The sequence below is a fragment of the Azospirillum sp. NS33 genome, from assembly GCF_059703765.1.
This window is the reverse complement of sequence record NZ_BAAKJB010000009.1, coordinates 1-56,109: the sequence shown is the minus strand read 5'-3', so window position 1 is coordinate 56,109 and position 56,109 is coordinate 1. Positions and strand designations below refer to the sequence as shown.

Annotated in this window: 49 protein-coding genes (1 of these 49 only partly in view); 26 read left to right on the top strand and 23 right to left on the bottom strand. The window is 72.5% G+C overall.

The window, feature by feature from the left end:
* From AC6H2I_RS10290 to AC6H2I_RS10250, 9 genes are all read right to left on the bottom strand, one after another.
* On the bottom strand, window positions 1–799 hold the start of the coding sequence (locus AC6H2I_RS10290; protein ID WP_497500531.1) for an O-linked N-acetylglucosamine transferase, SPINDLY family protein. 1,379 nt of this gene lie to the left of the window's left edge; 799 of the gene's 2,178 nt are visible here — the first part of the coding sequence; it begins with the start codon at window positions 797–799; the stop codon falls past the left edge of the window.
* 89 nt (window positions 800–888) lie between these two features.
* Complete coding sequence (locus AC6H2I_RS10285) at window positions 889–1,734, bottom strand: GNAT family N-acetyltransferase (protein ID WP_497500530.1); 846 nt, start codon at window positions 1,732–1,734, stop codon at window positions 889–891.
* A 2-nt stretch (window positions 1,735–1,736) separates the two neighbouring features.
* Complete coding sequence (locus tag AC6H2I_RS10280) at window positions 1,737–2,660, bottom strand: glycosyltransferase (RefSeq protein ID WP_497500529.1); 924 nt, start codon at window positions 2,658–2,660, stop codon at window positions 1,737–1,739.
* The gene (locus tag AC6H2I_RS10275) at window positions 2,657–4,918 is read right to left on the bottom strand and encodes a glycosyltransferase family 2 protein (RefSeq protein WP_497500528.1); all 2,262 of its coding nucleotides are present in this window, start codon (window positions 4,916–4,918) and stop codon (window positions 2,657–2,659) included. The genes AC6H2I_RS10280 and AC6H2I_RS10275 overlap by 4 nt, the downstream gene beginning before the upstream one ends.
* Before the next feature lie 22 nt (window positions 4,919–4,940).
* Window positions 4,941–5,816, bottom strand: a complete 876-nt coding sequence (gene rfbA / locus AC6H2I_RS10270; RefSeq protein WP_497500527.1) for a glucose-1-phosphate thymidylyltransferase RfbA — start codon at window positions 5,814–5,816, stop codon at window positions 4,941–4,943.
* A gap of 60 nt (window positions 5,817–5,876) precedes the next feature.
* The gene (rfbB, locus tag AC6H2I_RS10265) at window positions 5,877–6,938 is read right to left on the bottom strand and encodes a dTDP-glucose 4,6-dehydratase (protein WP_497500526.1); all 1,062 of its coding nucleotides are present in this window, start codon (window positions 6,936–6,938) and stop codon (window positions 5,877–5,879) included.
* A gap of 57 nt (window positions 6,939–6,995) precedes the next feature.
* Window positions 6,996–8,252: a UDP-4-amino-4,6-dideoxy-N-acetyl-beta-L-altrosamine transaminase gene (gene pseC / locus AC6H2I_RS10260; RefSeq protein ID WP_497500525.1), complete on the bottom strand. Its 1,257-nt coding sequence runs from the start codon at window positions 8,250–8,252 to the stop codon at window positions 6,996–6,998.
* A complete protein-coding gene (gene pseB, locus AC6H2I_RS10255) occupies window positions 8,249–9,355 on the bottom strand; it encodes a UDP-N-acetylglucosamine 4,6-dehydratase (inverting) (RefSeq protein ID WP_497500524.1) in 1,107 nt (368 codons plus the stop codon). The genes pseC and pseB overlap by 4 nt, the downstream gene beginning before the upstream one ends.
* Window positions 9,356–9,397: 42 nt before the next feature.
* Complete coding sequence (locus tag AC6H2I_RS10250; protein ID WP_497500523.1) at window positions 9,398–11,245, bottom strand: tetratricopeptide repeat protein; 1,848 nt, start codon at window positions 11,243–11,245, stop codon at window positions 9,398–9,400.
* A gap of 177 nt (window positions 11,246–11,422) precedes the next feature.
* On the opposite strand from AC6H2I_RS10250, the gene AC6H2I_RS10245 reads away from it, so the two are divergent.
* The gene (locus AC6H2I_RS10245) at window positions 11,423–12,109 is read left to right on the top strand and encodes a glycosyltransferase family protein (protein WP_497500522.1); all 687 of its coding nucleotides are present in this window, start codon (window positions 11,423–11,425) and stop codon (window positions 12,107–12,109) included.
* A 9-nt stretch (window positions 12,110–12,118) separates the two neighbouring features.
* Here AC6H2I_RS10245 and AC6H2I_RS10240 read toward each other — a convergent pair whose 3' ends face one another.
* The 3 genes from AC6H2I_RS10240 to rfbC are packed head-to-tail and all read right to left on the bottom strand — an operon-like array spanning window position 12,119 to window position 14,965.
* Window positions 12,119–13,540, bottom strand: a complete 1,422-nt coding sequence (locus AC6H2I_RS10240; protein WP_497500521.1) for an ABC transporter ATP-binding protein — start codon at window positions 13,538–13,540, stop codon at window positions 12,119–12,121.
* Window positions 13,530–14,396 (bottom strand): ABC transporter permease, encoded by an 867-nt coding sequence (locus AC6H2I_RS10235; protein WP_497500520.1) that lies wholly within the window; start codon window positions 14,394–14,396, stop codon window positions 13,530–13,532. The genes AC6H2I_RS10240 and AC6H2I_RS10235 overlap by 11 nt, the downstream gene beginning before the upstream one ends.
* Window positions 14,393–14,965, bottom strand: coding sequence for a dTDP-4-dehydrorhamnose 3,5-epimerase (rfbC, locus tag AC6H2I_RS10230; protein WP_497500518.1), 573 nt, complete (start codon window positions 14,963–14,965; stop codon window positions 14,393–14,395). Before rfbC ends, AC6H2I_RS10235 begins: the two co-directional genes overlap by 4 nt.
* 230 nt (window positions 14,966–15,195) lie before the next feature.
* Between rfbC and AC6H2I_RS10225 the strand changes: the two genes are divergently transcribed.
* The 5 genes from AC6H2I_RS10225 to AC6H2I_RS10205 all read left to right on the top strand — a co-directional run bounded on the left by AC6H2I_RS10225 (window position 15,196) and on the right by AC6H2I_RS10205 (window position 19,454).
* Complete coding sequence (locus tag AC6H2I_RS10225; RefSeq protein ID WP_497500517.1) at window positions 15,196–15,837, top strand: nucleotide-binding protein; 642 nt, start codon at window positions 15,196–15,198, stop codon at window positions 15,835–15,837.
* Window positions 15,834–16,409 carry a hypothetical protein gene (locus tag AC6H2I_RS10220; protein WP_497500516.1) on the top strand — a complete coding sequence of 192 codons (576 nt, stop codon included), beginning with the start codon at window positions 15,834–15,836 and terminating at the stop codon, window positions 16,407–16,409. The genes AC6H2I_RS10225 and AC6H2I_RS10220 overlap by 4 nt, the downstream gene beginning before the upstream one ends.
* 129 nt (window positions 16,410–16,538) lie before the next feature.
* Entirely contained in the window at window positions 16,539–17,618 is a 1,080-nt protein-coding gene (locus AC6H2I_RS10215) for a calcium-binding protein (protein ID WP_497500515.1), read from the top strand.
* 135 nt (window positions 17,619–17,753) lie between these two features.
* The gene (locus AC6H2I_RS10210) at window positions 17,754–18,830 is read left to right on the top strand and encodes a glycosyltransferase family 4 protein (protein ID WP_497500514.1); all 1,077 of its coding nucleotides are present in this window, start codon (window positions 17,754–17,756) and stop codon (window positions 18,828–18,830) included.
* Between the two features lie 171 nt (window positions 18,831–19,001).
* The gene (locus AC6H2I_RS10205) at window positions 19,002–19,454 is read left to right on the top strand and encodes a hypothetical protein (protein WP_497500513.1); all 453 of its coding nucleotides are present in this window, start codon (window positions 19,002–19,004) and stop codon (window positions 19,452–19,454) included.
* A 6-nt stretch (window positions 19,455–19,460) separates the two neighbouring features.
* Here the strand turns inward: AC6H2I_RS10205 and AC6H2I_RS10200 are convergent, their stop codons facing one another.
* The 6 genes from AC6H2I_RS10200 to AC6H2I_RS10175 form a co-directional block, all read right to left on the bottom strand.
* The gene (locus tag AC6H2I_RS10200; RefSeq protein ID WP_497500512.1) at window positions 19,461–20,642 is read right to left on the bottom strand and encodes a nucleotide disphospho-sugar-binding domain-containing protein; all 1,182 of its coding nucleotides are present in this window, start codon (window positions 20,640–20,642) and stop codon (window positions 19,461–19,463) included.
* 70 nt (window positions 20,643–20,712) lie between these two features.
* A complete protein-coding gene (locus AC6H2I_RS10195; RefSeq protein WP_497500511.1) occupies window positions 20,713–22,524 on the bottom strand; it encodes a tetratricopeptide repeat protein in 1,812 nt (603 codons plus the stop codon).
* Window positions 22,517–24,211, bottom strand: coding sequence for a glycosyltransferase family 4 protein (locus AC6H2I_RS10190; protein ID WP_497500510.1), 1,695 nt, complete (start codon window positions 24,209–24,211; stop codon window positions 22,517–22,519). The genes AC6H2I_RS10195 and AC6H2I_RS10190 overlap by 8 nt, the downstream gene beginning before the upstream one ends.
* Window positions 24,212–24,325: 114 nt before the next feature.
* Window positions 24,326–24,763: a hypothetical protein gene (locus tag AC6H2I_RS10185; protein ID WP_497500509.1), complete on the bottom strand. Its 438-nt coding sequence runs from the start codon at window positions 24,761–24,763 to the stop codon at window positions 24,326–24,328.
* Window positions 24,764–24,909: 146 nt separating this feature from the next.
* On the bottom strand, window positions 24,910–25,506 hold the full coding sequence (locus AC6H2I_RS10180) for a PDC sensor domain-containing protein (protein ID WP_497500508.1): 597 nt from the start codon (window positions 25,504–25,506) through the stop codon (window positions 24,910–24,912).
* A 306-nt stretch (window positions 25,507–25,812) separates the two neighbouring features.
* Window positions 25,813–27,237, bottom strand: a complete 1,425-nt coding sequence (locus AC6H2I_RS10175) for a hypothetical protein (protein WP_497500507.1) — start codon at window positions 27,235–27,237, stop codon at window positions 25,813–25,815.
* A 176-nt stretch (window positions 27,238–27,413) separates the two neighbouring features.
* Between AC6H2I_RS10175 and AC6H2I_RS10170 the strand changes: the two genes are divergently transcribed.
* The 4 genes from AC6H2I_RS10170 (at window position 27,414) to AC6H2I_RS10155 (ending at window position 30,906) form a co-directional block, all read left to right on the top strand.
* Window positions 27,414–28,520 (top strand): hypothetical protein, encoded by a 1,107-nt coding sequence (locus AC6H2I_RS10170; protein WP_497500506.1) that lies wholly within the window; start codon window positions 27,414–27,416, stop codon window positions 28,518–28,520.
* 40 nt (window positions 28,521–28,560) lie between these two features.
* Window positions 28,561–29,154: a hypothetical protein gene (locus AC6H2I_RS10165; RefSeq protein WP_497500505.1), complete on the top strand. Its 594-nt coding sequence runs from the start codon at window positions 28,561–28,563 to the stop codon at window positions 29,152–29,154.
* A complete protein-coding gene (locus tag AC6H2I_RS10160; RefSeq protein WP_497500504.1) occupies window positions 29,142–29,690 on the top strand; it encodes a hypothetical protein in 549 nt (182 codons plus the stop codon). Before AC6H2I_RS10165 ends, AC6H2I_RS10160 begins: the two co-directional genes overlap by 13 nt.
* Window positions 29,691–29,829: 139 nt before the next feature.
* Window positions 29,830–30,906, top strand: a complete 1,077-nt coding sequence (locus AC6H2I_RS10155) for a helix-turn-helix domain-containing protein (RefSeq protein WP_497500503.1) — start codon at window positions 29,830–29,832, stop codon at window positions 30,904–30,906.
* A 19-nt stretch (window positions 30,907–30,925) separates the two neighbouring features.
* Here the strand turns inward: AC6H2I_RS10155 and AC6H2I_RS10150 are convergent, their stop codons facing one another.
* Genes AC6H2I_RS10150 through AC6H2I_RS10140 form a run of 3 tightly spaced genes read right to left on the bottom strand, consistent with a single transcriptional unit; the run spans window position 30,926 to window position 33,344 of the window.
* Window positions 30,926–31,708, bottom strand: a complete 783-nt coding sequence (locus tag AC6H2I_RS10150; RefSeq protein ID WP_497500502.1) for an SDR family NAD(P)-dependent oxidoreductase — start codon at window positions 31,706–31,708, stop codon at window positions 30,926–30,928.
* The gene (locus tag AC6H2I_RS10145; protein WP_497500501.1) at window positions 31,705–33,048 is read right to left on the bottom strand and encodes an AMP-binding protein; all 1,344 of its coding nucleotides are present in this window, start codon (window positions 33,046–33,048) and stop codon (window positions 31,705–31,707) included. The genes AC6H2I_RS10150 and AC6H2I_RS10145 overlap by 4 nt, the downstream gene beginning before the upstream one ends.
* Window positions 33,049–33,053: 5 nt before the next feature.
* Window positions 33,054–33,344 (bottom strand): acyl carrier protein, encoded by a 291-nt coding sequence (locus AC6H2I_RS10140; RefSeq protein WP_497500500.1) that lies wholly within the window; start codon window positions 33,342–33,344, stop codon window positions 33,054–33,056.
* Window positions 33,345–33,488: 144 nt separating this feature from the next.
* Between AC6H2I_RS10140 and AC6H2I_RS10135 the strand changes: the two genes are divergently transcribed.
* The 4 genes from AC6H2I_RS10135 to AC6H2I_RS10120 all read left to right on the top strand — a co-directional run bounded on the left by AC6H2I_RS10135 (window position 33,489) and on the right by AC6H2I_RS10120 (window position 38,819).
* On the top strand, window positions 33,489–34,514 hold the full coding sequence (locus AC6H2I_RS10135) for an AAA family ATPase (RefSeq protein WP_497500499.1): 1,026 nt from the start codon (window positions 33,489–33,491) through the stop codon (window positions 34,512–34,514).
* Window positions 34,504–35,379 carry a ParB/RepB/Spo0J family partition protein gene (locus tag AC6H2I_RS10130; protein ID WP_497500498.1) on the top strand — a complete coding sequence of 292 codons (876 nt, stop codon included), beginning with the start codon at window positions 34,504–34,506 and terminating at the stop codon, window positions 35,377–35,379. Before AC6H2I_RS10135 ends, AC6H2I_RS10130 begins: the two co-directional genes overlap by 11 nt.
* A 121-nt stretch (window positions 35,380–35,500) precedes the next feature.
* Window positions 35,501–37,720: a tetratricopeptide repeat protein gene (locus tag AC6H2I_RS10125; protein WP_497500497.1), complete on the top strand. Its 2,220-nt coding sequence runs from the start codon at window positions 35,501–35,503 to the stop codon at window positions 37,718–37,720.
* A gap of 82 nt (window positions 37,721–37,802) precedes the next feature.
* A complete protein-coding gene (locus tag AC6H2I_RS10120) occupies window positions 37,803–38,819 on the top strand; it encodes a M23 family metallopeptidase (protein ID WP_497500496.1) in 1,017 nt (338 codons plus the stop codon).
* Between the two features lie 3 nt (window positions 38,820–38,822).
* Here AC6H2I_RS10120 and AC6H2I_RS10115 read toward each other — a convergent pair whose 3' ends face one another.
* The gene (locus AC6H2I_RS10115) at window positions 38,823–39,563 is read right to left on the bottom strand and encodes a TetR/AcrR family transcriptional regulator (RefSeq protein WP_497500495.1); all 741 of its coding nucleotides are present in this window, start codon (window positions 39,561–39,563) and stop codon (window positions 38,823–38,825) included.
* Between the two features lie 188 nt (window positions 39,564–39,751).
* On the opposite strand from AC6H2I_RS10115, the gene AC6H2I_RS10110 reads away from it, so the two are divergent.
* The 8 genes from AC6H2I_RS10110 to AC6H2I_RS10075 all read left to right on the top strand — a co-directional run bounded on the left by AC6H2I_RS10110 (window position 39,752) and on the right by AC6H2I_RS10075 (window position 48,480).
* The gene (locus AC6H2I_RS10110) at window positions 39,752–40,771 is read left to right on the top strand and encodes a Bug family tripartite tricarboxylate transporter substrate binding protein (RefSeq protein ID WP_497500494.1); all 1,020 of its coding nucleotides are present in this window, start codon (window positions 39,752–39,754) and stop codon (window positions 40,769–40,771) included.
* A gap of 29 nt (window positions 40,772–40,800) precedes the next feature.
* Window positions 40,801–41,313, top strand: a complete 513-nt coding sequence (locus tag AC6H2I_RS10105) for a tripartite tricarboxylate transporter TctB family protein (protein WP_497500493.1) — start codon at window positions 40,801–40,803, stop codon at window positions 41,311–41,313.
* A 6-nt stretch (window positions 41,314–41,319) separates the two neighbouring features.
* Complete coding sequence (locus AC6H2I_RS10100) at window positions 41,320–42,831, top strand: tripartite tricarboxylate transporter permease (protein WP_497500492.1); 1,512 nt, start codon at window positions 41,320–41,322, stop codon at window positions 42,829–42,831.
* Between the two features lie 11 nt (window positions 42,832–42,842).
* Window positions 42,843–43,706, top strand: a complete 864-nt coding sequence (locus tag AC6H2I_RS10095) for a sugar phosphate isomerase/epimerase family protein (RefSeq protein WP_497500491.1) — start codon at window positions 42,843–42,845, stop codon at window positions 43,704–43,706.
* On the top strand, window positions 43,703–45,118 hold the full coding sequence (locus AC6H2I_RS10090; protein ID WP_497500490.1) for an enolase-like domain-containing protein: 1,416 nt from the start codon (window positions 43,703–43,705) through the stop codon (window positions 45,116–45,118). Before AC6H2I_RS10095 ends, AC6H2I_RS10090 begins: the two co-directional genes overlap by 4 nt.
* Before the next feature lie 150 nt (window positions 45,119–45,268).
* Entirely contained in the window at window positions 45,269–46,420 is a 1,152-nt protein-coding gene (locus AC6H2I_RS10085) for a Gfo/Idh/MocA family protein (RefSeq protein ID WP_497500489.1), read from the top strand.
* Between the two features lie 14 nt (window positions 46,421–46,434).
* Window positions 46,435–47,604 carry a dihydrodipicolinate synthase family protein gene (locus AC6H2I_RS10080; RefSeq protein ID WP_497500488.1) on the top strand — a complete coding sequence of 390 codons (1,170 nt, stop codon included), beginning with the start codon at window positions 46,435–46,437 and terminating at the stop codon, window positions 47,602–47,604.
* 12 nt (window positions 47,605–47,616) lie between these two features.
* Entirely contained in the window at window positions 47,617–48,480 is an 864-nt protein-coding gene (locus AC6H2I_RS10075) for a sugar phosphate isomerase/epimerase family protein (protein WP_497500487.1), read from the top strand.
* 421 nt (window positions 48,481–48,901) lie between these two features.
* On the opposite strand, the gene AC6H2I_RS10070 is transcribed toward AC6H2I_RS10075, so the two are convergent.
* Entirely contained in the window at window positions 48,902–50,506 is a 1,605-nt protein-coding gene (locus AC6H2I_RS10070; RefSeq protein WP_497500485.1) for a hypothetical protein, read from the bottom strand.
* A gap of 554 nt (window positions 50,507–51,060) precedes the next feature.
* Here AC6H2I_RS10070 and AC6H2I_RS10065 point away from each other — a divergent pair.
* The 4 genes from AC6H2I_RS10065 to AC6H2I_RS10050 form a co-directional block, all read left to right on the top strand.
* Window positions 51,061–52,353 (top strand): WD40 repeat domain-containing protein, encoded by a 1,293-nt coding sequence (locus AC6H2I_RS10065; RefSeq protein ID WP_497500483.1) that lies wholly within the window; start codon window positions 51,061–51,063, stop codon window positions 52,351–52,353.
* 43 nt (window positions 52,354–52,396) lie between these two features.
* Window positions 52,397–53,332 (top strand): SRPBCC family protein, encoded by a 936-nt coding sequence (locus AC6H2I_RS10060; protein WP_497500482.1) that lies wholly within the window; start codon window positions 52,397–52,399, stop codon window positions 53,330–53,332.
* Between the two features lie 731 nt (window positions 53,333–54,063).
* Entirely contained in the window at window positions 54,064–55,311 is a 1,248-nt protein-coding gene (locus AC6H2I_RS10055) for an exonuclease SbcCD subunit D C-terminal domain-containing protein (RefSeq protein ID WP_497500481.1), read from the top strand.
* On the top strand, window positions 55,308–56,109 hold an 802-nt coding region (locus AC6H2I_RS10050; protein ID WP_497500480.1), incomplete at its 3' end, for an AAA family ATPase. The genes AC6H2I_RS10055 and AC6H2I_RS10050, both read left to right, overlap by 4 nt.

Genomic DNA, 56,109 nt, shown 5'->3' with positions numbered 1-56,109 from the left:
CGATCCGCTGCGCCCAGCGCTGGACCGTCGCCAGCCGGTCCAGCCGGTCGGCGGATTCGTAGACCGTGTGCAGCTGGGACAACGGGGCGAGGCTCGTCGGGTCGAGCGCGACCAGCCGTCGCAGGATGCGCTCGGCGTCGTCGGTCCGCCCCAGTCGGGCCAGCGCCTTGGCGAGCGGCCGTCCCACGTCGGCGGTGAGGGCGGGGGCCGTTTCCAGCACCGCCACGGCGTCGCCCGGCTCGCCATGTGCGGCGAGAAGCGTTCCGAGCTGCTCCGTCAGCATGGGCAGATCGGTGTCCAACAGCCGCGCCCGGGTCAGCAACCGGATCGCCCCCGTGCGATCCTCCTCGTTCACCGCCGCCAGACCGGCAAACTGCCAGGCCTGCGCGGTGTCGGGGGCGATGGCGACCACCGCCCGGGCGGCGGCCGCCGCCGCGGCCCACTCCTTGGTCCGGAACAGCTCGGCCGCCCGGCGCAGCAGGGCGCCCGCCTGCGGCCGGGGCGGCTGCGGCGGCCGGGCCGGCACCGCAAGCGGGAGCAGGCCGGCGAGGGCGGCCCGGGCGTCGGCCGTGGAGCGGGCGTCGAGCAGCTGGCAGGCGACGGCGTGGGCGACGCTGGCCGACGGCTGGTCCTGCGCCGCCGCCGGAGGCAGGGCGCGCACGCCGTCCATGGCTGCCGCCGCCAGCGCGTCGCGGGCCTGGTCGGCCGCGACCGCGCCCTTGGCGACGAGCGTCCGCAGCGCTCCGCTCATGATGCCGACCACCAGATCGGCCATGCGCCGGTCGTCCCGTTCGATCAAGGCCCTTGCCCTCCTCCACCCAGCGGGCCGCATCTTATGCATGCCGGCTCGGTGCGGAAACAAGGCATTTTGCGGTCCGGACGGGGCCGCTACCCCAGCTCCAGGCTGGTGATGCCGAAGACCCGCTCCGCGGCGACCGGGCGGACCGGGCCGGTGTGCATGCGCGCGGTCTCGAACACCGGGGCGAGGCCGCGCCCCTCGGCCAGCGCCACCGCGCCGGCGTTGCCCTCGGGCACGTCGAGGAAGACGGGGCCGCCCCCGGCGGCGGCGGCCAGGCCGTCGAACAGGGCCTCGGCCGCGGCGCGGTCGGCGGCGAACAGGGGGCCGATCTTGTGGCCCTCCCGGCAGGGCCGTGCGACCCCGTAGCCGGCGAGGCGGCCGTCGCGCACCAGGCCGCGGGCGTGGTGCCCCGGCGCCGCCGTCCACGCCCGCAGGAACGCGTCGCGCGGCGCGGGAAAGCACGCGGCGTCGAACGCCGCCACCGCCGCGAACGGCGCGTCGGCGAGCGGCACGACGCCGGGGGGCGCGCCGCCCCCCGCCGGCACCGCTCCGCCGAAGCGCACGTTGCGCCGGTCCAGGGTGAATCCGGACGCGCGGTAGTTGTCCTGCTGCGCCACCACCCCGTCCAGGCCCACCGTGCGCGCACCGGCGCGGGCCATGCCGGCGCGCCAGGTCGCCAGACCATGGCCGTGCCCGCGGACGTCGGGCCGCACGATGTAGAGCCCGAGGAAGGCGAAGGAGTCGTCGTAGGCGACGACCGAGATGCAGGAGACGGGAACCCCGTCCAGCACCCCCACCAGGAACCCCGCGGGGTCCTGGGCGCGGAAGCAGGCGGCATCCTGGTGTCCGGGGTTCCACCCCTCCGCCGCCGCCCAATCGATCATCATCGCAACCTCGCCGGCCGTGGCCGGCCGCACCGCGAACGTCGTGCCCATCGTCACCCCTCCCCCATCCGGCCCAGGCCGGCCAGGATACCACGGCCCATGGCGAGGAGCTTGGCGGCCCGCTCGCGCTCGAACAGGAGGACGCGCACCAGGTCCGCCAGCACCGTCCGCACCTCGAACAGGAACAGCGCCGGCACGGCGCGGCCGTGCAGGCGCAGGGTGCGCACCCGGTTGCGGTACTGGGTGAAGCGGCGGCCCGGGCTGTGGTGGGTGACCGGCACGGTGCGGCCGAGGAGGCGCCGCTCCTCGTACGCGCCGAGGCGGTGGCGCAGGTCGGCGTCGCGCACGGCCACCACGTCGAGGCCGGCGCGCCGCACCCGCAGGGCGAACTCGCAATCCACGTAGTCGATGAAGAAGTCCTCGCGCATCGGCCCGACGCGGGCCAGCACCGCGGCCGGAAACAGGCTGCCCGAGGCGATGGCGTAGAGCAGGTGGTGCAGCACCGGCCCCTCCACCGCGGCCCCGGCGGTGCGGCGCCCGTCGGGGGACACGCGGAAGCGGGTCGGGCGCGTCTGACCGGCCTCGCGCGGCACCGCCACGGCGAGGCCGACCGGGGGGCCGCCCGGGGCGGCGCCGTCGGCCAGCGCCGCCAGCAGCGCCGCCACCATGCCCGGCTGCGGAACGCTGTCCTGGTCGAGCAGGAGCAGCCAGCGCGCGCCCTGCGCCACGGCCTGCGCCAACCCTTGGTTCTGGGCCGCCGCCAGGCCGCGGTTGTCCGGATTGCGGATCACCGTGACCCGCCCGGCATGCAGGGCCAGCGCCCGCTCCACCGCCGCCAGGGACGCGGCCGGAGAGCCGTTGTCGACGACCACGACCCGCTCGGCCTGGTCGAGGGCCGCGTCGAGCACGGCGTCGAGGGTGCCGTCGGGATAATAGGTGACGACGATCGCCGCCACCCCCGGGTTCGGGTCTGTCATCGAAGGCTCCACGGCTTCGGCAGGCGCGGCGGGAAGGCCGGTGCGAAGTCGCTGCGATGCGGGTCGAGATTCGGGTTGAAGGCTGGATCGCGCGCCAGCGCCGCCGCCCAGCGCCCGGCCATATAGGCGGACTCCCGTCGGAACTGGTGCCGGCGTGCCGCGCTGGCGGGATCACCCAGGGTCGCGGATTCGTGGTGGACCAGCTCCGCATAGGGCGTCCACAGCACGCGGTAGCCGCGCTCGCCCAGGCGCAGGCAGAGATCCACATCGTTGAAGGCGATGGCGAGGTGCTCGGCGTCGAACCCGCCGACCTCGTCGAAGACGCTCCGGCGCATCACCATGCAGGCGGCGGTCACCGCGCTGACGGTCTGCTGCAGCAGCGCCCGGCCGCGGTCGCCGGGATGATGGCGCGGCAGGCCGCGGTGGGCGTGCCAGGCCGTCCCCTCCCCGTCCAGCACGATGCCGGCGTGCTGCACCGTGCCGTCGGGGTACAGCAGCTTCGCCCCCACCGCCCCGATCTCGGCGCGGCGGGCATGGGACACCATGTGGGCGAGCCAGCCCGGCTCGATCACCTCGATGTCGTTGTTGAGGAAGCACACGAACGCGCCCGTGGTCGCCGCCACCGCCTCGTTGTTGATGGCGGCGTAGTTGTAGGGCCGGTCGTGGACCAGGACCCGCGCCCGCGGCCGGTGCGCCAGCGCGGCGAGATAGGCCTTGGTGGCCGGCTCCTCGCTGCGGTTGTCGACCACCACCAGCTCCAGGTCGGGGTAGTCGGTGCCGTCCAGCACCCCGTCCACGCAGCGGGCCAGCAGGTCCAGCCGGTCCTTGGTCGGGACGATGACCGTCACCCGGCCGGGCGCCGCCGGCAGCGGGTAGACGACCCGATGCCAGGCCGGAACGGCGGCGGGCTCCACCATGGCATCGGGTTGGCCGGTCCGCGCCAGATGCCCGGCGATCGCCCGGCGGGCGCCCTCGGACCCGATGGCCCCGCGCTCGGCGGCCCCGTCCCGGCAATGGCACAGGATGTGTGCGATGTGATGGACGCGCTGCGGCGTCGTCCGCTCGACCGCCCGCAGGGTCCGGTCGTACCCCTGGCCGTCTGCGTCCATGGCGTGGTCCACCGCGTGCTCGACGCTGCGCAGCAGCGCCGTGCGGACGACCGCGAGATGGGACATCAGGTTGTGGGTGAGCAGAAGATCGGGGTTGAAGTCGGGCTTGAAATAGGGGGCGGTGCGGTGCCCGGCCCCGTCGATCCGGTCCTCGTCGCTGTAGACCAGGTCGGCGTCGGGATGGGCGCACAGGTGCGCCGCCACCACGAAGAGGGCGTGCGGTGCCAGCACGGTGCCGGGGTCGAGCAGGACGCAGTGCCCGCCACCGGCGACCGCCAGCGCGGCGTCGAGGGTGGGGGCCGCGCCGTCACCGCACCGCACCACCCGCACCCTCGGGTCGCGCGCCGCGGCGCCCTCCAGCACGCCCATGAGGTGGGGTGTGGTCGCCGGGCCGGTGGACACGCACAGCTCCCAGTCCGGATAGAGCTGGTCCCGCACCGACGCCAGGGCGTCGTGCAGCCAGGCCTCGGGCGGGTCGGCCACCGCCAGCAGCACCGACAGCAGGGGGCGTTGCGGCAGGGCGGCGATGCGTGCGGCGATGGCCGCGCGGTCGGCGGTGTCCGGCGTGTCGTGCCGGCGCACCCAGTCGGCGTAGCTGCGGCCCTGCGGCCGCGACAGGCGGTCCAGCAGCAACGCCCGCCCGTGCCGGCTGGCGAGCAGGCCGGCCACGTGGCGGGCGCGGCGCGCCAGTTCGCGGCGATCGGCCAGCGCCGGACGCGCCCAGCCCCACAGCATGGCGAGGGCACCCATCAGGGCGCCGGTCTCCGCCAGGCGGGGGGTGCGGATGGCGAAGCCGGCCGGGGGCGGGGCCGCGGCATCGAGCCGCAGAGTGGTCAGTCCCGGGGGCAACTCGACCAGGAGCCGGACCGCACCGCGGCGCAAGGGAAGGCGGATCTGGGCGCCGCCGCCCTCCAACGTGGCGATGGGCGGTTCGCCCTCCCAGTCCAGATCGTAGGACAGGACGGCGCGGCCGGCCGGCAAGGGGGAAGCCTCGGCGTCGTCGCAGCAGACCGTGAAGCAGCCGCGGGCGGCCGTCAGGTGCCAGCGGCCCGCGGCGGCCACCACCCCCTCGCCGGGCAGCAGCCGCAGACGGTGGCGCCGCCAGCGCAGCAGGGACGCCAGCCGTGCGGCGGAAGTCGGGATGGCCATCGACCCGGGCGCGGCCGCCGCGTCAGCGCGGGAAGCGGTCGACGAGGCTGAGCAGGTACTGGCCGTAGCCGCTCTTGCGCAGCGGCTCGGCGAGGCGGGCGAGGCGGTCGGCGTCGATGTAGCCCATCTGGTAGGCCACCTCCTCGGGGCAGGCGATCTTCAGGCCCTGGCGCGCCTCCACCGTCTGCACGAACTGGCCGGCCTGGAGCAGGCTGTCGTGGGTGCCGGTGTCGAGCCACGCGAAGCCCCGTCCCATCCGCTCGACCCGCAGGGTGCCCTGCTCCAGGTAGATGCGGTTGAGATCGGTGATCTCCAGCTCGCCGCGCGCCGACGGTTGCAGCGCCTCGGCGTAGGCGGTGACGTTGTGGTCGTAGAAGTAGATGCCGGTCACCGCCCAGTTGGATTTGGGCTTGGCCGGCTTCTCTTCGATCTCGATGGCCCGGCCGGAGGCGTCGAAGGTCGCCACGCCGTAGCGCTCGGGGTCGCTCACGTAGTAGCCGAACACCGTGGCGCCGTCGGTGCGCGCCGCCGCGTCCTGCAGCATGGCGGGCAGGCCGTGGCCGAAATAGATGTTGTCGCCGAGGATGAGGGCGCAGGGTTCCCCGCCGATGAAATCGCGGCCGATGAGGAACGCCTGGGCGATCCCCGCCGGCTCGGGCTGGATGGCGTAGCTGAGCCGGATGCCCCACTGCGTGCCGTCGCCCAGCAGCTTCTCGAACAGCGGCTGGTCGTGGGGCGTGGAGATCACCAGGATCTCGGTGATGCCCGCCATCATCAAGGTGGACAGCGGGTAGTAGATCATCGGCTTGTCGTAGACCGGCAGGAGCTGCTTGGTCACGACATGGGTCACCGGGTAGAGCCGCGTGCCGAGACCCCCGGCCAGGATGATCCCCTTCATGGTCGATCCTTCACGTCTGCTGTGGTCGCAATGACAGATGTACGCGTCACGCCGGGGCGCTCATCCCGCGAGGCCGAGACGGTTGCCGTGGTAGACGCCCTCGCGCAGCGGCTGCCACCAGGCGCGGTTGGCGAGGTACCATTCGACCGTGCGGCGCAGGCCGGTCTCGAAGGTCTCGCGCGGCTCCCAGCCCAGCTCGCGGCGGATCTTGGCGGGGTCGATGGCATAGCGGAGGTCGTGGCCGGGCCGGTCCGTGACGTGGGTCACCAGGCCCTGGCGCGGGCCGCCGGGCAACGGCGCCGCCACCTCGTCGACCATGGCGCAGATGGCCCGCACCACGTCGATGTTGCGCATCTCGTTGTTGCCGCCGACGTTGTAGGATTCCCCCGGAACGCCGCGGCCGAGGATCAGCCACAGGGCGCGGGCGTGGTCCTCGACGTACAGCCAGTCGCGCACGTTGGTGCCCTGGCCGTACACCGGAAGCGGCTTGCCCTCCAGCGCGTTGAGGATCATCAGCGGGATCAGCTTCTCGGGAAACTGGCAGGGCCCGTAGTTGTTGGAGCAGTTGGAGACCAGGGCCGGCAGGCCGTAGGTGCGGCTCCAGGCGCGCACGAGGTGGTCCGACGACGCCTTGCTGGCGGAATAGGGGGATGACGGGTCGTAGGGGGTCGTCTCGGTGAAGTGGCCGGTCTCGCCCAGCGACCCGAACACCTCGTCGGTGGAGATGTGGTGGAAGCGGAAGGCCGCGCGCCCCGCCTCGTCCAGCGAGCGCCAATAGGCCAGGCTGGTGTCGAGCAGCGCGTAGGTCCCCACCACGTTGGTCATGACGAACGCGCCGGGCCCGTCGATGGAGCGGTCGACGTGGGATTCCGCGGCCAGGTGCATGATCGCGTCGGGGCGGTGCCGCTCCAGCAGGTGGGCCATGCGGTGCTGGTCGCAGATGTCCGCCTGCTCGAAGGCGTAGCGGGGGTGGTCGGCGAAGGGGGCCAGGGACGCCGGGTTGGCGGCGTAGGTCAGCTTGTCGACGTTGATGACGTGGGCGTCGGACTCGGACAGGAGGTGGCGGACGACCGCCGACCCGATGAAGCCGGCGCCGCCGGTGATCAGCACTTTACTTGGCATGCGAACCGTCACCCATCGAGGTTGTCGAGACCGGCCCCCGGACCGGCCGCCGGCACATTAGACGGTGGAAGAAGGCAATTCAAACGGAACCGCCGGCGCCGTCAGCGCCCGCTCCAGGGCCGTGGCGACGCGCCGCGGGGCGTCGTCCGCCATGCCCGGAAACAGGGGCAGGGTGAGGGCCCGGGCGTAGTAGGCATCGGCGCCGGGAAGCGCAGGAACGCCGTAGCGCGCGGCGTAATACGGCTGCCGGTGCACGGGGATGTAGTGCACCTGGGTGCCGATCCCGGCGGCGCGCAGCGCCGCCATCACCGCGGCGCGATGACGCCCGGCGGCGGCGAAGTCGACCAGGGCGACGCACAGGTGCCAGGCCGGCCGGCAGCCGGCGGCACGCGCCAGCGGCCGCACCAGCGGCGCCAGGGGGGCGAGGCAGGCGGCGTAGGCGTCCATGAGCGCCCGCCGGCGCCCGGCGAAGCGCGCGAGCTTGCCGAGCTGGCTGAGGGCCAGGGCGCTCTGCAGGTCGGTGAGCCGGTGGTTGAACCCCGGCTCGGCCATCTCGTAGACCCAGGGGTTGGCGGTTCCGTCGGCGGCGCGGGCCAACGCCGGGTCGGTCAGCCGGCCGGGATCGCGCTCGATCCCGTGGTTGCGCAGGCGGCGCAGCCGTGCCGCCAGACCGGGGTCGCCGGTGGTCACCGCCCCGCCCTCCCCCGCCGCGATGGTCTTGACGGGGTGGAACGAGAAGACGGTGAGAACGCCCGCGGCGTCGGCCCCGACGGCGGCGCTGCGGCCGGCCGCGTCGGTCCAGTCCGTGCCGATGGCGTGGCAGGCGTCCTCGACCACCGCCAGGCCGCGGCCGGCGGCCAGGGCGCGCAGGTCCGACAGCGCGCCGATCTGCCCCGCGAAATGGACCGGGGCGACGGCGCGCACCCGCAGGCCGGCCGCCTCGGCGCGGCCGATGGCGGCGGCCGCGTGGTCGGCGCCCATCAGGGCGCTGTCCGGGTCGACGTCGGCGAACGCCACCTCGGCGCCGCACAGCCGCGCGGCGTTGGCGGTGGCCAGGAAGGTGATGGCGGGCACCACCACGGCGTCGCCCGGGCCGAGGCCGAGCGCCGCGAAGGCGAGGTGCAGGGCGGCCGTCCCGTTGGCGCAGGCGACGGCGTGGCTGGCGCCGACCCGGTCCGCCAGCGCGCGCTCGAAGGCCTCGACGGCCGGTCCCTGCGTCAGGAAGTCGCTGCGCAGCACGGCCACCACGGCGGCGATGTCGTCCTCGTCCAGGCTCTGGCGGCCGTAGGGGAGGAACGGCGGGCCGGCGGTCACGGCGATTCGGCGAGCAGCGTGGCCAGGCGCTCGGCGTCGAGCCAGTCGCCGTTGGTGTCGGAGGCGTAGCGGAAGCCGGCGGGCACCGCCTTGGCGCCAAGCCGGTGGTAGGATTCGTGGCTCCAGAAGGCGAAGCTCGGCTCGATCACGAAGCGGTCCGCCAGTTCGAAGGTCTGGCGGCTGTCGTCCTCGGTGATCATCACCTCGTGCAGCTTCTCTCCGGGACGCACGCCGACCACCGCGTGCGGCAGGTGGGGCGCCAGGGCCCGCGCCATGTCGACGATGCGCATCGACGGGATCTTCGGCACGAAGATCTCGCCGCCCTGCATCAGGGCGAAGCAGGACAGCACGAACTCCACCCCGTGCTGCAGGGTGATCCAGAACCGGCTCATCCGCTCGTCGGTGATCGGCAGGCTGGCCGCCCCCTCGGCGACCAGCTTGCGGAACAGGGGCACCACCGACCCGCGCGAGCCCACCACGTTGCCGTAGCGCACCACCGAGAACCGCGTGCCGAGCGAGCCGGACAGGTTGTTGGCGGCGATGAAGATCTTGTCCGACGCCAGCTTCGACGCGCCGTAGAGGTTGATCGGGTTCGCCGCCTTGTCGGTGGACAGCGCCACCACCTTCTTGACGCCGGCGCTCAACGCCGCGCGCACCACGTTCTCGGCGCCGTAGACGTTGGTGTTGATGCACTCCATCGGGTTGTATTCGGCGGCCGGGACGTGTTTCAGCGCGGCGGCGTGGATGCACACGTCGACCTCGCGCATCGCCAGCTCCAGGCGCTCGCGGTCGCGCACGTCACCGATGAAGAAGCGAAGCCGGCCGTCCCAGTCGACGCCGAGGTGCTGCTGCATCTCGTACTGCTTGAACTCGTCGCGGGAGAACACGACGACGCGGCGCGGGTTGGACTGCGCCAGGATGGTCTCGACGAAGCGCCGGCCGAACGACCCGGTGCCGCCGGTCACCAGCACGGAGGCCCCCTCGAACTCGGCCAGGGCATCGCGGTGCCACTCGGCGGGTGCGCTGGCGAGTCGTTTCGAGAGGGAGGCGGTGCGGCTGTTGGTGGACAATGGGCTGGCCCCCGGCTGCGCGGACTTCGGCATGTCTGGTTTAGGGAAGTTTAGAGAGGATTGTCTAGCGGTCCGTTAATGAGCGCCGTCCGGAGGGCGCTCCGCGAGGTCGCCGCGCAGCGCGTCGGCCACCGCGGCGATGACGGCGTCCCAGCCGTCGCCGGGGGGTTGCCGGAAGAGGCGCAAGCACGGGTACCAGGGGCTGTCGGTGCGGCCGGCGAACCAATGCCACAGGGTGGCGCGGCCGCAGGGCAGCAGCACGCGGGTGGGGACGCCCAGCGCGCCGGCGACGTGGGCGGTGGTGTTGGAGACGGTGACGATCTGGTCCATCGCCGCGACCTGGGCGGCGAAGGCGTCGAGATCGGCCAGCTGGTCGATGGTGTCGTCATGGAGCACCGGCACCCCGAACCGCTCCCGCACCGCCCGCAGTTCCTCGCCGCAGTCGCCGTATTGCAGGTTGACGAAGACCGGATGCCGGCCGCGGCCGGCGCCGGCCGTGAGGATCGGCGCCCAGTCGCTCAACGGCACGGTCTTGCGGTCGCCCAGCCCGCGCACGCGGCTGCGCCAGGCGATGCCGATCACCGGCCCGTCGCCGGCCGCGCGGTAGCGCGCCCGCAGCGCCGCCACGCGCCCGGGATCGGCCACGAGGTAGGCGCGGCGGTGCCGGGGAAACGCCTCCAGGGACCGCCGGAAGCGGCGGCCGAGGGCGGCCATCGGGTGGTGGGCGGCGGTCGCGCCGGCGGCCGGCGGCGGCTCCGCGCTGACCGGGCGGTCGACGATGGTGGCCCAGGGAAAGGAGCGCTGCCAGGTCGCTCGCCAGCGCGGATCGCATTCCACGACCGCGTCGATCCCGGCGGCCCGGACATCGTCCATCAGGCTGGCGAACAGCACCTGGTCGCCGACCCCGCTGGGCTGCCACAGGTAGAGACGCCCGTCCGGCCGCGACCGGGCGTCCCACAGCGGCACCGGGAATGCACGCTCCCGATCGTAGGCGGTCCAGCGCGCCATGTAGCCGTCGAAGCCGCGGCCGAGATCGCCGCGCAGAAGCCGCACATAGGCCAGGGCGTAGTCGGCCATCGCGCGCACCGTGCGGTCCTCGTCGGCGGCGTCGGCGGCGGCGGCGCGCAGGACGGCCGCGTCGAAGGCGGCCTCGGCCTCGTCCAGGCGCTCCAGTTCCAGCAGGATCTCACCGCGGCTGATCAGGGCCTTCAGTCCCGTCGCGGCGATCGCCAGGCCGCGGCGCGAGGCGTGATCCGCCGCCGCGGTGTCGCCGGCCAGCAGGGCGAGCGAGGCCCGCCGGGTGTAGGCGCCCGCCGCGTCCGGCGCCGCGACGATGGCCCGGCGCAGCGCGGCGGCCGCGGCCTCGCCTTGCCCCTGCTGCGCCCACAGCCCGGACAGCTCCAGCAGCGCATCGGCGCACAGCGGGTCCAGCGAGAGCGCCTGGCGCAGCGCCGTCTCGGCGGCCGGCGGCGTGCCGGCGGCGATCGCGGCACGGGCCTCGGGCAGGAGCCGGCCGGCGATCTCGTGCTCGACCGCCCGTTGCAGCACCGCCCATCCCCGGGCCCCCCGGGCATCCCCGGGGAAGCGGTGCCGGAGGGCGGCGTAGGCGGTCCGTGCCTCGCCCCAGCGCCGCGCCTTCACCAGCGCCGCGGCGGCGTTGAAGGCAGCGCGCGGGCTCCCCTCGAGCACGGCCGCACGGGCGAAGGCGGTCGCCGCCCGCCCCGGGGCGGCGACCGCGTCGGCGACCGCCCCCAGCAGGGTCCACACCGCGGCGGCGTCGGGCCGCTCGATCAGGAGACGGCGGGCCGCTGCCTGCGCCTCGTCGTGGGCGCCGCGGCGCTGGGCCGCGACCGCCTTCGCGAAGAGCGTGGTGCCGCCCTCCCGCGGCGCCGGCCGCCCCCCGTCCCGGTTGTCTTCCACCATTCTCCGCCACACCCGTCGCGTTGTGCGGGCGCGGAGGCTAGCGGCCGGGTCCGGCGCGGTCAAACCCCATCTGCCGCGACGCCGTTGCCCCTATCCGCCGCGGGTGGCCTGGTTTATCGTGCCGGCGCCGTCGGGCCGGCGGCGCACCGGGAACCTGCCGCACGAGGACCGTCCTTCATGATCCGCACCTTCATCGGCTACGACCCGCGGGAAGCGGCCGCCTACAACGTGTTCTCCCATTCCATCCTGGTCCGGGCGTCGCGCCCGGTGACGGTGGCCCCGCTGATGCTGAGCCAGCTCGGCGCGCTGATGTGGCGGGAGCGGCACCCGCTGCAATCCACCGATTTCTCGTTCTCCCGGTTCCTGGTTCCGTACCTTTCGGGATACGAGGGGTGGGCGCTGTTCTTCGACTGCGACATGCTGATGCTGGACGACATCGCCCGGCTGTGGGATCTGCGCGACGACCGCTACGCGGTCCAGGTGGTCAAGCACGACCACGTGCCGCAGGAGACCACCAAGTTCCTCGGCGCACCGCAGACCCGTTACGAGAAGAAGAACTGGTCGAGCGTCATGATGTTCAACTGCGCCCGCTGCTCCGCGCTGACGCCGGAATACGTCAACACCGCGACCGGCACGGACCTGCACCAGTTCAAGTGGCTGGGCGACGACGCGCTGATCGGCGAGATCCCGCACCGCTGGAACCACCTCGTCGACTACGACCCGCCGGCGGCGGTCGGGGAGGTGTCGAACCTCCACTACACCATCGGCGGCCCGTACTTCGAGGAGTACCGGGATTGCGGCTACGCCGACGTGTGGTTCCAGGAGCGCCGGCGCATGCTTGAAGCCACCCAGCGCACGGGCTGAGGCGCCGCCTCAGCCCGTCGCCGCCGGGGCCCCGGCGCGCAACGTGACGGTGGGCTCCAGCCCGAAGTCGACGTGGCCGCCGGACGGCATGTCGGGCTCCACCTCGACCCGGAACATGGCGGCGTCGATGATCCGGTGCAGGTAGCGGCGCTCGCCGAAGTGGCTGCCGGTCACCCCGCAGTTGGTGAGGTAGGTGCCGCCGAACAGGCGGCAGGTGAAGCGGAACGAAACCTCCGCAACGGTGCCCTCCGGCACCGAGTCCACGTACCGCGACATGGGGTGCGACCCGAGCCCGCCCAGCGCATAGCCTTGCAGGGTGCGGAACACCATGAGCCACAGCACCTGGTGGGCGTCGCGGTCGAAGGAGACGGCGTAGCGGAAGATGTACTCCTGGCCGCGGCGCAGCACGTTGACCCGCTCGCCGTCGGGCGTCTCGATCCGCGGGTCGAGGATGCGCGCGCCGTTGGGCGGGTACTCCATGCGCCCCTTCGACACCAGGTTGGGATCGTAGAGCGGCGAACCGCCGGTCTGGGCCGGGGGGCGTTCAACCGGCGGCCGGCCGGCATCGGCGGCTACGGCGGCATCGGCGGCTACGGCGGCCAGGCGCTCGGCCGCCGCCGTACGCTCGGCCGAGGCTTCGTCCATCGCCTGGAACTCGGCGATCTCCTGGAGCAGCGCCTCGCGCTGCTCCATCGGAGCGTATACCAGGCGCTGGTACTGGGTGACCACCGCCTTCGGCCTGCCCGACAGGATCAGCTTGCCGCCGTCCAGCAGCATGGCGCGGTTGCAGAACTGCAGCACCGCCCCGGCGTCGTGGCTGACGAACAGAAGCGTCCCGCCCTGCTTCTGGAACTCCTTGATGCGGGCGAAGCACTTGGCCTGGAAGGCTTCGTCGCCGACCGCCAGCGCCTCGTCGACGATCAGGATGTCGGGGTCGACGCTGATCGCAAGGGCGAAGGCCAGGCGGATGTACATGCCGCTGGAGTACACGCGCACGGGCTGGTCGATGAAGTCGCCGACATCGGCGAAGGCGATGATCCGCTCGATCCGGGCGTCGATCTCCTCGCGGCTGAGGCCGATGATCGCCGCGTTCATGTAGACGTTCTCGCGGCCGGTGAAGTCGCCGTTGAAGCCGGCGCCCAGCTCCAGCAGGGCCGAGACGCGGCCGTGGATCTCCGCCGTGCCCGAGGTCGGGCGCAGGGTGCCGCTCAGCACCTGCAGCAGCGTCGATTTGCCCGAGCCGTTGCGGCCGACGATGCCGACGGTCTCGCCGCGGTGGACGTCGAAGTCGATCCCGTCCAGGGCCACCACCTCCTTGAAGTGGCGCACGCCCGGCGCGGCGAAGCGCTGGCGCAGGCGGTCGAGCGGCTGGGCGTAGAGCTGGTGGCGCTTGGACAGGCCGCGCGCGCGGATGGCGATTTCAGATGACATCGGCGAAAGCCCGCTTCAGCCGGGCGAACACGTAGTGGCCGAGCCAGGCGGCGGCGTAGGCGCCGAGCGCGTAGAGGCCGAGCGCGCCCCAGTCGGGGGCGGTGCCTTCCAGAAGCACCTTGCGCGCCTCGACCACCGGCAGGGTCAGGGGGTTGAGCCACATCCACGGGCGCACCGCCTCGGGCAGGATGTCCATGGGGAAGAGGATGGGGGCGGTGAACATCAAGACCGTCATGATCAGCCCGGTGACCTGGCCGATGTCGCGCACGAACACCCCCAGCGCGGACAGGAACCACACCAGGCCGGCCGCCAGCAGGACCAGCGGGGCGACCACCAGCGGCAGCAGCAGCGCCGTCGCCGGCAGGGGCTGGAACGACGCCAGGTGCCACGCCACCAGGACCAGCAGCCCGAAGGCGAGCTGGACCAGCGCCGAGAAGGTCACCGGCCACGCCAGGATCTCCAGCGGGAAGACGAACTTCTTCACGTAGTTGGGGTTGCCCAGGATCATCGACGGCGCGCGCGCCACGCATTCGGCGAGCATCGCGTGCAGCAGGATGCCGACGAACAGGTTCTGGGCGAAATCGACGGTGTCGGCCGGCGCCGCCACCGGCACCCGGGGGCGGAACAGGAAGCCGAACAGGAAGGTGTAGATGCCCAGCATCAGCAGCGGCTGGACGAACGACCAGAGGACGCCGGCGACCGAGCCGCGGTAGCGCGCCGCGACCTCGCGCCGGGTCATCTGGGCGACGGGAAACGCGTGGCGGCCCAGCAGGCGGAACGGCGCGGCGGCGCTCGCCAGGAAGCGCGGCGGCGGCGCGTCGGCGGAAATGATGGCGGTCGGACGCGGCGTGGTCACGCGCGGGCGCCTTCGTAGGGGAAGGCGGGGCCGGCTTCGGCCAGGGTCGGCTGGCGCCGGTCCTTGTCCGACAGCACGGCGTCGTCGGCGGTCACCGGCCAGGCGATGGCGAGCGCCGGGTCGTTCCACAGGATGCCGCGGTCGCACGCGGGCGCGTAGTAGTCGGTCACCTTGTAGATGATCTCGGTGTCGGGGGTGAGGGTGCAGTAGCCGTGGGCGAAGCCGACCGGCACCAGGATCTGGTTCCACGCGCCGGCGCTGATCTCCGCCGCCACGTGCTGCCCGAAGGTGGGGGAGCCGGCGCGGATGTCGACGGCGACGTCGAGGATGGCGCCCCGCACCACCCGCACCAGCTTGTCCTGGGCCGCGGGGGCGAGCTGGTAGTGCAGCCCGCGCACGGTGCCGCGCTCGGCCGAGAAGGCGTGGTTGTCCTGGACGAAGTCCAGGTCGATGCCCGCCTCGGCCAGCCTCTGCCGGTTGTAGGTTTCGGAGAAGAAGCCGCGGGCGTCGCCATACTTGGCCGGCTTGAGGATCACGATCTCCGGAATGGCGAGGCGTTGGATGTCCATGGCGGGTGACCTCGGTCTCGGGTGGCGGGGCCTGTGGCGGGCCGGCGGAGTGTTGCCGGACCGGCGGCCCCCTCGTCAAGCCGCGCGTTGCGGCAGAGCGGCCGGACCGGCCGGCGGCCGCGCCGCGCTGCGGTGGACTTGCGCCGCCGGCCTCGTTTAGGTTGGCCGGGCAACACCGGGGCCGGCCTGTGCCGGCCTGTCTCACCGGTGAGACATTCAGGGCAGGCCCGATGAAGACGCTGCTGATCTACAGCCCCAAGGGCGGATCGGGGAAGAGCACGCTGGCCCGGAACCTGGCCGTGGCGGCGGCCCTGGACGGGGTGGCGGTCGCCACCCTCGACACCGATCCGCAAAAGAGCCTGTCGGAATGGTGGGACCGCCGCGACGCCGCGCGGCCCGCCATCCAGCACTTCACCGTTCCGATCGGCGAGGTGAACGGCCCGCCCGAGCCGATCGCCGGCGTCGATCTGCTGATCGTCGACACGCCGACGGCGGTGGAGGTCTATCCCCAGGCGATGAAGTCGCTGTTGTTCGCCGCGGACCTGATCCTGGTGCCGGCCAAGGCGACCATCGACGACGTGACCTCCACCGAGCGGGCCATGCGCTTCGCCCGCGGCTTCGGCCGCCCGGCGGCCTTCGTGCTGAACCAGATCAAGCCGCGGGTGCTGGAGGTGCGCGACGCCCGGCGCCGGCTGGCCGGGGTGGCCGAGGTGTGCCCGGTGGACATTCCCGACCTGACGGAGTTCTTCCGGTCCGCCGCCCACGGCCTGGGCGTGCTGGAACTGCCCGACAGCCGTTCGGGCCCCGACGTCGCCGCGCTGTGGCGTTTCGTCGCCAGCCGCCTCGGGCTGGCGGCGGCGGAGGCCGCATGATGAAGCTGGTCCCGGCGACCCGGGGGCGGGCGTCCCGCGACACCCGCTTCGATGTCATCGGCACCGGGCTGGTCGACCTGTCCGACGCCGACGACTTCGCCGCCGAGATCGGCCGCCTGTGGTCGGAAAGCCATGAGCGCTTCGTCCTGATCGGGCAGTACCTCGAGCAGGCCAAGCGCAAGCTGCCCCACGGTCGGTTCATCGCCATGATCGAGGAGCGCCTGCCCTTCGGCCGCGGCGTGGCCCACAAGCTGATGGCCGCGGCGCGGACCATCGAGAGCGGCGTGGTGCCGCGCGAGGTGGCGCCGACCTCCTACTCGCTGGTCTACGAGATCGGCACGCTGGACGACGCCGCGCGGGCCGAGGCCCTGGCGACGGGCATCATCCGCCCCGACATGAAACGGTCCGAGCTGGTGGCCTTCAAGAAGAGCCGCCGCGCCGCGGCAACGCCGGCAACGCCGGCCGCGGCGTCGCGGCCGGCCCTGGAGGCCGAGCGCGACCGGCTGCTGGACCAGCGGGACCGCATCGAGCGGCGCCTGGCGGAGATCGCGGCGGCGCTCGACGCCCGGTGACCCCGGGCCTGTCACCCAAGTGCCGTCCGCCGTTCCCGCCGCGCATGAAAGTTCCCCGACGACAGCTTGATCCGGTTGCACTATCCTTCCGATCGGGTGCACGGCCGGCGGAGAAGAAGGCGGATCATCATGGCAAACCTGGTCGGAACCGAGGACAGTGACAGCCTGACCGGCACGGCGGGCAACGACACCATCCGCGGCCTCGGGGCCCAGGACACCCTGATCGGCGGCGACGGCGACGACCTCATCGACGCCGGCACCGGGGTCGACGTGGTCAGCGGCGGCGCCGGTGCGGACAGCGTCCGCGGCGACGACGGCAACGACCGCCTGGTCGGCGAGGCCGGCAACGACTCGATCGATGGCGGCACCGGTGACGACCTCATCGAGGGCGACGACGGCAACGACCTGCTGATCGGCAACTTCGGACACGACACGCTGCGCGCCGGTGCCGGCGACGACGTCATCAGCGGCGACGCCGGACGCGACATCGTGATCGGTGGCGACGGTGACGACACCGGATTCGGCGGCGCCGATCACGACATCTTCTATGGCCAGGCCGGCGCCGACAGCCTGCACGGCGGCGACGGCGACGACGTGATCGACGGCGGCGACGGCGCCGACCGGCTGTTCGGTGACAGCGGCGCCGACACCCTGTGGGGCAGCGCCGACCACGACACCCTGTCCGGGGGCGACGGCGACGACGCGCTGTACGGCAACTGGGCCGGCGACCTCCTCAACGGGGACGCGGGCAACGACACGCTGTTCGGCGGCCAGGACGAAGACCAACTGTTCGGCGGCGACGGGGCCGACGTTCTGTACGGGCAGCGCCAGGCGGACACCCTGTCCGGCGACGCCGACGGCGACTGGCTGCATGGCGGACAGGACGCCGACAAGGTGTATGGCGGCGCCGGCAACGACACCGTGTACGGCGGGCAGGGCAACGACACCCTGTTTGGCGGCGATGGCGACGACACGCTGGGCGGCGGTCTGGGGGCCGATGTGTTCGACCTGCGCGACCAGGCCGGCCACGACACCATCGACGACTTCCGGCTGGCCGAGGGCGACCGCATTCACCTGAACCTCTACGCCTCCTTCACCCTGTCCACCGGCGCCCAGGGTGCGGTGATCACCGTCACCGGCGGGTACACGGTGGAACTGGTGGGGCTGAACGAGGCCGACGTCACGACGGCGTTCTTCGTCTATGGCTGACCGGGCGCCGGGCGTCCGCACCCCGGGCGCGGGTTCGGGGCGGTTGTTGCGCAGGTCGGGCGGCCTTGCTAGCGTTTCAGTGTGAGCCGAAGCCGGGCACCTTGCCGGCCCTCAACCGTCGGATCCGATCAGCGCATGCGCGTTCTCCTGCTCTCCCGCTACGCCCGGCTCGGCTCCTCCAGCCGGCTGCGGTACTACCAGTTCCTGCCGGAGTTGGCGGCGCGCGGGATCGCCGTCGACGTGTCGCCGCTGTTGCCGGACGCCTATCTCTCGACCCTCTACGACTGCGGGCAGCGCCCCCTCGAGATGGCGGCGCGCTCCTATGTCACCCGGGTGCTGCGGATGCTCACCGCACGCCGCTACGACCTGCTGTGGATCGAGAAGGAACTGCTGCCCTGGCTCCCCTACGGTCTGGAGCGGGCGTTGCTCGCCTGGGCGCCACCCTACGTCATCGATTACGACGACGCCTGGTTCCACGTCTACGACAGCCATTCCCGGGCGTCGGTGCGCGCCCTTCTCGGTGACAAGCTGGACCGGGTCATGCAGGGCGCCGCCCTGGTCACGGTGGGCAACGCCTATCTGGCGGCGCGGGCGTTGGCGGCGGGGGCGCGGCGGGTCGAGGTGTTCCCGACGGTCGTCAGCCTCAACCGCTACGGCAACCCGGTGGCGCCGCGCGAGGGCGCGCCGCTGACCGTCGGCTGGATCGGCTCGCCGGTGACCGCGCGCTATCTCGAGCTCGTCCAGGGGCCGCTGCGCCGGCTGTGCGCCGAGGGTCTGGCCCGGCTGGTGCTGGTGGGCGCCAACGACAACGCGGTCGCCAGCCTGCCGGCGGCGCGCCTCGACTGGCACGAGGACACCGAGGTCGATCAGATACAGAATTTCGACATCGGGATCATGCCCTTGAGCAACACCCACTGGGAACGTGGCAAGTGCGGCTACAAGCTGATCCAGTACATGGCCTGTGCCAAGCCGGTCGTCGCCTCGCCGGTCGGCGTGAACCGGGAGATCGTCGACCCCGGCGTGAACGGCTTTCTCGCCGACGGGCCGGACGAATGGTACGAGGCGGTGGCGCGCCTGGGCCGGGATGCCGCGCTGCGACGCGCCATGGGCCTGGCCGGGCGGGCCAGGGTGGAGCATGACTACTCGATGGAGGGAACCCTGCCGCGCCTGGCGGCCGCGCTGAGAAGCGCGGCGGAGGCGGACACGCCATGACCCCACCCGAGGGCGCGATGGTGGCGCCCCTTTTTGGCCGTTGCGCGCGCCGCACCTCGTCTGAACAGTGGGACCATGTGGCGATCGGGCGGGCCCGCCGCACCACCGGCGGCGCGGCGGCACCGGGCGCGCCGCGCGGTCGGCGCCGCCGCTGAAAGGGACGGAACCCTCATGCACCATCAGGGGATCGAGGCGCGCTGGATCATCCAGGCGCCCATGGAGTTCCTCGACGAGGCGCGCGCCGGGGCGGGGCTCGACCCCAACGCCGTGGTGCCGGTCGACGAAGCGCCGCGCCGCGGCGAGGCCGACGGCCGGCTGGTCTTCCCCAGCTTCTTCTGCCCGGCGTCGGCGGGCTGGCTCAAGGTCCTGGCAAGTCTCGCGCTGGCCGACCGGCCGTTCCAGATCATCCTGGAGGAGGTCCGGCCGGCGGACGGGCCGGACGGGGCCGGCGACGCCGAGACGGTGGTCGGCATCGCCCGCCTCTTCCCCCGCATGGAGGACGAGATCCTGGACCTGCTGCGCGCCATCTCCGCGGCCGACGCCGACCGCATCGTCGGCATGAGCGACGACATCGCGCTCGCCTTCGAGCGCCTGCGTGCCGGCAGCGCGGTTCCCGCCCTGTAGCGCCGGTCAGGCCGCGCCGAGCCGTTCCCGGCACCGCGCGAGAATGCGGTCGAGCGCGTCCGACGGGCCCGCCTCGGCCAGGTCCCGCGCCTTGGCCGCGGCGCGCTCCCGGTACTTGGGTGTGGTCAGCAGGTGCTCGAGCGCCTGCACCACGTGGGGTGGCTCGAACACCCCGGCCGAACGCATGGCCACGGCGACGCCGATGGTGCCCAGGGCGGCGGCGTTGCCGCGCTGCTCCTGGTGGCGCGGGACGATGAGCTGGGGCCGGCCCAGGCCCAGCACCGTCTCGACCGTGCCGATGCCGCCGTGATGGACCACGACGGCGGCGCGCCCGACCGCCGTGCGCATGTCCTGGGGCGTCTCGTGGATCGCCAGCCCCTTGTCCCGGTACTCCTGGATCTGGCCCGGCGTGGCGTCGCGCAGATAGATCCGGCCGCGCCGCTTGCTGGCCGCCAGCCCGTCCAGCACCTTGCGGGTGTGCGTGTAGCCGAGCGAGAGATAGGCGAAATACTCCTCCTCCGGCTCCTCGTGCAGCGGCGCCGGCAGCGGCTGCAAGGGGCCGATCGCCGGCTCCAGCCGCTTGCGCGCGTAGAAGTCCAGCTCCGGCAGGGTGATCACGAACTGGTCGGTGCCCGCCAGCGCGGCCGGCAGGTTGGGCGGCACCGGCCGCCGCCGCCGGCGTTGCAGATCCTGCACCGCGGCGACGATCCGCTCCTCCGGCACGCAGGGCGGCTTGCCATGGAAGGACGGCATGTGGTCGAGGTGGCCCGGCGGCAGCACGAAGCCGTCGCCGATGTTCACGGTGGGCAGTCCGCCATAGGTGGCGAGGCAGAGGGCGGGGGCGTAGTCGGTGACGACCAGGTCCGGCCGGACCAGGTCCATCAGGCAATCCCACGCCGCGACGAGGGCCGCCAGGCGGGGCGGATCGGCGAAGCCCACGGCGGCGAGGATGTCGCCGAAGCTCTGCATGCCCTTTTCCTTGCCCCCGGGCAGCGGCCGCGGCACCGCGTAGGGCGCCTGCAGCACCGGGAAACCCTCGGGCGCCAGGATGGTGTGGGCGTTGTCGAGGCTGCGCATGGCGAACACGCAGTCGTGCCCGGCCGCGCGCAGCCGCCGGGCTATGGGCGCCAGCCGGGTGACGTGGCCGAATCCGTCGCCCAATTCCCACGCGAGCAGCACCCGAGCCATACCGTGTGTCCTTTCTGAAGCGCCGAGGGTTCGAATGAGGTCACGCGGCCCGGGGGCCGGCGCGGCGGCGTCAGCGGCGGCGTGCCGCCACCATCTCCCGCAGCGCCTCGGCCATGCGGCCGACCACGCCGGCCCAGTCGCCGGCGCGGCCTTGCCGGAACACGCGCGCCGTCGGGTACCAGGGGCTGTCCTCGCGCCCGCCCATCCATCGCCAGTCCGGGGCGTGGTGGAGCGCCACCCACAGCGGCCGCCCCATGGCCCCGGCGAGATGGGCGGTGGAGGTGCAGGTGGAGATCACCAGGTCGAGCTGGGTCATCGCCGAGGCCGTGTCGCAGAAGTCGCCGATGCGTTCGGACAGCCGGACGATCGCCGCGGGGGCGCCGGCGAGGTCGGCCTCGCGCGCGCCTTTCTGCAGGCTGAACACCTGCACCCCCGGGATGTCGAGCAGCGGCAGGAACGCGTCGAGCCGCGCCGAGCGGGCGCGGTCGTTGGAGAAGTCGGGGTTGCCGCCCCACACCAGGCCGACCTTGACCCGGTCGGCGCGGGCCTCGGGGATGGCGAACGCCGGGGCCGCGCGGGGCACGGTGAGGTAAGGGGTGCGGCGCGGCACCTGGTCCATGGTGGTGTGGCCGAGGACCAGCGGCGCCGACAGCAGCGGCAGGTGGACGTCGAACGGCGGCGGCGGGGCGAAGCGGGGGATCATCGCGTCGACCTCCGGCAGCTCCGCCAGCAGGGACATCAGCGGCTCGTGGCACTCCAGCACGACCCGGCCGCCCCGCGCCTTGATCTCGGGGAGGTAGCGCAGGAACTGCAGGACGTCGCCCATGCCCTGCTCGGTGTGCAGCAGCAGCGTCCGCCCGGCGAAGGACCGGCCATCCCACATCGGCTTGTCGAAGCTGCGCCGGCGCGACGGGAACCCGTCGTAGCGCCACCGCCACTCGTACTCCGCGAAGCCCTCGCCAAGGTCGCCCAGGGCCAGCAGCGCCAGCGACAGGTTCCAGTGGTACTGCGCGTTGTCCGGCTCCAGCACCAGGGCGCGCCGCAGCATCGCCACCCCGGCACGGGGCTCGCCCATCTCCTTCAGCAGGTTGGAACAGTTGTAGAGGGTCCCCGAGGCGGCCGGCTCGAGGGCCAGGGCGGTCCGGTAGACGGCCAGCGCCTCGCCGGTCGCGCCCATGCGCCGCAGCAGCGCGCCGACATTGGCCAGGAGGAACCCCGGCGTTCCGGCGGTCGCGGCGTAGCGGCGGTAGGCGGCGAGGCTCTCGTCGAAGCGCTCCAGCCGCTGCAGCGCGTTGGCGTGGTTGATCAGGAGCTGCGCGTTGCCGGGGTCCACCTCCAGGGCGGCGGCGAGGACGCGTTCGGCGCGGGCGTGGTCGCCCAGCGCCTCCAGGCAGCGCCCGAGCGCCAACCCCGCCGGGGCGTGCCGGGGCATCAGGTTGACCGCCGCCACGAGATGGGGAAGCGCCTGGGCCGGGCGCTTCTCCTCCATCCGGCCCGTCCCCGCCATCAGGTGCAGCTCGCCATGGCCGGGGGCATGGCGCAGGCCGGACGTCAGGCACGCCGTCGTCCAGCCACGGTCCTTGAGGGCCAGGCCGATGCGCACGCCGAGCGCGTAGACCCGCCCCGGCAGCCGCCGGCCCGACGTCAGCAGCGGTTGCAGACGGGACCGCGCCTGCGCCGGCTGGCCGCCTGTCAGGTCCATCTGGGCGAGGCGACGCAGGGGCTCGGGATCGCGGGGGTGCAGCGCCGCCGCGCGCTCCAGCACGCGCACCGCCGCGTCGCGCTTGCCCGCGCGGGCGAGCCGTTCGGCTTCCTGCTGGAGCTCCCAGGCGGGGGCCGGCGGTGTGGCGGCGGCGGCGTCCGCCACAGGCGCGTCAGACATCGACGATCCCATATTTCTTCAGCCAGACGATGGTGCGCATGGTGGCGCGGCGGTGCGCCGGCGGCTGCGGCGCCATCAGCCCGTCCAGCCGGCGCGGCCCCTTGGCGAGCTCGGCCAGCAGACGGCGGATGGCGTCCTGGTGCAGCAGGGTCTGCGCGGCGAAGGTGTTGAGGGTGCCCGCCAGCACCCGGTCGAGCGCCTGTGGGTCGTGATCGACCAGGCGCACCGTGTCGCTTTCCGCAAGCGCGCGCGTGGGGTGGTGTCGGAACATGGTGAAGGGATCAGCGCGGCGCGGGTTGCCCGGCTCGCCGTCGCGGCGCGGCGCCGAGATGGCGGCGGCGGCGCGGCGCCGGGCGAGGTCGCCCCAGAGCTCCTGGTAGGCGGCGATCACGTGCTTCCAGTCGAAGACGTCGCGGGCCCGGCAGCGTCCCGCCTCGCCCATGCGGTGGCGCAGGTCGGGGTCTTCGGCGAGGCGGACCAGGGCGGTCGCGCAGGCGTCGATGTCGACGGCGGTGGAAAGACAGGCGGCGCCGATGAAGCGGTCGTAGCTGTCGATGCCCAGCGCGTAGCGTTCGGCGAGCTCGAACCCGCCCTGGGGCGGGGGCAGCAGGGTCGGGATGGTGAAGCCGGTCTCGCCGTCGACCACCGTCTCGCGGTACCCGTCCCAGTCGCTCACCACGCAGGGCAGGCCGGCGGCCATCGCCTCCACCGGGGTCAGGCCGAAGCTCTCCTGTATGTTGTCGGACAGCGACACGAACAGGTCGGCGGCGAACCAGGAGGCGCGCGCCAGGGCCGGGTCCGCGCCGTCCACCACGTGCACCGCCACGGACGGACAGAACCGCGCGATGGCGTCTCGCGTCTCGCGCTCGGTGCCGTCGTTGGGCCACTGGCCGGCCAGCATCAGATGCAGCCGCCGGCTGCCGCCCAGCCGCTCCTGGGCGCGCGCGAAGGCCTGGAACATCGGCACGGGGTGGGCCTTGGCGTGGAACGACAGGCGGCCGAAGAACAGCCCCGCGACGTCGCCGTCGGCCATGCCGAGGCGGGCGCGCAGCGCCGCGCCGGCGGCGTCCTCGGCGGCGCCCCGGGCGAACGCGGCGCTGTCGACGCCGAGCGGGATGATCGGCAACTGGGGACGCACCGTGGGCCGGGCGCCGATGCGATCCGCGAGGTAGTCGGCGTAGCCCTCGATCACCTCGACGCAGGCCTTGCGCACGCATGCGGAGGTGCAGATCAGGGCGTCCCAGTCCTGGACGGGCGCGGTGAGGTACTCGCCGAGGCTGTCCATGACGCGGTCCGACGAGACGGTGTGGGTCACGCCGCACAGGCTGTACAGCCGGTCGTCCACGAATCGGCGGTTCCACGCATCGTCGGCAAGGCCGGGTCCGGGGCTGAACAGGCAGCCCGGTTCGCCCAGTCCGCGCAGGTTGGCCCCACCCAGCCACCGGGTCTCCACCGGCCGGCCGGCGATCCCGGCGACCCGCGTCCGGAAATCCTCGTAGGCGGCGCGCGCGTTGGTGACGCAGTAGAGCGGCTCCACCCCGATGTGCTGGACCATCCCCTTCAGGAACCCGGCACCCGCCGAGTGCCGCCCCTTCACCTGCGCGCGCGACGCGTCGAACCCTTCGGGGTGGTAGTAGAGGGCGGCGGTGGCCCGGGGCGGGGCGTCGGGCGGGACGGGCAGGACCATGGCGGTGGCAGCATCTCGTCAGGTGGGACGGCGGGGGGGCCCGCCGACGGCAGGGGTTCTTTTACCCAAACCACGCCACCGGCGCGAGCGCTTTGCGGCGGCCCGACGCCGCCGCTACAGGTCGGCGCTGGCGCCACCCCCGCCGATCAGGCCGACCCCCTCGCCGCCATCGCCGATGGGCGGGACATAGGTGCCGAAGGCGCCCGGGTCGCCCTTGGCCAGCGGCGCCAGGTCCGCCCACACGAACCCGTCCTTGCGCGGCTCGTAGCACCGCGCGGCGACGTCCCGGGCGATGGCGGCGATCGCGGTGCCGTCGCGGCCGGTGATCTTGCGGAACGCCCCCTCGTAGTAGCCGCCGACATCGTCGCGGATGGAGGTGACGGGATGGCACTCCCACGGGGTGTTGCCGCTCCCCGCCCCGCCCTCGGCCCCGCCCTCGCCCTCGCCTTCGCCCTCGGCCGGCGGGCGGTCAGGCAGGCGGGCGTCCCAGGCGGCGGCCTCGTCCTCGGACTTGAACAGCACGTAGACGGCGTAGAAGCTCTTGCGCGCCACGGTGACGCCCCCCTTCGCGGTGTGGTGAGATGGTGCGGTGTCGGACCGTCACGGGTGTAGCGCGAAACGGTGGCGGCGGACAAGCCGGGGGGGGCCGGCGGCGGGTGGAGCGTGGCGGCGCGGCGTGCGCGCCGCCACGGCCGGCGTCACTTCGCCAGCTTGTCCACGTCGAGCACGATCATGGCGACGCCGACCGTCTTCTTGCTGGCCGGATCGACCACGGGGACGCTGACCTCCGTCAGGGTGAGCTTGGAGCCCTCGTCCGTCTCCGGGTCCGTCATGTAGACCGTGGCGCCGTCGCTGAACACCTTCTGCCACTTGGGCTCGTCGCCCTGCCAGTAGTCCGACGTGCCGTCGGTCTGGGCGACGTTCAGGCCGCGGTCGTCCATCAGCAGGATTTCCACGATGGCGCCGTTGCTGGCCTCGCGGATCTCCTTCAGCCGCGTCGAGGTGGCGTTGGCGGCGATCTCATCGTAGCGCGGGTTGGCCTTCGCCTTGGCGCCGGCCTTCCAGTCGGCGTCCATGGCGTCGACCTTGGCCTGGTCAAGCGCCGCGTTGGCCGCGTTCTGGGCGGTCACCGCCGAGACGACCGAGGCGTCGGCCAGCCAGGGCTGGGCCTGCGCGCTCACCGCCTTCTTGACCGCCGCCTCCAGGGCGGCGTCGGCGGCGAAGGCCGGCGTCGCGAGGCCGGCGGCGCCGGCGCACAGCAGCGCCGCCGTCAGATAGGTTCCAAACGTCTTCATGACTGGTCTTCCTCCCGGGTCTACCGAGCACGGGGCCGTCCCGGGGCGCTGCCGGAGGTCCCCGCATCTCGCAGTTGCGAGCATTTCTGATATGCGCCTCACGCAACGCTAGGCCCCGGCCGGCACCCGCGCCATCGGCGGTCCGGCTTTTTCCATATGGCGGAACGGGCGGCGCCCGGCCGGGTGAGCCCGGCAACGGGGGCAGCCCCCGCGGTGCGGAAAACAACACCCGTCAAATCGCCGAACCGGACGATACGCCAGCACAGTGAAAGGACTTGATGGATGGTGAAAACCGTCGCTTTGGGGTCACGCGACGGTCGCCGTGCCGGTGTCGACGTAGCGTACGAAGGCCACCAGGAACCGATCGTGCGACGCCTCCAGCGCCACCCCGGCGTGGCCGGTGCACGCCTCGAGCATGGCCACCAGGCTGTCGGGCGGGCAGACCGGCTCCAGCGCCCGCACCGCCCCGGCCGCGGTGGCGAGCGCCACGCGCTTTTCCGGCTCCGCGGCGTCGCAATGGCGGGCGAGCGCCCGGGTGACGCGGCTCTGCACCCGCGCGTGAACCTGCTCGACCCGGGCGTCGTAGGTGGCGTCGAGCTGCATGTCCTTGGCCGCGGCCTGCACGCCCGCCAGCGCCTGCACGGTGCGCGACAGCCCCTCGACCTCGGCGTCGCACGGCAGCGCGGTGCCGGGCGAGTCGGCGAACGCGCGCACAGTGTCGGCGACGGCGGCCAGGAAGCGGTCATCGAGGAAGTCGCGCAGCTGGCGCTGCGCCTCGCGGACGCGGTGGGCGAGGTGGCGACCCTGGCGCCCCGACACGCCGCGCAGGGCGCGCAGGCTGTCCAAGGTCTGGCGCACGCTGTCGGAGGCCGCCAGCAGATCCTCTGGGGTGTCCACGGGGATGCGCAGCAGGCGGTCGACCCGCTCGCCGGCCCGCGCCGCGACGGTGACGCAGATCTCGTCCACCGCCTCGCGGTCGGACGGATCGATGGCGGCGGCGAGCGCGTCGATGATGCCGCCGACGTCGGGCGCGGCCTCGTCGTCGAGGACGAGGCAGAGGAGGAACAGCATCAGCCAGCGGCGCTGCCGGCCGCCGTCCGTGGCCTCCAGGGCCAGCGCCGCCACCGCCTTCGCGCAGGAGGCCGCCTCGGCGTGGCCCGGCGGGCCGCCTTTGCCGGTCATCCGCGCCGTGGCGATCCGCCACACCGCCGCGTCCAGCGCGCCACGCATGCGGTAAACCGCCTGGATGTCGCTGACCATCTGCCAGAAATCGGGCCGGATGGCGGTGCCGTGCGCCGTCAGCGTGCGGTCCCCGGCGGCGGCGGCGCGCAGCGCCGCCAGGGACGCCGCGAAGGCGGCGTGGAGCGCCTCCTGCATGGCCGGCGGCAACTGCGCGCCGAGCGCCAGCCCCTCCACCCGCTCCAGCGCGGCGCGGTCGCGGATGTGCGGATCCAGCAGCGCCCACAGCGGTGGCAGCACCGCGCGCGGCACATACCCCTGGGGCGAGGCCTTGGGGACGCGGTCGCACAGCAGCGGCTCGAAGGGCTGGCAGAACAGCCGCAGCGGCGTGCTGCGCCGTGGCGGCTGGAGGCGCCGCAGCTGCCCGCGCAGGCGGCCGAGGAAGGCGGTGCGCACCGCCGCCGCCGGCATCATCTCCACCAGCGCGTAGACCTGGTGGGCCTTGTCGTCGGACAGGGCGGCGATGTCGATGGTCTCGGAAACTTCGGCCATGGCGGGTCCTGTCGGAGAGCGCGGCGACGCTCCTCCATGTTGGCATCGCCCGCCCGCCCGCCAGTTCGGCTCGCGGGCTACCCCCTTGCGGTGTGCGGGGTAACGCCGATTTGGGGGCAGCACCGGCCCGCCGCCGCGCCCAGTTCTGGTGGTGTTGGCCTTTCGGAGAGACATCCATGCCGGACTCGCTGGACCTGAGCGACGCCACGTTCCTCAACGGCACGCCGTCCACCTTCGAGACGCGTGGGACGGCGGTGCCCTTCACCACGCCCGACCTGCAGCACGCCCGCGTCCGCCTGGGCCGCGACGGCGGGCTGGAGGTGCTGGTCGATGGCTTCTCCGGCGGGCGGTGCGTCTACGTTCTGCCCTGGGCGGTGATCCCGGAGCTGTTCCGCCTCAGCCTGCACGACCGGGCGCTGCACGCCGAGATCTCGTTCGCCGGTGCGGCCACCCCCGACCGCTTCCGCCAGGCCGCGCTGCGGGTCGCCCGCAGCGGCCTGGGCGGGGCCGCGCTGGCCACCCTGGGGCGGGACGGAGCGGCGCAGGGCGCGCGCGCCGCGGCGGCGGCCAAGCACCACCTGATCGTCCGCCTGATCGAGCTGACCGGCCTCGACGTCCAGGGCCGGACGCTGACGCCGGCGTGCGTCCAGTCGCCCGATGGGCAGGCGATGGTGCGCGAGGCGTTCCGCCGCCTGGCCGCCGGCATCGGCGAGACGCCGCAGGTCTGCTTCACCAGGATCCAGGACCTGGGCACGGTGGTGCAACCCATCGGCTTCGGCCACGCCGGCGGCGAGGGGCACCTGCGGCTGCTGCTGGGCCGGCTTGCCGCCTTCCGCGACGCCGCCGCCTGCGCCGACCTCGGCGCGGTCAGCCAGAAGATGGCCGACGCCGCCCAGGTGACCCTGCGCGCCGGCGGCGACCTGATCGCCGCGGCCGACCGCAGCGTGGAGGACATCGTGCCGTTCCTCATCCAGTGGGACGTCAAGGTCCGCGCCCTGAAGGGCGGGCTGGACCGGCTGTCGTGGCTGCTCGACGGCTGGGCCCATGTGCTCGATCTCTGGGACGACGCGGCGTGCGACGGCAAGCCGATGCCGGAGCGGGTCGCCGCGATCATCCGGATGCTTCCCATCGTGCCCAGGAGCGAGGTCACCGCCACGCAGGCCCCCTCCCCGGCCGAGCTTTCCCATCCCAAGTCGCGCCGCGTGCTGCCGAACGAGGACTGGCGCACCGGGGCCATCGACCCGGACCTGTCCCGGGGTCGCCACGCCACCCTCGCGGCGTGACCGCCATCCCAGGAGACCGGGACCCCAGGAGGCACCGACAATGGACATCGACGCCGACATCGCCATGGACATGCTGGTGTGGTTCGTCGCCGCCGCCCTGGCGGGCGCGCTGGTGCTGACCACAATCCTCGACAGCCTGCGGCTGGCCGCGGCCCATCTGCGGCTGGCCTCCGGCCGCCAGCTGCTGGCCCGCCAGCAGCGCGAGCTCCGCACCCTGGAGCTGCGCGCCGACGACCTCGACCGTGCCGTCGCCAAGGCCAAGGCCGCGCTGCAGGGCCTGAAGGACGCGCGCCGCGACACCGTCGCCGCGCTCAAGGCGCTGGACGCCCTGCAGGTCGAGATGGTCCACGAGGTCGGCCATCCCGGCGCCCACCCGCGCCGCTTCCGCTACGCCGTCACCTGCCCCGCCGGCCTTGGCCAGGTGAGCTCCCGGAACATCGTCTTCCACAAGGACATCTGGCGCTTCACCAACGTCGCCGAGGTGTGGACGGCGAGCCGCGACCACGCGCGGGACCTGGTCGCCACGGCGTTCACCGCCCGCAGCGGGCTGGCCGTGCGCGCCCTCCACGCGGCGCGCGACGGGCATCCGGCCCCGGCGGACGCGCCGGAGGGGGCGTCGCGATGGGCGGCGTGATCGGCGTCGTCACCCTGGTCGCCCTGGTCGCGGCGGGCGCCGCCATCGACCGGGTGCTGCGTCGCAAGCGCCGCGCCCTCGACGCGGACCGCGCCGCCCTGGCGGCGCGGATCACGGCGGGCGCCGGGGCCGTGGAGGAGCGGCGTGCCGACAACCGCAAGGCCGAGGCGGAACTGCGGTCCTGGAACGCTGCCGCGGACAAGGCGCGGCAGGACCTGGACCGGGTGCGCGCCATCCTGGCCGGGCGCCGCACGGCCAAGCCCGTGCGCTACCACGTCTTCGACCGCCTGGAGGGCCGGGTCGGCGAGGTCTGGCTGGTGACGGTGAGCGCGGCGGGCAACCGGCTGCCGTGGACCGGCAGGCGCCACTACCTGGTGGTGGCCGAGACCGAGCGGCTGGCCCGGGAGCGCACGCTGCTGCGCTTCTCCCGCAACGCCGGCTACCGGGTGGAGGCGGTGGCGCCCTCCCCGCTTCCCGACCTCATCGTGCAGATGCAGACGGCAGAGTTCGGAAAAGCCGCGGAGCGGCGTCTATGAGACCGGCCGCGAAGCGGCGTCCATGACACCGGCCGCGGAGCGGCGCTGACCAGGCTGGCCGGTTCCGCGACCTTCGGGGCTGACGCGGCGCCGGCGCTCGGCTATGCATGGGGACCGACGCTGCGAGGGTGGCCCCGCCATGGCCAATCGACTGCTGGACCAGCTCGACGCCGTTCTCGACGCCGCGGCCGCTCCGGTCCCGCTGGATGGGGCCCCCGTCGACGCGCGCCACCCGGCCGCGGCCCGGCCGGCCGCCGTGCTGGATGGCGCCGAGGCGGTGCTGCTCGCCGACGCCGCGGCGGCGCTGGCCCGCCTCGACGCGACCGTGGCGATGCTGCCCGAACACCGGCGGCGCGGCTGGATGGCGCGCCGCCACCTGCGCGAGGCCATGGCCTCGGCCCGGCTGGACGGCGACGTGGTCGACGTCGAGGACCTCCTGCTGGCCGAGCTGGACACCCTGCCCCGCCCCGGCGACGTCGACCTCGGGGCGGGGCGCTGGATGCTGGGGATGCTGCGCGCCGCCGCCCGGCGCACGCCGCGCCAGATCTTCACGCCGCGCCGCCTCGGCGCTTTCGCCCGCCTCCGCCTCAAGGGTGCGCCGGCCGAGGACGATCGGGTGCGCTGGCTGACCGGGCGTCTCGCCACCCCCCAGGCGGTGCGCGAGGCGCTGGAGCGGGCGCTCGACCCCGTCGCCCTGCGCGCCCTCGCCGGGCGGGCGCCGCCGGTCGGGGCGGCGGCGGTGCTGGCCCGCTGGCATGGCGAAGGGGCGGCCGACGCCGTGGCCGGCGCCCCGGGGCGCATCCTGGCCGAGATGTGGCTGCGCCGTGGCGGCTGGCTGGTCCAGCCGGTGGCGGCGGTCGCCACCGGCTTTCTCGGCCACCGCGACCGCTACGATCCGCGGCCCGGTGCGGCGTGGACCCGCAGCCTGCTGGAGGCGCTGGTCCGCTCCAGCGCCGAGGGCATGGAGCTCCAGCGGCGCCTTGACGCGGCGGAGCGGGCCATCCTGCTGGCCTGCCCGCCGCAACGGGCGTCGAGCCTGCCGGCCCTGGCGGCCCTGCTGGCCGAACGCCCCGCCGTGACCGCCGAGGCGGCCGCGGCGGCGCTGTCGCTGACCGACCGCGCGGTGCGCGGCCAGCTTGCCCGGCTGGCCGACCGCGGCGTGGTGCGCGAGCTGACCGGCCGCAAGTCGTTCCGCGCCTTCGCCATCGCCCTGTAGGGCGTGGCGGCGCCGGCGCTCAGCAGGTGATGCCGCCGTCCACCACCAGGGTCTGGCCGGTGATGAAGCGGGCGTCGTCGCCCAGCAGGAAGGCGACGGCGGCCGCCACCTCCGGCGCCTCGGCCAGCCGGCCGAGCGGGGTGCGGTTGACGATCTGGGCGCGCTGGCGCTCGCCCAGACCCGCCGACAGCGCGGTCGCCACGAAGCCGGGGGCGACGGCATTGACGGTGATGAGGCGCCGCCCCACCTCGCGCGCCAGGGCCCGCGTCATCCCCTCCAGCCCGGCCTTGCTGGCGGCGTAGGCGGCCAGCCCGGTGTAGCCCCGCGCCGCGACGATGGAGCTGATCGAGACGATGCGCCCGCCGGGGCGCTGGCGCAGCATCTGGCGCAGCGCCAGGCGGGTGAGCCGGAGGGCGCCCAGGAGGTTGACCTGGATGAGGTGCTCGGCGTCGACGGCGGGGAAGGTGGCGAGGACACCCTCCCCGGCGATCCCGGTGTTGTTGACCAGGCCATAGAGGTCGCCACCGTCCAGCCACACCGCGAGGTCGGCGAACAGCGCCTCCTCCTGGGCCGGATCGCCCACGGTGCAGGGGGTCCAGCGCAGGCGGGCGCCGCCATGGTGCGCCGCCAGCCGTTCCAGGGCGTCGCTGCGGGTGCGGCTGCAGGTCGCCACCCGGTAGCCGTCGGCCAGCAGCCGCTCGACGATGGCCAGGCCGATGCCGCGGCTGCCGCCGGTGACGAGCACGGTGCGCGGCGCGGCGCCGGCGCCCCGCGGTGCGGGTGGCGGGGGGGTGTCGGTCATGTCCGCGCCTTCTTCTGGGTGCCGCCGGTGTCCAGCGCCGCCACGAAGGTGACGACGCGCGGCACCTCGTGATCCTGCAGCAGGGCCCGCGCGCGGTCGAGCAGGAGGCGCCGCGCCTGCCCCTCGTCGCTGCCCGGGACCAGCACGACGTCGGCCGCCACCAGCGCGCCGGTGATCGGGCTGCGGCGCCCGTGGACGCGGACGTCGGCCACCATGGGCAGGCCCAGCAGCACCGCCTCCACCGCCTCCGGCTGGACCTTGGCGCCGCCGACGTTGATGGTGCTGTCGGCGCGGCCGAGGAACAGCACGCGCACGCCGACCCGTTCCACCCGGTCGCCTGTCACCAGCCAGGGCCCGCCGTCCGCCGCGCCCGCTGGGACGGCGGCGGCGCCGGCGTAGCCGCGCATGGCGCGCGGGCTGCGCACCTCCAGCACGCCGTCGCGGATGCGCAGCGCACAGCCGTCGACGCCGCTGTCGAGCCAGGCCGCGGGAAAGCCGGCGCGGCCGTCCTTCACCGCGAACAGGGCGCCCGCCTCGGTCGAGGCGTAGATGTGGGCGATGGCGGCGGCGGGCCAGGCCGCGGCCAGGCGGTCCAGGGTGGCCTGGTCGGCCGTCTCGCCGCCCAGCGTGATGCGGGCGAGCGGCACCGCCGCGGCGTCGCCGCCGAGCGCGGTGAGGAAGGCCCGCCAGAAGGTGGGCGTGCCGCTGGCGAAGCGGGGGTGGTGGCGGCGCGCGGCGTCGGCCAGCGCGGCCACCGTCGGCGTCGTGGTGGCCACCAGCCCGGCGCCGGACGCCAGCGCCGTCAGCAGGACCTGCAGCCCGGCGAAGCTGGCGGGATGATAGGTCAGCAGCCAGCGCGAGTCGCCGCCGACCCGGGCATCGGGGATGCGCCCCAGCAGGGCGGGCAGGGTGTGACGCACCAGCTTGGCCGTGCCGGTGGTGCCCGAGGTCGCCAGCCACACCTCGGCCGGCCCCCGCCCGGCCCCGCCGGTCCCGTCACGCCCCGGGGCCCGCCCCGGGGCCGATGCCGGGGCCGATGGGAGCGCCAACGCGTCGCCGTCGCCCAGCACGGCGTCGGCGCCGATCCCCGCCAGCCCGTCGCGGCCCGGCGCCGGCCCGCGCAGCAGGACGGCGTCCGCGCCGGCGTGCGCCGCGGCCAGCAGGCCCACCGCCACGGTGTCGGCCGCGGCACCGGCCACCGCCACGCGGCGGCAGCCGGCCGCCGCCAGCCGTCCGGCCAGGGCGGCGACCCGGGCGCGCAGCGCCGCGGCATCGACGGGGCGACCGTCGACCAGAAGGTCGCCCGCCCGGTCCAGCAGATGCGCGGCGGGGCGGTCCATCGGGGTCAGCCCGGCGCGTCGGCGTAGAGGGCCGCCAGCTCGCCGGCGGTCTGGAAGGTGACGAAGCCGTCGCGGAACGGGTCCCGGCCGGTGCGCTCCTCGAGCTCGACCACCACGGTGGCGAGGTCGAGGCTGTCGATGCCCAGCGGGCCGCCCAGCAGCGTCGTCCCGGGGGCGATGGCGGGCGGCTCCAGTCCCTTGTCCCGCAGCGTGCGGGCGAGGATCTCGACGATCAGGGAAAAGGACTGGTCGCGGGTCATGGCGGGCCGGTGCAGGACGGGGGCGGGATGCAACACCCCTGACTTCCCGCAAATCGCCGCCCCTGTCAACCACGGCCCGGCGGCGAGGCACCCAGGCCGCCAGCACATTTGCATCACCAGAGTTGACACAACCATCAACCTGCCCGAAGGTGGCGCCACAGCCACCATGGGAGGGGCGCCATGCCGCACGAGATGACCGGCGAGGAGCTGCGCAGCTACCGCGAACAGCGCGGCATGAACCAGCAGGCGCTGGTGTCCTGGCTGAACGAGCGCCTCGACCGCCGCTACGACCGCGCCAAGATCTCGCGCTGGGAAACCGGGGCCGAGCGGATTCCCCAGAACGTCGCGGCGGCGCTGAAGGACGGGACGGTGCCGGTGGGCATCCCGGCGGTGGCGGCGCGGGGGGCGCCGATCGTCTTCTGCGCCGCCAACCAGAAGGGCGGCGTGGCCAAGACCACGACCTGCGTCAACGTCGCCTGGCTGCTGGCGTCGGCCGGGTGCCGGGTGCTGCTGATCGACTGCGACCCCCAGGCCAACGCCACCGTCCACCTCGGCACCGACCCGCACGAGCAGGAGCTGGCCAAGGCGACGCTGACCCACGCGCTGAAGTCGACACGGCCGATGCGCGAATTCGTGGTGCCGGTGTGCGACGGCGCGTTCCACCTGCTGCCCGCCTCGATCTCGCTGGCGGCCACCGACCGCGAGCTGTTGCGCCAGCCCAACGGCACCTTGATCCTGCGCGCCAAGATCGCCCAGCTGGCCGGGCACTACGACGTGGTCGTGCTGGACTGCCCGCCGCACCTGGGCGAGCTGACGGTGTCGGTGCTCAACGCCGCCGACCAGCTTCTCATTCCCACCCAGACCGAGCTGCTGTCGATGATGGGCATCCCGCAGCTGTTCGAGACCATCGCCGGGGTGCGGGAACTCGTGAACCCCCATCTCGAGGTGCTCGGCATCCTGCCCACCATGTACAGCCCGCGCCGTCTCCAGGACGAGCAGGTGATGAGCGAGCTGCGCGCGCTGGCCGACGCGGAGAACCTCCACCTGTTCTCCCCCGTCCGGCGCGCCGCCGACTACACCAAGAGCGTCATGGCCGGCCGGCCGGGGCTGGCGGTGAATCCGAATTCGGCGGGGGCCGAGAGCTACCAGGAGATCGCCGACGCGCTCCTGGAGCTTGCAAAGGAAGGAGTGCGCCATGGCGCGTAAGCTCGACCTCTCCAACACCGGCCAGTTCCGCAAGGCGCTCACCCGGGCGGGCGGGGCGTCGGGAGGCGGGGCCAACGCCGCGCTGTTCGGCCTGTCCAGCCGCCTGCGCTACCGCGAGGTGCCCCTCGAGCAGGTGGAGCCCAACCCCGACCAGCCGCGCCGCGACGCCCGCCACGCTGATATTGATACGCTCGCCGCCTCCATCGCCGAACGGGGGTTGCTGCAGCCCATCAACGTGCAGGAGGTGGCGGCCGACCGCTTCCGCATCGTCGCCGGAGAGCGGCGCTACTGGGCGTTCCGGTCTCTGGAGCGCGACACCATTCCGGCGCTGGTGGTCGACACCGACGACCCGCAGGCGCTGGCGCTGCTGGAGAACGTGCAGCGCGTCGACCTCCACGCCATCGAACTGGCGGTTTCGCTGGGCCGCCTGATCGAGGACAAGGGCCTGGTGCAGGAGCAGGCGGCCGTGCTCATCGGCCGGTCTCAGGAATACGTCGCCCGGCTGCTGGGCATCCTCAAGCTGCCCGGCGACATCCTCGACGAGGCGCCGGCCCGCAGCGGGGTCTCGGTGTCCGTGCTCATGGAGCTGGCCGAGCTGGCCGACCCGGAGGCGCAGCGCGCGCTGTGGAGCCGACCGGCGGAGGACCTGACCGTCAAGGCGGTCCGCCAGGCCAAGCTGGCGCGCCGGGAGGGGCGGGCCGCCGCCGCCGAGGCGCCGCCGCCCTACGACCCGTTGCTGCGCACCCTGCGCAAGACCGTGTCGCGGCTGCGCGCGCTCGACCGCGACGGGGTGCCGCTCGACGAGGCGCACCGCGACGAGCTGCGCAACCTGCGCGACGAGCTCGACGCCATGATCGGCGATTAGACGTCTAATCGGCGGCCTGCGATTAGACGTCTAATCGCGGCGGCGGCGCGCCGCAGCGTCGTTGAATCCCCGCCCCGGCCCTGCCACAGTCGCCCATCGCCATCGCCGAGACCCGCCGCGCATGCCCGCCGCCGCAAGACCCTCCCCCGCCCCCGCGCCCGCCCGCGGCCCCCGGACGCCCGCCGCCGCCCCGCAGGCCATCGACGGGTGGCTGGCGGAGGCGGTGCGACACCACCGCGCCGGCCGGTTGGCCGAGGCGGAGGCGCTGTACCGCCGGGTGCTGGCCCACCGGCCGGCCCATGTCGGCGTGCGCGCCAACCTCGGGGCGGCGCTGCGCGGGCAGGGCAGGGTGGCGGCTGCGATCGTCTGCTACCGCACCGCGCTGATCATCGACCCGGCCAACGCCGGGGTGCACTACAACATCGGCAACGCCCTGCGCGCCGCCGGCGCCGGTCGGGAGGCCGCCGCCCGCTTTGCCGCCGCCGTCCGCCTTGGCCCCGACAACGCCGAGGCGATCAACAATCTCGGCCTGACGCGGCGCGACCTTGGCGAGGCGGCGCCGGCCCTGGCGGCGTTCCGCCGCGCCCTGGCCGCCTGCCCCGACCACGCCGAAGCCTTGAACAACCTGGGCCTGGCGCTCGGCCCGGCCGGCGGCGCCGCGACCCTGGCGGCCTTCGCCCGCGCCGTGCGCCTCCACCCCGACCGGGCCGACCTGCGTTGCAACTTCGGCGTGGCGCAGAAGGAACACCGCCGCCCGGCGGCCGCGGCGCAGACCCTGCGCCGCGCCGTCGCGCTGCGGCCCGACCACGCGGACGGCTGGTACAGCTTCGCCAACGCCCTGCGGGAATCGGAGCGGGCCGGCGCCGCGGAGCCGTTCTACCGCCGCGCCCAGCGCCTGGCGCCGGGCCACGCCGACGCCTGGAACAACCATGGGCTCGCGCTGACCGGGCTGGGCCGGGTGGCGGAGGCGGAGGCGGCGCTGCACCGCGCCTTGGCGCTGCGCCCGGACTACGCCGAGGCCCACAACAACCTGGGGGCCGCGCGCAAGGAGCGCGACGCCCTCGACCCGGCGGTCGCCGCGTTCCGCCGCGCCCTGGCGGTGCGGCCCGGCTTTCCCGAGGGCTACATCAACCTGGGCGTCGCCCTGAAGGCCCGGGGCGATCTGGACGGCGCCATGGAGTGCTACCGCCGCGCCGTCGCCCCCGGCAACGCCCCGCCCCACGCCTACTACAACATGGGCAACGCCTTCCAGGCGCGGGGCGACCTGGATGGCGCCATCGCCAGCTTCCGCCAGGCGGTGACCCTGCACGGCGACTACGTCGACGCCCACTGGAACCTGTCGCTTGCCCTGCTCGCCAGCGGCGACTTCGCGCGGGGCTGGGCCCAGTACGAATGGCGCTGGCGCAACAAGGGAACGCCGCCGCGCCCCTTCGCGCAGCCGCAATGGGCGGGCGAGGCCATCGCCGGGCGCACCATCCTGCTGCATGCCGAGCAGGGGCTGGGCGACACGCTCCACTTCGTGCGCTACGCGCCGCTGGTGGCGGCGCGCGGCGCACGGGTGGTCCTGGAGGTGCAGCCGCCGCTGGTGCGGCTGCTGGAGCCCATGCGGGGCGAGGGGGTGGCCGACATCGTCGCCCACGGCGCGGACCTTCCGCCCTTCGAGGTCCATTGCCCGCTGCTCAGCCTGCCGCTGGCGTTCGGCACGCGGCTCGACACGATCCCCGCCGCGATTCCCTACCTGCACCCGCCGGTCGCTGAAGTTGAAACGTGGCGGCGCCGGCTGGAGGGGGACGGGCCGGGTCTGCGGGTCGGCCTGGTGTGGGCCGGCAATCCGCGCAAGGAGGTGCCGGGGGCGAGCGCGGTGGACCGCCGCCGCTCCATCACGCTGGACCAGCTGGCGCCCCTGGCCGGCACGCCGGGCGTACGGTTCTACAGCCTGCAGAAGGGCGACGACGCCGCCGTCCAGGCCAAGGCCCCACCGCCGGGCATGGATCTGGTGGACCGGATGGGCGGGGTCGGCGATTTCGCCGACACCGCGGCGTTGATGAGCCACCTCGACCTGGTGGTGGGGGTCGACACCTCGGTCATCCACCTCGCCGGCGCCCTGGGCACGCCGGTCTGGGTGCTGTCGCGCTTCGACGGCTGCTGGCGCTGGCTGAACGGGCGCACGGACAGCCCCTGGTACCCGTCGATGCGGCTCTACCACCAGGGCGCGCCCAACGACTGGGCGCCGGTCATCGCGCGCCTGGCGGCCGATCTCAGGGCCTGGGCGGCGACCCGGGCGGCCGGACGGGCGGCCGGACGGGCGACGGACCGGACCACGGATCGGGCCGGGCCGTAACAAACCCCTCGAAAACACCGTTGTGACGGGCGGGAGTGGTGTGCACCATGGCCCCTCGCGCACCATGACGGGAGGATCGGCCATGGGCCACCTTGTCCGGGCCGTGTCCCTGGCCCTGTTTTGTCTGGCCACGCCGGCGGCGGTCGCCCTGCGCGCGCCATCGGCGGCCGCGGAGACGCCGATGTTCGACATCCCGATCACCTGCACCCTGGGCCAGACCTGCTGGGTGCAGAACTACGTGGACCAGGACCCCGGGCCGGACCGCGCCGACTACACCTGCGGCCGGCTGAGCTACGACGGGCACAAGGGCACCGATTTCCGCATCGCCGACCTGCCGGCGATGGAGCGGGGCGTGCCGGTGCTCGCGGCCGCCGCCGGCACCGTGCGCGCCATCCGCGACGGCATGGACGACGTCGACGTCCACACCATCGGTCGCGAGGCCCTGGCCGGCCGTGACGCCGGCAACAGCGTGGTGGTGGTCCATGGCGACGGCTGGGAGACCCAGTACGCCCACATGAGGCGGGGCAGCGTGCGGGTCAGGGCGGGCGACCGGGTGGAGGCCGGGCAGGCGCTGGGCCTGGTCGGCCTGTCCGGCAACACCGAGTTCCCCCACGTCCATTTCGAGGCGCGCCACGAGGGCAGGCCGGTCGATCCCTTCGTCGGCCCCGATGACCCGCCGGGCTGCGAGGGGCCGCGCCACCCGATGTGGACGGCGTCGGCCGCGGACGCCCTCGCCTACCAGTCCACGGCGGGCCTCGTCGCCGGCGTCGCGACCGCAAAGCCCGTGGTCGAGGCGGCGCGCCGCGGCGACTACGGCGCCGAGCGGCTGGCGCGCGATGCCGGCGCCCTGGTGGTGTGGGCCGACGTCATGGGGGTGCTCGCCGGCGACCGGCAACGCTTCCGGATCGACGGCCCGGACGGGCGGCCGGTGTTCGAGCACGACGGCGCCATCGACGCCAGCCGGGTCTCCTGGTTCGCCTTCGCCGGGCGGCGGAAGCCCGACGGCGGGTGGCCGCCCGGCCCCTACACCGCGCGCTACACCCTGACCCGCGACGGCCGGGCCGTGGTGGAGATGACCCGGCGGGTCACCGTGGAGTGACGCTCACCCCCGCGGCACGCCCTCCGTCGCGGCGCTGCGGTGCACCGGGCAGAGGAAGTCCATGATCATGCCCACCACGTGGGCCCGGCGCTCCGCCAGGGCCTCCGCCGATTCCAGGGCGTGGCCGGTGATCAGCGACAGGGTGTGGATGTTGGAGAAGTAGAAGTAGCTGAGGCCGACGATGGAGATCCAGAGCTGGGCGGGGTCCACGTCCCGGCGGAACGCCCCGTCGGCCGCCCCCCGCTCCAGGATGTCGGAGATCATCCCGAACAGGGGCGAGTGCATCGCCTGGACCGTGCCGGAGCGGGCGAGGTAGCGCGCGCCCAGCATGTTCTCGGTGTTCAGCAGCTGGATGAAGGTGCGGTCCTCGACGAAGCTGTCGAAGGTGAACTCCACCAGCCGCCGCATCGCCGTGCGCGGGTCGAGCCGCACCAGGTCGAGCTGGCGCTCGGCCGCGCGCGTACGCTCGTACGCCATCTCCAGGACCGCGACGTACAGCCCCTCCTTGTCCCCGAAGTAGTGATAGATCATCCGCTTGTTGGCTTCGGCGGTGTCGGCGATCACGTCGATCCGCGCGCCCTCCAGGCCCTTGGCGGCGAACTCGCGGTGCGCCGCCTCCAGGATGCGCGTACGGGTGCCCTCGGCCGAGCGGCGGTGGCGCGGCGGGCGCGCTGTCGCGACCGGTGCGCCCGGTGCACCCGGGGACTCCTCGGCGGTGGCCGCCGTCGCTCTCTTCGCGCGCATCTCGCCTGCTTTCTTCTGTTCACCGTCCTCTATGGCGGGGACGCCGGCCGACCGCAAGCCCGGGATCCCGCCGGATGGCGAACTAACCAGTTATTTACTTGTTGACGGCCGGTCAAGGGAGGGCGCATGATGCGCCCACAAAACAATTCGGCCACCCCCATGGATCGGCCGAGGGAGGAGAGGACATCATGACGAAATCCGTGCTCGCCCTGGGCGCCGCCGTCGCGTTCGGCGCCCTCACCCTTGGGTTCCAGCCCGCCCCCGCGGCGGCGGCGGACTGGACGCCGGAAAAACCGGTGACCATCGTCGTGCCGTGGGGCGCCGGCGGCTCCACCGACCAGATCGTCCGCCTCGTGGCGGTGGAGCTGGAGAAGGAGCTGGGGCAGACGTTCGTGATCGTGAACCAGCCCGGGGCCCAGGGCGCGATCGGCACCCAGTCGGTGCTGGACGCCCCGCGCGACGGCTACACCTGGGCGTCGGGCGCCGCCAAGGACGTCGGCACCTACGGCGTCAGCGGCCTCGTCGCCACCAAGCTGACGGACTGGCACCCGTTCCTGGCGGTGGTCAACACCTCGGTGCTCAGCGTCAACGCCGACACCCCCTACCAGTCCACCAAGGACCTGGTGGAGGCGATGAAGGCCAAGCCCGGCAAGATCACCGTGGCGACCGCCGGCATCAACTCCTCGGGCGGCGCCGCGGTCGCGGCCCTGTCCAACGCGCTGGGCGTCGAGGTCAAGCAGGTGACCTACGACGGCGGCAACCCCGCCACCATCGCCACCGCCGGCGGCGAGACCGTCGCCACCACCCAGCTCGCCGCCGACCAGGCGGAGATGATCCGCGCCGGCAAGATCCGGCCGCTGGCCGTGCTGGGCGGGCGCTCGCTGACCCTGGAAGGCTTCGGCGAGATCCCCTCCATCACCGCGGCCTATCCCAGCTACCCCGTGGCCGACGACTACTTCGGCATCTTCATCCCCAAGGGCGTGCCCCAGGAGGTGGTCGACGCGGTGTCCAAGGTGTGGAGCGACGCCATCGTCAACTCCAAGGCGCTGGCGGCCTACGGTGCCCAGAAGGGCTCGATCCCGGCGGTGGTGATGGGCGACGAGGCCTATGCGGCGGCCATGCCGTCGATCCGCAAGATGGCCTACGGCATGGTCGAGCGTGGCCAGGCCAAGGCCGATCCGGCCACCCTGGGCATCACCAAGCCCTGAGCGGTGCGGGCGAAGCGGGAGATCCGGGCATGAGCGCGACCTCGACGCGTGCCGATCGCATCACCGGTGTCGTTCTCACCGGCCTCGGCCTGGCCGTCACCGTGGCGGCCGTCCTCATGGACCGCCTGCCCGAGCGCAGCGTCGACCCCTGGACGGTGCCGGGCATGGTGCCGGGCGCCGTCGGGGCGGTGCTGACGCTGCTGGGGCTGTGCCTGGCCCTGCGGCCGGCCGCCCCGGCCGCCGCGGACCGTGGCCCCGGCCCCGGCCCCGGCGACGCGGCCGAGGACCGGCAGGGCCGCCGGCTGGTGTGGTTCGGCTTGGTCCTGTGCGGAGCCTACGCGGTGGTGCTGGTCGGCCGGCTGCCGTTCTGGCTGGCCTCCATCCTCTTCGTCTTCACCTTCACCGCGGCGCTGGAGTGGGACGCGGCGGACCCGCCAGCGGCGCGGTGGCGCAAGCTGGCGGTGGCCGCCGTCCTGGCGGTGGCCACCGGGGTCGGCGTCCACCTGATGTTCCAGGACCTGTTCCTCGTCCGCATGCCGTGAGGCCCCGTGCTCGACTCCCTGATTCCCCTCGGCAACGCCTTCGTCGCGCTGGCGACTCCGGCAAGCCTGGTCAACGTCACCCTGGCGACCCTGTTCGGCATCGTCATCGGCGCGCTGCCCGGCCTCACCGCCACCATGGGCATCGCCCTCCTGACGACGCTGACCTACACGCTCGACCCCGACCAGGCGATCCTGGTGCTGATCGGCTGCTACGTCGGCGCCATCTACGGCGGCAGCCGCACCGCCATCCTGCTCAACATCCCCGGCACGCCGGCCAACGCCGCCACCACCCTGGACGGCTTCCCGCTGGCCCGCTCGGGCCGCGGCGGCGAGGCCATGGGGCTGGCCACCCTGTCGTCGGTGCTGGGCACCCTGGTCGGGGTGCTGGGGCTGGCGGTGGTGGCGCCGCTGCTGGCGGAGTTCGCGCTGGGCTTCGGCTCCTTCGAGTATTTCTGGCTGGCGGTGTTCGGCATCGTCATCGCCGGCAAGATGACCGCCTTCGACGATCCGCTGAAGGGCTGGGTCGCCGGCGTGCTCGGCCTGCTGGTGGCGATGGTCGGCCAGGACGGCATCCACGCCCACGCCCGCTTCACCTTCGGCAGCACCGACCTGGCCGGCGGCATCGCCCTGATCCCGGCGCTGGTCGGCGCCTTCGGCTTCGCCGAGGTGCTGTCGGTGCTGCGCGAGCGCCGGGCGGAGCTGGCGACCGAGACCGTGGGGCGGGTGCTGCCCAAGCTCTCCACCTTGTGGCGCTACCGCCGCACCATCGCGCGCTCCGGCGTCATCGGCACCGCCGTCGGCATCATCCCCGGGGTCGGCGAGGACATCGGCGCCTGGGTGTCCTACGCCGCGGCGCGCCGGTCCAGCCCCGAGAAGGAGCGCTTCGGCAAGGGTGCGCTGGAGGGGCTGGTGGCGGCGGAGACCGGCAACAACGCCGCCATTCCCGGGGCGCTGATCCCGGCGCTCACCCTGGCGGTGCCGGGCTCGGCGCCGGCCGCGGTGCTGCTGGCGGCGATGTTCCTGCACGGCATCCGCCCCGGCCCGACCATCATGATCGAGCAGCCGGAGTTCGTGTACGGCGTGGTGTGGATGGTGGTCTTCGCCACCCTGGCCATGGGCGTCTTCGGCCTGCTGCTGACCCGGCCGCTGCTGCTGGTGCTGCGCATCCCGCGCGAGCGGCTGATGCCGGTGGTCTTCGTGCTGTGCGTCATCGGCCCCTACGCCATCACCCAGCGCCTGTTCGACGTCTGGGTCATGCTGGCCTTCGGGGTGATCGGCTACGTCATGCGGCGCATGGACTACCCGATGGCCCCGCTGGTGCTGGGCATCATCCTGGGCGACCTGCTGGACAAGAACCTGCGCCGCGCCCTGATGCTGGCCGACGGCGACCTCGCCCCGTTCCTGACCCGGCCGGTGTCGATGATCCTCTGGGTGACCACGCTGGCGATGCTGCTGGTGAGCCTGCCGCCGGTGCGCCGCGGCGCCTCCCGCCTCGCCAGCCTGGCCTTCGGGCGCTGAGGAGCGGCGCGATGCGGATCAACCTGTGCAACGAGGTGCTGCGGCACCTGCCCTTCGCGGCCCAGGCGGCGCGGGCGGCGGAGCTCGGCTACGACGGGCTGGAGATCGCCCCCTTCACCCTGGGGCCGGAGCCGCACCGTCTGCCGGCGGCGGAGCGGCGCCGGCTGCGCGCCGCGGTGGAAGGGCAGGGGCTGGGCGTGGTCGGCCTGCACTGGTTGCTGGTGACCCCCGATGGGCTGTCGATCACCGACCCCGACCCCGACCTGCGCCGGCGCACCGCCGCCGTGCTCGACGATCTCGCCGCGCTGTGCGCCGACCTCGGCGGGCGGATCATGGTGCACGGCTCGCCGCAGCAGCGCCGCCTGCCGCCCGGCGAGGACCCGGCGGTGGTCCGCCGCCGCGCCATGGACCTGCTGGCCGGCGTGGCCGAGCGGGCCGGGCGCCATGGCGTCACCTGGTGCCTGGAGCCGCTGGGCCGCCACGAGGACGCCTTCGCCAACACGGTGGCGGAGGCCGCGGCCCTGGTGGAGGCGACCGGCGTGCCGGCCCTGCGCACGATGATCGACGCCAGCGCCGCCGGGCTGGGCGAGGCCGAGCCGCTGGACGCCCTGGCGCGGCGCTGGGTGCCCCGGGGTGTCGTCGCCCATGTCCAGGTGAACGACCGCAACCGCCGCGGTCCCGGCGAGGGCACCGACCGCTTCGCGCCGCTGCTGCGCGCGCTGCGCGCCACCGGCTACGGCGGTGCGATCAGCGTGGAGCCCTTCGTCTACCGGCCCGACGGCGAGGCCGTCGCGGCGCGCTGCATCGGCTATCTGCGCGGCATCCTCGACGCCCTCGACACAGAGGCCGCGTCCAACGGCACGGTGACGCCATGACCGCCCCCCGCTTCCGCATCCTCGACGTCGCCCTCTACGAGCGGCCGGTGCGCCTGCGCATCCCCTTCCGCTTCGGCGTGGTGACCCTGACCGAGACCGCCCAGGCCTTCGCCCGCGTGACGATCCGGCTGGCCGACGGCCGCACCGCCCAGGGCATGGCGGCGGAGCTGATGGTGCCCAAATGGTTCGACAAGGACCCGGGCCTGAGCAGCGCCGACACCGTCGACCAGCTCCGCGGCGTGCTGCACCGTGCCGCGGCCGCCTGCCCCGCCGACGGGGCGGAGCGCACTGCCTACGGCCATGCCCGCAGCCACGGCGCCGCCGGCGCCGGGCCCGGCGTGCCGCCGCTGGCGGCCGGCTTCGGCCCGGCGCTGCTGGACAAGGCGGTGCTCGACGCGCTGGGCCGGGCGCTCGGCCTCTCCGTCGCCGCGCTGGTGCGCGGCAACCTCGTCGGCCTGGGAATGGACGACGCCCCGGACCTCGCCGGATTCGACCTCGACCGCTTTCTGGCCGGGCTGGCGCCGCCCGGGTCGATCGCCGCCCGTCACACCGTCGGCCTCGTCGACCCGATCACCGCGGCCGAGATCGCGCCGGACCAGGCGGTCGCCGACGGCCTGCCGCACAGCCTGGACCAGGTGGTCGCGACCTACGGCCACCGCCACTTCAAGGTCAAGGTGGCCGGCGCGGTGGCGGCCGACCTCGACCGTCTGAGGCGGATCGCCGCCGTGCTCGACACGGTTCCCGACCCGCTGTTCGTCACCCTGGACGGCAACGAGCAGTACGCCACAGCCGAGGGCATCCTGGAGCTGTGGCGCCGGGTGGAGGAGGAGCCGCGCCTGGGGCGCTTCGCCGCGGCCACCGCCTTCGTCGAGCAGCCGATCGCCCGGGCCCGCACCTTCGCGGAGCCCATCGCCGCCCTCGCCGCCCGGTTGCCGGTCATCATCGACGAGGCCGACGGCACGCTGGACGCCTTTCCCCGGGCCCGCGCCCTCGGCTACGCCGGGGTGTCCAGCAAGGCCTGCAAGGGGCTCTACAAGTCGATTCTCAACGCCGCGCGCTGCGCCCACTGGAACGCCGCGGCGGGGGACGGGCGCTTCTTCCTCTCGGCCGAGGATCTGACGACCCAGGCCGGCCTCGGCGTGCAGCAGGACCTGGCGCTGGTCGGCCTGCTCGGCCTGACCCATGTGGAGCGCAACGGCCACCACTACGTCGACGGGTTCGGCGACGCCCCGGAGGTGGAGGCCCGCGCCTTCCTCACCGGGCATCCCGATCTCTACGGCCTTACGGGCGGGCGGGTGCGCCTCGCCATCGCCGGCGGGCGGATCGCGCTCGGCTCCCTGTGGGGGCCGGGTTTCGCCAGCGCCGCGCATCCTGTCACGGAGTCGCTGGCGGCGCTCGCCGGCGCCGGGTGACGGGCGTCGATGGCCGCCGCGAGGGCCGCCCCTAGGGGCCGCCCCTAAGGGCCGCCGCAAGGGCCACCGTTGACGGCGACCCCGTCACGGTGTAACTAACCAGTTACTTACTAACGCGTCACCGATCAACGAACCAACAGGGGTGGAGACATGGCTCAGCGTCGACTCGGGATCATCATGCACGGCGTCACCGGCCGCATGGGCATGAACCAGCACCTCATCCGCTCGATCCTGGCGATCCGCGCCCAGGGCGGCGTGACCCTGAGCGACGGCTCGCGCGTCGTGCCCGACCCCATCCTGGTCGGCCGCAACGCCGACAAGGTGCGCGAGCTGGCCCAGCGCCACGGGGTGGAGCGCTGGAGCGACGACCTGGAGGGGGCGCTCGCCAACCCGGACGACGCCGTCTTCTTCGACGCCGGCACCACCCAGATGCGGCCGACCCTGCTGGAGATGGCGATCCGCGCCGGCAAGCACGTCTACTGCGAGAAGCCCATCGCCACCAGCCTGGGGGAGGCGCTGCGCATCGCCCGGCTGGCCCGGGACGCCGGGGTGAAGAACGGCACGGTGCAGGACAAGCTGTTCCTGCCCGGCCTGCAGAAGCTGCGGATGCTGCGCGACAGCGGGTTCTTCGGGCGCATGCTGTCGGTGCGCGGCGAGTTCGGCTATTGGGTGTTCGAGGGCGACTGGCAGCCCGGCCAGCGGCCGTCCTGGAATTACCGGACCGAGGACGGCGGCGGCATCATCCTCGACATGATCTGCCACTGGCGCTACGTGCTGGACAACCTGTTCGGCGAGGTCAAGAGCCTGTCCTGCCTGGGCGCCACCCACATCCCGGAGCGTTGGGACGAGCAGGGGCGACGCTACGACGCCACCGCCGACGACGCCGCCTACGCCACCTTCGAGCTGGAGGGCGGGGTGATCGCCCAGATCAACTCGTCCTGGGCGACCCGGGTCCACCGCGACGACCTCGTCACCTTCCACGTCGACGGCACCCACGGCTCCGCCGTGGCCGGGCTCTCCGACTGCGTGATCCAGCCCCGCCAGGGCACGCCGCGCCCGGTGTGGAACCCCGACGAGAAGCAGGGCATCGACTTCTACGAGACCTGGCAGCCGGTGCCCGACAACGCGGTCTACGACAACGGCTTCAAGGTGCAGTGGGAGATGTTCATCCGCCATGTGGTGGAGGACGCCCCCTACCACTGGGGCCTGCTGGAGGGCGCCAAGGGCGTGCAGCTCGTGGAGTGCGCGCTGGAGAGCTGGCGCGGCCGGCGCTGGGTCGACGTCCCGGCCCTGAGCCTGTGACCGGAGGACCCGCCATGGACATCGCGCTCCGCCTGCCGCGCCCCGACCGCAGCCTGGAAACCTACCGGCTGGCGCCACCGCGCGGCTTCCCCACCCGCACCGAGGCGCCGCTCAACCGCGTTGCCTTCGCCGCCGCCCACACCGTGGCCGACCCGCTGGCCGACGTGGACCCCTGGGTGGGGGCGGCCATCGACTGGGACCGCACCATCGCGTTCCGCGAGCACCTCTGGGACCTCGGCTTCGGCGTCGCCGAGGCGATGGACACCGCCCAGCGCGGCATGGGCCTGGACTGGGCGGCCTCGCAGGAGCTGATCCGGCGTTCCCTGGCCGCCGCCAAGCCGCGCGGCGGCGTGGTCGCCAGCGGCGCCGGCACCGACCACCTCGCCCCGGAGGACGCGCGCTCGGTCGACGACGTGATCCGCGCCTACGAGGAGCAGGTCGGCGCGGTCGAGGCGATGGGCGGGCGCATCATCCTGATGGCGTCGCGGGCGCTGGCCCGGGTCGCCACGGGGCCGGACGACTACGTCCGGGTCTACGCCCGCATCCTCTCCCAGGTGCGCGAGCCGGTGATCCTGCATTGGCTGGGCGCCATGTTCGACCCCGCGCTCGCCGGCTACTGGGGCACCGCCGACCTTGATGCCGCCATGGACACCGCGGTCGGCATCATCAACGACTTCGCGCCCAAGGTGGACGGGGTGAAGATCTCCCTCCTCGACAAGGAGAAGGAGGTCGCCATGCGCCGCCGCCTCGCGCCGGGGGTGCGGATGTACACCGGCGACGACTTCAACTACGCCGAACTGATCGCCGGCGACGGGGCGCACCATTCCGACGCCTTGCTCGGCATCTTCGACGCCATCGCCCCGGCGGCGGCGGCCGCGCTGGCCGAACTGGCGGCGGGCGACGGCGACGCGTTCCACGCCATCCTGGCGCCGACGGTGCCGCTGTCGCGCCACATCTTCAAGGCGCCGACCCGCTTCTACAAGACCGGGGTGGTGTTCATGGCCTACCTCAACGGCCATCAGGACCATTTCACCATGGTCGGCGGGCAGGAGAGCGCCCGCTCGACCCTACACCTGGCCGAGCTGTTCCGGCTGGCCGACGCCGCCGGCCTGCTGCGCGACCCGGCCCTGGCGGCGGCGCGCATGCGCACGGTGCTGGCGCTGCGCGGCGTCGACGCCGGGTGAGGGGGGCGGGCGATGCGCGACTTCTCCGCCGATCACCGCTGGCTCTCCATCAACACCGCCACGGTGCGCCAGCAGGGCGACCTCGTGGCCATCGCCGAGGCCTGCGCCCGCCACGGCATCGCCGCCATCTCCCCCTGGCGCGACCAGGTGGCGGCGGTCGGGCTGGAGCGCGCGGTGCGGGCCGTGCGCGACGCCGGCCTGGCGCTGTCCGGCTACTGCCGCGGCGGCATGTTCCCGGCCGACCCCGACCGCCGGGCGGAGGTGCGCGACGACAACCGCCGCGCCGTCGACGAGGCGGTGGCGCTGGGCGCCCCCTGCCTGGTGCTGGTGGTGGGCGGGCTGCCCCAGTTCTCCCGCCCCGGCTCGGCCCCCGGCAAGGACCTGGCCGGTGCCCGCGAGCAGGTGGCCGAGGGCATTGCCGAACTGCTGGAGCATGCCCGCGGCGCCGGCATGCCGCTCGCGATCGAGCCGCTGCATCCGATGTACGCCGCCGACCGCGCCTGCGTGAACACCATGGGCCATGCCCTCGACCTGTGCGACCGGCTCGACCCCGGGCGGACCGGGGCGCTCGGCGTGGCGGTCGACGTCTACCACGTGTGGTGGGACGGCGCGCTGGAGGCTCAGATCCAGCGCGCCGGGGGCGACCGCCTGCTGGCCTTCCACGTCTGCGACTGGCTGGTTCCCACCACCGACCTGCTGCTGGACCGCGGCATGATGGGCGACGGGGTGATCGACATCCCGCGCATCCGCGGCTGGGTCGAGGACGCCGGCTTTGCCGGCTTCTCGGAGGTGGAGATCTTCTCCAACCGCTGGTGGTCCCTGCCCATGGACGAGGTGCTGGGCACCTGCATCGCCTGCCACCGCGACGCGGTCTAACCCGGAATGTTCCTCAGGCGCGAGCTTGAGGGCGGCGGGTGCGACACAAGCTACTGATTTTTATATGGTTTTTGTGCTGAAATAAAGCCACTACGGATCATCGGAGTTCGCGCCCGCCACAGCGGAAGGTACCGGCATTCTGCCAGGTGTTTCATCCATTGGTTGCAAGTCGGTCCACGCCGCCTTCGACGGCGGCCACCACACGTCGGACGCCCTCGTGCTGCTGCTTGTGGAGCCCGTCCGCCATGCAATCACGGAGATGAGTCCTCAAGCCAAGTCCAAGATATCGGCCAAGCACTCGGCGAAAGCACCGCACCTTCGATGGGTCCGCAGCGGGTCAGTCGAACAGGCGGGCGGGCATCATGATGCGGCACACGGGGCTCGAGCCGGGAACGCGGCTCGAGCCTCGCGGCCACCCAGGTCAGGCCATGGCCTGCCGGAACTCGGGCAGCAGCGCGCCGACCTCCTCATGGGCTACGAAAACGTCGAAGTGGCTGCAATCCTCCGGTCGACGCACCCGGTACGCCCGAGGCGCCATCAGCACCGTCTGCCAGTCGGTGTGCGGCACGCGATGATCCTGCGCGGCCACCCACGCCGCGGTCACGGCGTAAGACTCGGCCTGCCCAGGCGTGAACGCCGCAGCAACCTTGCACTCGACGTGCAACGCGAACCGCAGGCCGGTCTCGTCGTCCTGGAAGACGAGGAAGACATCGGTCTCGCGCTCCTTTCCCAGCGTCGCGACCTTCCACCACCAGTGCCGCCACCACCGCTCGGGCAGGACATGCGGCCGCGCGCAGACCTGCTCCTCGTGCAGGAGACGGGCGCGGTGGGCAACGTCCCGGAACTTCGTCTGCGACAGCAACCACGCGACCAGTCCGGGTTCGGTGCGCAGTCCCTCGGCGAAAACCCGGCAGAGCGCGTCCTCGTCCTTCTTCATCACCGTCCCCTTTCCGTTTGCCTGCACGCTGACACGATGCGCGTCCAATGCCACTGCGAGTTCTGGTCCCATCTTGGTGATCCAGCTCGCAAAGGCGTCGATGTCTCCCCGGATGACGGCGGGCATGGCAAGGGCCCTGAGCAGCCCGGTCCGTTCGTCGACACCCACCTTCAGCTTCGCGGACCAGTTCCACGCGGTCACCTCAAGATGGTCGCCGACCAGGCGGACCGACTTCAGGCGCATTTTGAACGCCGTGTCAGCGATGGTTCGGCGGCGCCCGTGCTGGTCGATGGTGCCCTTTGAGGAGCGGCAATGGTTCGCGGCGCCGACCAGGCCTTCCTTGTGTGCGGCCGCCACTGACTCATAAGTCTCATGGCGGCTCAGGACTTCGGAGACGCCCTCGTGCGTGGTTGGTATCGTTTCAATGTTCAGGTGCGCGTTGGGACCGCCGTCGATGGGATAAACGTCGAAGCCGCACGACACGGCGGCGGCGATGAACGCCCCATTGGCCACGTAGCTGCCATGTTCCAGGCCGAGTTTGCTGGCTCGCTCCTCCACCCGATGCTTGAACCCGTAGCTCGACATCCGGCGGAAGGGCTTCGAGCGTCTGCCGCACCGGGCCAGCCACTCTTCAGCTGCAACGAACTCTTCGAGAGCTCCGGGCGAGCTCAACTCACGGCGCCCCCTGTCGAACGACTCCTGCGTCTGGTGATGGGCGAACCGGCCGACGCCCTCCGAGATGCCGGTGTAGGTGAGCCTGGGCATCCTGTCGACGGCGGCCCGCAGTCGCTCCAGAGGGTCGGAAGGACGTTTCTGAATTCCAGGAATGGCCGAGACGACCGATTCCAGCAGGCCGGTTGGATAGGTTGCTGCCGCTCCCACCGCACTCAGCCTGGCGGCGGCGGCACCGTCGTCGAAGCCCAGCATGCTGGTGCCGTCCTTCAACGCGACGCGGAACGCCGCATTGGTCTTGTAGCCGAAGCCCGCGGCCAGCGCCTCTGAGAGGTGGGACGAGCCAACCCCCGGCAAGGCCGCATGCGCGGCATTCTTCACGAGCTTGAGGTTTTCGAGATTGATGGCGTATCGCATCGTCGATCTCCATATCGACGGTCAGCGCCTGCCGTTTGATCGCCGACCGGATGGAGACGGTCGATGCCTCAGTACCCGTATAAGGCGATTTCGCTCGGCAGAAGGCGGCGCTCGCGACGCGCGAAGGAAAGATAGCCCATTCTCAGACGGCTCGCAAGATGGTTTCAACGCGCTTTGGTCATCGCCAAGCCAGCAAGGCGTCCGACGGCGAGCGATGGCGTATGCATGCTGTGGTGCGACAAAATCGATTGCACGAATAGTCAGGATGCCCAAATCTGAGTGCGCGGGGAGGAACGGCCAGGACAGATCTGGAGAGGCGTGGTGAGCACAGGAATGGGGCCTTTCGGCCCGGACTTTAAGACCGACCCAGTGCGCACGTTGCGCGAGCGAGAAAAGCTGACCTCGGGCGTCCTGAGAGACGCCAGCGTCCCTCCTCCTTGCCTAAATGCATGCCAGGTTGAGGGATCGATTCCAATGCTGTTGTCTATGTCATGAAATAATCAATACTATTCTTATATCCTGTTGGTATTTACTTGTGCGCAGGGAGGGGTAGAATGATTGCGGGTATAGAAGCCAAGAACAACGATTTTGTTGTTCCTTCCATTTATCATGGTCCAATTCTGCCCAAGCCCTCTGCTTCAGAACGCTGGTCAGAGGTTATCGCCCCCCGGACTACGGCTCAGATCGCTGGCTTGAAGTACGGGAACGGAGGAAGAGAGCCGCCGCCGCTGACGCTCGCATGGCTCGACGATACGACGCTCTTCACTGGTATGATCGAAGCGGTGTACTCAATCAACTTGAAGTCTGGGTCGGTGAGCAAGGCGTTTTCCGTCCCTGGATGGCGAGGCCGAATGATTACGGATCTCGGCTGCACGCAGCTGTTCAACAACGTTGTGGTTGTTGGCAACACGTTTCGTGCGTGGGTCGACGACAGTTATCATACGAAACTGCACTCGTCGGACGAAGCCGAATACTCGTTTCATAGAGACTGGAACAGGGTGGTCACCTCGCCGAGGCGCCGTGGATATATTCATACGGGAGACGCCTATGAACGAAACGACTCCTTTCTGATTGGACATAAGGGATTTAGAGAGAATCTGAAGTTCTATGGAACACGTGTGTTCTTGTTCGATGATGCACGGGATCGCACGCCCAGCAAGACGATCTGCGTGAAGAACATCGGCCACATCTGGCCCACGACGCATGTTCGCTGGTCATCGACTGGCCGCTATCTCGGCATCTCGGGATTCGTAGACGGGGTTGTCGGCACCATCGACCTTCAATCAGATTCAGACGAGGTCGACTTCTCGCTGCATAAGCCCAACGTCGGCTCCGGGAACATGGCCGCGTGCCTGGGATGGCACCCGACCCGGGACATCTACGCCACGACCTATCATACGGAAGGGTACAACCGCCCCTATGGGCTTGTTGTCGTCGACGCGGCGACAGGACAGACGCTGTTCCATACGCCGATTGACCGAAATCAATATGTCCAAGCAATCGACTGGAGTGCTGACGGGCGCTACGTCGCGATGGGTGGAAACGACCAGACAGTGTTCGTCTGGGACTTCGCCACTAACACTTTGAGTTCCTTACTTGGACATCGAGGCGCGGTGGTCGCCGTTCATTTCAGCCCGGATGGCCAACGGCTCGCAACCTCAGCAAAGGATGGAAAGACCATCATTTGGGCAAGCGGGAATCTGTCGGAGAAGCTCGCCGATTTCGCAGGCATGTTGGACCAAGACAACTGGGTCGGGGGGCGGATCAGCGGGTCTCCGTGGAGCCCGGAAGGCCGCAAGCTTGCGGTATTCAAGGACAAAAGCATCCAGGTAATGGAGCTTCAGTGAACTCGGCCTTCGCTTCCTGCCCCGACACTCTGAGGAGTGAACGATGATCGACCCCAAGTCTGCCTACTCGAACGAACCGCGGTCCTATGGGAGCTACGTCGGCGACTCCTATCCAGACCGCATCGACGTGTCTCGGCATCGGCAGATCTTCAATACATGGCTCGAGTATCCCTATGTGGCCAGAGGGACCATTCGGGCCACGAAGGCACAAGTCTGGCATGTCCTGACCCGCAGCGAACTCTGGCAGGTGTGGATTGAGAACGCTCGTCTCGGATACCTGTTCACTCGCCTTCCCAAAAACTTCGGCCCCGGCTCCACGGTCCCGCACCGCAAGAAGGACCAGTACGACGGATCAAAGAACGAGGCCGTGATCATTGAGGGAAAACAGGGTGAGTATCTGCGTATCTACTACACGAATCAGAGTGGCGAGAGTCATTTCGTCGACGTGCGGTTCGTGCAGGTTTCACGTACCGAGTGCGACGTCGAGATCATCTTCCGATATTTCCATCCCGACCATAGCGGGACTTTCGGCAAAGCGGTCTCCAGATTCTTTGGGCGAGATCACCGCCGCCCCAAGGAGCCAGAAGAGCACCGCGCCTCCTACATGTCCGCGGTCACCCGCTCGTTCCGATACTTCGAGAACTTGTGCGAGGAATATGCCCGATACGGCGCGTTCCATTGGCAGAATGATACCGGCGTCCCGATGTACTACGACATCTATTCAGATGGCGGCGAACTTGTGCTGTTGCCGGATGCTAACGGGATAACCGAGCTCACGGTCGGTTCTACTCTCGAGACCGACGAGGTCATCGGATACATGTACGATCCCAAGAAGCACGCGAGCAAGGAGGAAGCTCGCAAGAAGGCGGCATTGAAGATAAACATGCGCTGCGAGATCTTGGAGGTCTTGAAGCGGAACGGCGATCACGTCCGACCATATGACCGCATCGCTTTGGTTCGGTACATCGAGAGTTCTTGAGTGAAGGATTACAAGAAGCGAGCAGCTCTAAGATCACTGTTCACGCGAACGTCGATGTCAGCATAGAGCAGATTTGGGCCATCATCACCAATCCCAAAAAAGCTTCGCGGCCTCTGGTTTCGGGAGGCCTTCTACGCGGGCTTCGACACCATCCCCCTTGGGGCGGGAGCATCACTCTATCGTCGCAGACGCACAACGGTGACAAGTACTCGCGATATTCCGTGGAATGCGAAGACCCCCGGCTGATAAGCCTCAGGGCCAGCGGGACCGAGTGGGACAAACGCTTCGAACTCGTCACCATCGACGAAGGCAGTGATTTCAGCAAGGGATGGAATGACCGTCATCTGGACCAGAAAAGAGCCGTAGGTAAAGCTTGACGAGTTTGAAGGCATGGTCGACTGCGATAGCTGGGTCGGGGGCCGGATCAGTGGGTTTCCGTGGAACCCGAGCGGCCGCAAGCTTGCCGTGTTCAAAGAAAGATCATTCAGGTGATGGAGCTTCAGTAAACCGTCAAGCTGTCAGGAGGCCCCTCCTCGAAACAAATGATACCGCCACAACGCCCCTCCGGTGCCACACATCAGCTCGCCCAAAACGTCCGCTCCCGCATACCCTCATGAATGAGTCGGGCTAAAGGGTACTTGAAGTCGGAGGCCGAAGCTGTGGGGCGGCGTTGCGCGCCGCGCCGCGGGGCGCGTACACTTTGCCGCCCCGCACCTTGCCCCCTTGGCCCCATGCGTCTCATCCACACCGCCGACTGGCATCTCGGCCAGACGCTGCACGGCGTCGCCCGCAGCCGCGAGCACCAGCACTTCCTCGACTGGCTGCTCGACCGCATGGACGAGCATGCGGTGGACGCCCTGGTGGTGGCGGGCGACGTGTTCGACGGGCAGAACCCGCCGATCCCGGCGCTGGCCCAGTTCTACCGGTTCGTCGCGCAGGCCAAGCGGCGGCTCCCCGACCTCGACATCGTCGTGCTGGCCGGCAACCACGACAGCGGCAGCCGGCTGGAGGCGCCGTCGCCGCTGCTGACCGAGCTGGGGGTCCACGTCGTCGGCGGCCCGGTGGCGGACGGGCAGGGGATCGCCCACCGCGTCATCCCCCTGCGCGGGCCGGGCGGCGCGGTGGCGGCGCGCTGCGTCGCCGTCCCCTACCTGCGCCCCGCCGACCTGCCGGCGGTGACGGAGGAGGAGGGGCTCGATCCCCTGGTCGAGGGGGTGCGCCGCCTCTACGCCGCCGCCGCCGCCGCGGGCCGCGCGGCGTGCGGGGCGGGGGAGGCGCTGATCCTCACCGGCCACTGCTACATGCACGGCGGCGCCCTGTCCGACCTCAGCGAGCGCAAGATCCTCGGCGGCAACCTGCACGCCCTGCCCGTGGACATCTTCCCCGAGGACGCCGCCTATGTGGCGCTCGGCCACCTGCACCGGCCGCAGGGTGTCGGCGAGCGCGAGGCGGTGCGCTACAGCGGCTCGCCGATCCCGCTGGCGCTGGACGAGGAGCACTACCCCCACCAGGTGGTGCTGGCCGAGTTCGCCCAGGGCCGGCTCGCCGGCTGGCAGGCCCTGCGGGTGCCCCGCCGGGTGGCCATCCACCGCGTGCCGGGGGGCGGCCGCTTCGCGCCGCCCGACGAGGCGCTGGCCGCCTTGCGCGCCCTCGCCCTCGCCCTCGACGAGGCGCTGGCGCCGGAGGACTGGCCGTACCTGGAGGTGGCGGTGGCCCTGGACGCGCCGCGCCCGGCGCTGCGCGACGAGGTCGAGGCGGTGCTGGCCGGGCGGCCGGTGCGCCTGTTGAAGCTGGCCGCCCGCCTCACCGGCAGCGGCGACGCCCTGGCCGAGAGCGCGCCCGGCGTGGAGCTGTCCGCCCTGAAGCCCGACGAGGTGTTCCGCCTGGCCTACCGCCGCCAGCACGAGGGCGATCCCGACCCCGCCCTGCTCGCCGCCTTCCACGAGCTGCTGGAGAGCGTGGAGGGGGAGGCCGCATGAGGATTCTGGCCATCCGTGGCGCCGATCTCGCCAGCCTCGCCGGCCCCTTCGCCGTGGAGCTCGCGGCCCCGCCGCTGCGCCGCGCCGGCCTCTTCGCCATCACCGGCCCCACCGGGGCCGGCAAGAGCACGATCCTCGACGCCCTGTGCCTCGCCCTGTTCGACACCATGCCGCGGCTGCCGGACGGGCAGGGGGTGCTGCTGGGGCGCGACGGCGATCCCGACGCCCTGCGCTCCACCGACGTCCGCGCCGTGCTGCGCCGCGGCGCCGGGTCCGGCTGGGCCGAGGTCGACTTCGTCGGCGTCGACGGCGCCGCCTACCGCGCCCGCTGGACGATCCGCCGCGCCGGGCTGAAGGCGCGGGGCCGCCTGCAGAAGCAGGAGATGGCGTTGACCTCCCTGGACGGAGCGGCGCGCTACGGCGACGGCAAGACCCAGGTGCTGGCCGAGATCCGCGCCCGGCTCGGCCTCAGCTTCGACCAGTTCCGGCGGTCGGTGCTGCTGGCCCAGGGCGATTTCGCCACCTTTCTGAAGGCGCCGGCGCGCGAGCGCTCGGCCCTGCTGGAGCTGTTGACCGGCACCGAGGTCTATTCGCGCCTGTCGGTGGCGGCGCACGAGCGTTGCGCCGCCGAGCTGCGGGCGCTGGACGCCCTGGAGGCGCAGCGCGGCGCCGTGGCGGTGCTCGGCGACGAGGAGCGCGCCGCCCTGGCCGCCGCGGCGGAGGCCGACCGCGCCGCCCTGGCCGCGGGGGCGGTGCCAGTCGACGGCGCGGCGGGCCGCCTCGACGGTGTCCGCCCCC

Excerpts from the sequence above, each read along its gene's own strand:
- AC6H2I_RS10190 (WP_497500510.1), bottom strand. The coding sequence starts at position 24,211 with ATGGTCCTGCCCGTCCCGCCCGACGCCCCGCCCCGGGCCACCGCCGCC.
- AC6H2I_RS10210 (WP_497500514.1), top strand. The coding sequence starts at position 17,754 with ATGCGCGTTCTCCTGCTCTCCCGCTACGCCCGGCTCGGCTCCTCCAGC.
- AC6H2I_RS10080 (WP_497500488.1), top strand. The coding sequence starts at position 46,435 with ATGGACATCGCGCTCCGCCTGCCGCGCCCCGACCGCAGCCTGGAAACC.
- AC6H2I_RS10240 (WP_497500521.1), bottom strand. The coding sequence starts at position 13,540 with ATGTCATCTGAAATCGCCATCCGCGCGCGCGGCCTGTCCAAGCGCCAC.
- AC6H2I_RS10155 (WP_497500503.1), top strand. The coding sequence starts at position 29,830 with ATGGCCAATCGACTGCTGGACCAGCTCGACGCCGTTCTCGACGCCGCG.
- AC6H2I_RS10285 (WP_497500530.1), bottom strand. The coding sequence starts at position 1,734 with ATGGGCACGACGTTCGCGGTGCGGCCGGCCACGGCCGGCGAGGTTGCG.
- rfbA (WP_497500527.1), bottom strand. The coding sequence starts at position 5,816 with ATGAAGGGGATCATCCTGGCCGGGGGTCTCGGCACGCGGCTCTACCCG.
- AC6H2I_RS10250 (WP_497500523.1), bottom strand. The coding sequence starts at position 11,245 with ATGGTGGAAGACAACCGGGACGGGGGGCGGCCGGCGCCGCGGGAGGGC.
- AC6H2I_RS10145 (WP_497500501.1), bottom strand. The coding sequence starts at position 33,048 with ATGGACCGCCCCGCCGCGCATCTGCTGGACCGGGCGGGCGACCTTCTG.
- AC6H2I_RS10225 (WP_497500517.1), top strand. The coding sequence starts at position 15,196 with ATGAAGACGCTGCTGATCTACAGCCCCAAGGGCGGATCGGGGAAGAGC.
- AC6H2I_RS10130 (WP_497500498.1), top strand. The coding sequence starts at position 34,504 with ATGGCGCGTAAGCTCGACCTCTCCAACACCGGCCAGTTCCGCAAGGCG.
- AC6H2I_RS10065 (WP_497500483.1), top strand. The coding sequence starts at position 51,061 with ATGATTGCGGGTATAGAAGCCAAGAACAACGATTTTGTTGTTCCTTCC.
- AC6H2I_RS10085 (WP_497500489.1), top strand. The coding sequence starts at position 45,269 with ATGGCTCAGCGTCGACTCGGGATCATCATGCACGGCGTCACCGGCCGC.
- AC6H2I_RS10280 (WP_497500529.1), bottom strand. The coding sequence starts at position 2,660 with ATGACAGACCCGAACCCGGGGGTGGCGGCGATCGTCGTCACCTATTAT.
- AC6H2I_RS10075 (WP_497500487.1), top strand. The coding sequence starts at position 47,617 with ATGCGCGACTTCTCCGCCGATCACCGCTGGCTCTCCATCAACACCGCC.
- rfbC (WP_497500518.1), bottom strand. The coding sequence starts at position 14,965 with ATGGACATCCAACGCCTCGCCATTCCGGAGATCGTGATCCTCAAGCCG.
- AC6H2I_RS10175 (WP_497500507.1), bottom strand. The coding sequence starts at position 27,237 with ATGGCCGAAGTTTCCGAGACCATCGACATCGCCGCCCTGTCCGACGAC.
- AC6H2I_RS10135 (WP_497500499.1), top strand. The coding sequence starts at position 33,489 with ATGCCGCACGAGATGACCGGCGAGGAGCTGCGCAGCTACCGCGAACAG.
- AC6H2I_RS10215 (WP_497500515.1), top strand. The coding sequence starts at position 16,539 with ATGGCAAACCTGGTCGGAACCGAGGACAGTGACAGCCTGACCGGCACG.
- AC6H2I_RS10205 (WP_497500513.1), top strand. The coding sequence starts at position 19,002 with ATGCACCATCAGGGGATCGAGGCGCGCTGGATCATCCAGGCGCCCATG.
- AC6H2I_RS10110 (WP_497500494.1), top strand. The coding sequence starts at position 39,752 with ATGACGAAATCCGTGCTCGCCCTGGGCGCCGCCGTCGCGTTCGGCGCC.
- AC6H2I_RS10200 (WP_497500512.1), bottom strand. The coding sequence starts at position 20,642 with ATGGCTCGGGTGCTGCTCGCGTGGGAATTGGGCGACGGATTCGGCCAC.
- AC6H2I_RS10125 (WP_497500497.1), top strand. The coding sequence starts at position 35,501 with ATGCCCGCCGCCGCAAGACCCTCCCCCGCCCCCGCGCCCGCCCGCGGC.
- AC6H2I_RS10095 (WP_497500491.1), top strand. The coding sequence starts at position 42,843 with ATGCGGATCAACCTGTGCAACGAGGTGCTGCGGCACCTGCCCTTCGCG.
- rfbB (WP_497500526.1), bottom strand. The coding sequence starts at position 6,938 with ATGCCAAGTAAAGTGCTGATCACCGGCGGCGCCGGCTTCATCGGGTCG.
- AC6H2I_RS10115 (WP_497500495.1), bottom strand. The coding sequence starts at position 39,563 with ATGCGCGCGAAGAGAGCGACGGCGGCCACCGCCGAGGAGTCCCCGGGT.
- AC6H2I_RS10195 (WP_497500511.1), bottom strand. The coding sequence starts at position 22,524 with ATGTCTGACGCGCCTGTGGCGGACGCCGCCGCCGCCACACCGCCGGCC.
- AC6H2I_RS10220 (WP_497500516.1), top strand. The coding sequence starts at position 15,834 with ATGATGAAGCTGGTCCCGGCGACCCGGGGGCGGGCGTCCCGCGACACC.
- AC6H2I_RS10105 (WP_497500493.1), top strand. The coding sequence starts at position 40,801 with ATGAGCGCGACCTCGACGCGTGCCGATCGCATCACCGGTGTCGTTCTC.
- AC6H2I_RS10180 (WP_497500508.1), bottom strand. The coding sequence starts at position 25,506 with ATGAAGACGTTTGGAACCTATCTGACGGCGGCGCTGCTGTGCGCCGGC.
- AC6H2I_RS10245 (WP_497500522.1), top strand. The coding sequence starts at position 11,423 with ATGATCCGCACCTTCATCGGCTACGACCCGCGGGAAGCGGCCGCCTAC.
- AC6H2I_RS10275 (WP_497500528.1), bottom strand. The coding sequence starts at position 4,918 with ATGGCCATCCCGACTTCCGCCGCACGGCTGGCGTCCCTGCTGCGCTGG.
- AC6H2I_RS10160 (WP_497500504.1), top strand. The coding sequence starts at position 29,142 with ATGGGCGGCGTGATCGGCGTCGTCACCCTGGTCGCCCTGGTCGCGGCG.
- AC6H2I_RS10060 (WP_497500482.1), top strand. The coding sequence starts at position 52,397 with ATGATCGACCCCAAGTCTGCCTACTCGAACGAACCGCGGTCCTATGGG.
- AC6H2I_RS10120 (WP_497500496.1), top strand. The coding sequence starts at position 37,803 with ATGGGCCACCTTGTCCGGGCCGTGTCCCTGGCCCTGTTTTGTCTGGCC.
- AC6H2I_RS10055 (WP_497500481.1), top strand. The coding sequence starts at position 54,064 with ATGCGTCTCATCCACACCGCCGACTGGCATCTCGGCCAGACGCTGCAC.
- AC6H2I_RS10070 (WP_497500485.1), bottom strand. The coding sequence starts at position 50,506 with ATGCGATACGCCATCAATCTCGAAAACCTCAAGCTCGTGAAGAATGCC.
- AC6H2I_RS10150 (WP_497500502.1), bottom strand. The coding sequence starts at position 31,708 with ATGACCGACACCCCCCCGCCACCCGCACCGCGGGGCGCCGGCGCCGCG.
- pseB (WP_497500524.1), bottom strand. The coding sequence starts at position 9,355 with ATGCCGAAGTCCGCGCAGCCGGGGGCCAGCCCATTGTCCACCAACAGC.
- AC6H2I_RS10165 (WP_497500505.1), top strand. The coding sequence starts at position 28,561 with ATGGACATCGACGCCGACATCGCCATGGACATGCTGGTGTGGTTCGTC.
- AC6H2I_RS10170 (WP_497500506.1), top strand. The coding sequence starts at position 27,414 with ATGCCGGACTCGCTGGACCTGAGCGACGCCACGTTCCTCAACGGCACG.
- AC6H2I_RS10090 (WP_497500490.1), top strand. The coding sequence starts at position 43,703 with ATGACCGCCCCCCGCTTCCGCATCCTCGACGTCGCCCTCTACGAGCGG.